This window comes from Bradyrhizobium sp. CCH5-F6, from assembly GCF_001556045.1.
Classification (GTDB): Bacteria; Pseudomonadota; Alphaproteobacteria; order Rhizobiales; family Xanthobacteraceae; genus Bradyrhizobium.
Genome location: NZ_LSIC01000051.1, coordinates 1 through 42,322 on the forward strand (window position 1 = coordinate 1; position 42,322 = coordinate 42,322).

At 58.9% G+C, this 42,322-nt stretch carries 35 protein-coding genes and 6 pseudogenes; 10 read left to right on the forward strand and 31 right to left on the reverse strand.

Annotation, left to right across the window (positions count from 1 at the left end; genetic code table 11):
- Positions 1-69 precede the first annotated feature (69 nt).
- Both tnpB (AX729_RS08930) and AX729_RS08935 read left to right on the forward strand, forming a co-directional pair.
- Positions 70-417 (forward strand): IS66 family insertion sequence element accessory protein TnpB, encoded by a 348-nt coding sequence (gene tnpB / locus AX729_RS08930; protein WP_057198635.1) that lies wholly within the window; start codon positions 70-72, stop codon positions 415-417.
- A gap of 44 nt (positions 418-461) precedes the next feature.
- Positions 462-1,296 (forward strand): annotated as a pseudogene (locus AX729_RS08935) (IS66 family transposase); the annotation flags it as partial.
- 159 nt (positions 1,297-1,455) lie between these two features.
- Here the strand turns inward: AX729_RS08935 and AX729_RS08940 are convergent.
- Positions 1,456-2,521 (reverse strand): annotated as a pseudogene (locus AX729_RS08940) (IS110 family RNA-guided transposase).
- 62 nt (positions 2,522-2,583) lie between these two features.
- On the opposite strand from AX729_RS08940, the pseudogene tnpC reads away from it, so the two are divergent.
- Positions 2,584-3,381, forward strand: a pseudogene (gene tnpC, locus AX729_RS08945) (IS66 family transposase); the annotation flags it as partial.
- Between the two features lie 47 nt (positions 3,382-3,428).
- A complete protein-coding gene (locus AX729_RS08950; protein WP_245325098.1) occupies positions 3,429-3,983 on the forward strand; it encodes a plasmid pRiA4b ORF-3 family protein in 555 nt (184 codons plus the stop codon).
- A 20-nt stretch (positions 3,984-4,003) separates the two neighbouring features.
- Here the strand turns inward: AX729_RS08950 and AX729_RS08955 are convergent, their stop codons facing one another.
- The 10 genes and pseudogenes from AX729_RS08955 to AX729_RS08990 all read right to left on the reverse strand — a co-directional run bounded on the left by AX729_RS08955 (position 4,004) and on the right by AX729_RS08990 (position 16,025).
- Positions 4,004-5,479, reverse strand: coding sequence for an IS4 family transposase (locus tag AX729_RS08955; RefSeq protein ID WP_082528962.1), 1,476 nt, complete (start codon positions 5,477-5,479; stop codon positions 4,004-4,006).
- A gap of 136 nt (positions 5,480-5,615) precedes the next feature.
- Positions 5,616-5,974, reverse strand: a pseudogene (locus tag AX729_RS38490) (IS66 family transposase); the annotation flags it as partial.
- Between the two features lie 45 nt (positions 5,975-6,019).
- The gene (gene tnpB / locus AX729_RS38495; RefSeq protein ID WP_082528963.1) at positions 6,020-6,367 is read right to left on the reverse strand and encodes an IS66 family insertion sequence element accessory protein TnpB; all 348 of its coding nucleotides are present in this window, start codon (positions 6,365-6,367) and stop codon (positions 6,020-6,022) included.
- Positions 6,364-6,759, reverse strand: a complete 396-nt coding sequence (tnpA, locus tag AX729_RS41750) for an IS66-like element accessory protein TnpA (RefSeq protein ID WP_057196686.1) — start codon at positions 6,757-6,759, stop codon at positions 6,364-6,366. Before tnpA ends, tnpB (AX729_RS38495) begins: the two co-directional genes overlap by 4 nt.
- Positions 6,760-6,958: 199 nt before the next feature.
- Positions 6,959-7,222: pseudogene (locus AX729_RS08965) on the reverse strand (transposase); the annotation flags it as partial.
- Between the two features lie 192 nt (positions 7,223-7,414).
- Entirely contained in the window at positions 7,415-8,425 is a 1,011-nt protein-coding gene (locus AX729_RS08970) for a copper resistance protein B (RefSeq protein ID WP_063817231.1), read from the reverse strand.
- Positions 8,422-10,338 carry a copper resistance system multicopper oxidase gene (locus AX729_RS08975; RefSeq protein WP_057196688.1) on the reverse strand — a complete coding sequence of 639 codons (1,917 nt, stop codon included), beginning with the start codon at positions 10,336-10,338 and terminating at the stop codon, positions 8,422-8,424. Before AX729_RS08975 ends, AX729_RS08970 begins: the two co-directional genes overlap by 4 nt.
- A 1,062-nt stretch (positions 10,339-11,400) precedes the next feature.
- Complete coding sequence (locus AX729_RS08980; protein ID WP_502686905.1) at positions 11,401-12,708, reverse strand: HlyD family type I secretion periplasmic adaptor subunit; 1,308 nt, start codon at positions 12,706-12,708, stop codon at positions 11,401-11,403.
- On the reverse strand, positions 12,705-14,537 hold the full coding sequence (locus AX729_RS08985) for a type I secretion system permease/ATPase (RefSeq protein ID WP_063817232.1): 1,833 nt from the start codon (positions 14,535-14,537) through the stop codon (positions 12,705-12,707). Before AX729_RS08985 ends, AX729_RS08980 begins: the two co-directional genes overlap by 4 nt.
- Positions 14,538-14,579: 42 nt before the next feature.
- Positions 14,580-16,025: a calcium-binding protein gene (locus AX729_RS08990; protein WP_057196689.1), complete on the reverse strand. Its 1,446-nt coding sequence runs from the start codon at positions 16,023-16,025 to the stop codon at positions 14,580-14,582.
- 554 nt (positions 16,026-16,579) lie between these two features.
- Between AX729_RS08990 and AX729_RS08995 the strand changes: the two genes are divergently transcribed.
- Positions 16,580-16,984, forward strand: a complete 405-nt coding sequence (locus AX729_RS08995; protein ID WP_057196690.1) for a DUF305 domain-containing protein — start codon at positions 16,580-16,582, stop codon at positions 16,982-16,984.
- Between the two features lie 102 nt (positions 16,985-17,086).
- Here AX729_RS08995 and AX729_RS09000 read toward each other — a convergent pair whose 3' ends face one another.
- The 13 genes and pseudogenes from AX729_RS09000 to AX729_RS39520 form a co-directional block, all read right to left on the reverse strand.
- Entirely contained in the window at positions 17,087-17,683 is a 597-nt protein-coding gene (locus AX729_RS09000) for a c-type cytochrome (RefSeq protein ID WP_063817233.1), read from the reverse strand.
- Between the two features lie 4 nt (positions 17,684-17,687).
- Entirely contained in the window at positions 17,688-18,440 is a 753-nt protein-coding gene (locus AX729_RS38500; RefSeq protein ID WP_162250058.1) for a class I SAM-dependent methyltransferase, read from the reverse strand.
- Positions 18,437-19,624: an OpgC family protein gene (locus tag AX729_RS09010; RefSeq protein WP_082528976.1), complete on the reverse strand. Its 1,188-nt coding sequence runs from the start codon at positions 19,622-19,624 to the stop codon at positions 18,437-18,439. Before AX729_RS09010 ends, AX729_RS38500 begins: the two co-directional genes overlap by 4 nt.
- Positions 19,625-20,088: 464 nt before the next feature.
- Positions 20,089-21,953: pseudogene (locus tag AX729_RS09015) on the reverse strand (multicopper oxidase domain-containing protein).
- Positions 21,950-22,636: a GNAT family N-acetyltransferase gene (locus AX729_RS09020; protein ID WP_057196692.1), complete on the reverse strand. Its 687-nt coding sequence runs from the start codon at positions 22,634-22,636 to the stop codon at positions 21,950-21,952. Before AX729_RS09020 ends, AX729_RS09015 begins: the two are co-directional and overlap by 4 nt.
- On the reverse strand, positions 22,633-23,622 hold the full coding sequence (locus AX729_RS09025) for an FkbM family methyltransferase (protein WP_057196693.1): 990 nt from the start codon (positions 23,620-23,622) through the stop codon (positions 22,633-22,635). The genes AX729_RS09020 and AX729_RS09025 overlap by 4 nt, the downstream gene beginning before the upstream one ends.
- 87 nt (positions 23,623-23,709) lie before the next feature.
- Positions 23,710-24,015, reverse strand: coding sequence for a copper-binding protein (locus tag AX729_RS09030; RefSeq protein WP_057196694.1), 306 nt, complete (start codon positions 24,013-24,015; stop codon positions 23,710-23,712).
- A gap of 81 nt (positions 24,016-24,096) precedes the next feature.
- Positions 24,097-24,387 (reverse strand): copper-binding protein, encoded by a 291-nt coding sequence (locus tag AX729_RS09035; protein ID WP_057196779.1) that lies wholly within the window; start codon positions 24,385-24,387, stop codon positions 24,097-24,099.
- A gap of 23 nt (positions 24,388-24,410) precedes the next feature.
- Positions 24,411-24,896, reverse strand: coding sequence for a cupredoxin domain-containing protein (locus tag AX729_RS09040; protein WP_057196695.1), 486 nt, complete (start codon positions 24,894-24,896; stop codon positions 24,411-24,413).
- 48 nt (positions 24,897-24,944) lie between these two features.
- Entirely contained in the window at positions 24,945-26,318 is a 1,374-nt protein-coding gene (locus tag AX729_RS09045; RefSeq protein ID WP_057196696.1) for a multicopper oxidase family protein, read from the reverse strand.
- Positions 26,319-26,332: 14 nt separating this feature from the next.
- Positions 26,333-27,757: a TolC family protein gene (locus tag AX729_RS09050; protein WP_230646672.1), complete on the reverse strand. Its 1,425-nt coding sequence runs from the start codon at positions 27,755-27,757 to the stop codon at positions 26,333-26,335.
- A 301-nt stretch (positions 27,758-28,058) separates the two neighbouring features.
- Complete coding sequence (locus tag AX729_RS39515; protein ID WP_156402699.1) at positions 28,059-28,346, reverse strand: hypothetical protein; 288 nt, start codon at positions 28,344-28,346, stop codon at positions 28,059-28,061.
- A 77-nt stretch (positions 28,347-28,423) separates the two neighbouring features.
- Positions 28,424-28,897: a hypothetical protein gene (locus tag AX729_RS39520; protein WP_156402700.1), complete on the reverse strand. Its 474-nt coding sequence runs from the start codon at positions 28,895-28,897 to the stop codon at positions 28,424-28,426.
- Positions 28,898-29,679: 782 nt separating this feature from the next.
- Here AX729_RS39520 and AX729_RS09060 point away from each other — a divergent pair.
- Together AX729_RS09060 and AX729_RS41505 are read left to right on the forward strand one after the other, a co-directional pair.
- A complete protein-coding gene (locus AX729_RS09060; protein WP_283806189.1) occupies positions 29,680-30,300 on the forward strand; it encodes an NAD(P)/FAD-dependent oxidoreductase in 621 nt (206 codons plus the stop codon).
- The gene (locus AX729_RS41505; protein WP_283806190.1) at positions 30,297-30,581 is read left to right on the forward strand and encodes an NAD(P)/FAD-dependent oxidoreductase; all 285 of its coding nucleotides are present in this window, start codon (positions 30,297-30,299) and stop codon (positions 30,579-30,581) included. Before AX729_RS09060 ends, AX729_RS41505 begins: the two co-directional genes overlap by 4 nt.
- A 45-nt stretch (positions 30,582-30,626) precedes the next feature.
- On the opposite strand, the gene AX729_RS38510 is transcribed toward AX729_RS41505, so the two are convergent.
- Positions 30,627-30,881, reverse strand: a complete 255-nt coding sequence (locus tag AX729_RS38510; RefSeq protein ID WP_057196699.1) for a PilZ domain-containing protein — start codon at positions 30,879-30,881, stop codon at positions 30,627-30,629.
- 179 nt (positions 30,882-31,060) lie between these two features.
- Here AX729_RS38510 and AX729_RS39525 point away from each other — a divergent pair, with 179 nt between their 5' ends.
- Complete coding sequence (locus AX729_RS39525; RefSeq protein ID WP_197433560.1) at positions 31,061-31,444, forward strand: hypothetical protein; 384 nt, start codon at positions 31,061-31,063, stop codon at positions 31,442-31,444.
- A 99-nt stretch (positions 31,445-31,543) separates the two neighbouring features.
- On the opposite strand, the gene flgF is transcribed toward AX729_RS39525, so the two are convergent.
- Positions 31,544-32,284 carry a flagellar basal-body rod protein FlgF gene (gene flgF, locus AX729_RS09075; protein ID WP_057196780.1) on the reverse strand — a complete coding sequence of 247 codons (741 nt, stop codon included), beginning with the start codon at positions 32,282-32,284 and terminating at the stop codon, positions 31,544-31,546.
- Between the two features lie 231 nt (positions 32,285-32,515).
- Here flgF and AX729_RS09080 point away from each other — a divergent pair, with 231 nt between their 5' ends.
- Positions 32,516-32,779, forward strand: a complete 264-nt coding sequence (locus AX729_RS09080; protein ID WP_057196700.1) for a flagellar biosynthetic protein FliQ — start codon at positions 32,516-32,518, stop codon at positions 32,777-32,779.
- Positions 32,780-33,485: 706 nt separating this feature from the next.
- Complete coding sequence (locus AX729_RS39530) at positions 33,486-33,830, forward strand: hypothetical protein (RefSeq protein ID WP_156456825.1); 345 nt, start codon at positions 33,486-33,488, stop codon at positions 33,828-33,830.
- Between the two features lie 781 nt (positions 33,831-34,611).
- Here the strand turns inward: AX729_RS39530 and AX729_RS09090 are convergent.
- From AX729_RS09090 to AX729_RS09110, 5 genes are all read right to left on the reverse strand, one after another.
- On the reverse strand, positions 34,612-37,158 hold the full coding sequence (locus AX729_RS09090; protein ID WP_057196703.1) for a TonB-dependent receptor: 2,547 nt from the start codon (positions 37,156-37,158) through the stop codon (positions 34,612-34,614).
- Between the two features lie 318 nt (positions 37,159-37,476).
- Positions 37,477-37,854: a DUF1236 domain-containing protein gene (locus AX729_RS41755; protein ID WP_057196704.1), complete on the reverse strand. Its 378-nt coding sequence runs from the start codon at positions 37,852-37,854 to the stop codon at positions 37,477-37,479.
- Positions 37,855-37,913: 59 nt separating this feature from the next.
- Complete coding sequence (locus tag AX729_RS09100) at positions 37,914-38,117, reverse strand: hypothetical protein (protein ID WP_057196705.1); 204 nt, start codon at positions 38,115-38,117, stop codon at positions 37,914-37,916.
- A gap of 967 nt (positions 38,118-39,084) precedes the next feature.
- Positions 39,085-41,739, reverse strand: a complete 2,655-nt coding sequence (locus AX729_RS09105; protein ID WP_061022153.1) for an NAD-dependent epimerase/dehydratase family protein — start codon at positions 41,737-41,739, stop codon at positions 39,085-39,087.
- Positions 41,740-41,782: 43 nt separating this feature from the next.
- Positions 41,783-42,073 carry a hypothetical protein gene (locus AX729_RS09110; protein WP_057196707.1) on the reverse strand — a complete coding sequence of 97 codons (291 nt, stop codon included), beginning with the start codon at positions 42,071-42,073 and terminating at the stop codon, positions 41,783-41,785.
- Between the last annotated feature and the right edge of the window lie 249 nt (positions 42,074-42,322).

Here is a 42,322-nt window from a genome sequence, read left to right on the forward strand (position 1 = left end):
TCGAGATGGAGCTAAAAGCCGCTTAACCCGTCCACTTTATCGGGGGAAGATCAATGCTTTGGTACGCCGATGATCCCGGTTCCGACGGGCGCGCGAGTATGGCTCGCGACGGGCTACACGGACATGCGGCGAGGCTTTCCGTCGTTAGCACTCCAAGTGCAGGAGGTGCTGCGCAAGGACCCGCTCAGCGGTCATCTGTTCGTCTTCCGCGGTCGCCGAAGCGATCTTGTGAAGGTGATCTGGCACGATGGCCAAGGAGCATGCCTGTTCACCAAAAGACTCGAGAGAGGAAAGTTCATCTGGCCATCGGTTGCGGGCGAAGCCGTAACGATCTCACCGGCGCAGATGAGCTACCTGTTGTCCGGAATCGATTGGCGCAACCCTCAAGAAACCCAACGTCCGACGCGGGTCGGATAGCGTTTTGCGTTTGAATCTGGCGCTTGATCTGATTCAATGGCTTCATGATAGCGAAGCCGGACGATCTTCCATCGGACCTTGCGAGTGCCCTGGCGGCGCTGCAGGCCGAGCGTGAGGCGCGGCTGCGAGCCGAGGCGGTGGCTGCCAGTGCGCGGGCGGAGCTGTCGGACAACGCGGCGCTGATCGCGCATCTCGAGCTGCGGATCGAGAAGCTCAAACGCGAACTGTACGGGCAGCGCTCCGAGCGCACGGCGCGTCTAATCGAGCAGTTGGAATTGGAGCTCGAAGAACTTGCCACCACGGCGAGCGAGGATGAGCTTGCCGCGCAGGCCGCGGCGGCGAAGACGCAGAACGTCCGCCCCTTCACGCGCAAGCGACCAGTGCGCAAGCCCTGGCCGGACGATATCGAACACGAGCGCGTCGTCATTGACGCTCCGACGAGCTGCGCCTGCTGCGGCGGATCGCGACTGGCGAAGATCGGCGAGGATGTGACCGAGACGCTGGAGGAGATCCCGCGTCGCTTCAAGGTCATCGAGACAGTGCGCGAGAAGTTCACCTGCCGCGATTGCGAGAAGATCAGCCAGCCGCCGGCGCCGTTCCATGCCACGCCGCGCGGCTTCATCGGCCCGCAATTGCTGGCGACGATCCTGTTCGACAAGTTCGGTATGCACATCCCGCTCAATCGCCAGAGTGCGCGCTTTAAGGCCGAGAGGATCGACGCTGGCGGATCAGGTCGGCCACGGGACCTTCGCCGTCATGCCGCTCTTCCACCTGATCGAGCGTCATGTGCTCGCTGCCGAGCGTCTGCATGGCGACGACACCACCATCCGCATCCTGGCCAAGAGCAAGTGCACGACCGGGCGGATCTGGACCTATCTATGGACGGTCCCCGCTTTGCAAGGCCATTTGCTTTGTTTTGGCTAACGATCGTTTGCAGCTATCTATCCGGCTTTATGGCATGCCACGAGCCTTGATGAGATCCGCGGATCGGCGCCCAATTACGTTGGCGAGCTCTGAAGCTCGATAGGTCCAACGGGCTTAGCCGACCCCGGTCCGACTGGTTGCCATCACTCTGCTTTGCCCTCGCAAACGGAGCCACGCTCGATTTATACTTGCGCGGTATTCTTCACCATTGGCCATGATCGCCCAAGCGATCCGTGCAGTTTTGTGAGCGAGCGCCACCGTCACGACATTGAAGGGACGCCTGCCGAGCAGCTCTGTTATCCAGGTATTGGTGACCTGATGGATACGGACGCGATGAACGGCCGCTCGGGCGCCATGTATTAGCAACTTACGAATGTAGCCGTCGCCGCGCTTGCTGATACCGCCCAAACGCTCCCTTCCCCCGGTCGAATGCTGCTTCGGTACTAATCCAAGCCAGGCGGCGAAATGCCTTGCCGAAGCGAACTGTTGTGGATGATCGACAGACGCCGCCAGGGCGGTGGCGTCAAATGGGCCGATGCCCGCCACCTTCATGAGACGCCGACAGACTTCATTGTCTTTGGCAGTTGCAAGGATCATTTTCTCGTGGCTTTCAATGTGTAGCTCAAGGTCTTCGATCTGATCGACAAGGATTGAAAGAGCGCTACGCGCGCTCTGTGGGATGCGCTCGTCAACGTCCACGAGTGCCATGAGCTCTCTCGCGTTTGCTTTTCCCTTCCCGGTCACGATTCCCAACTCGCCCAAATGACCACGCAGAGCATTTATCGCGCCTGTGCGCTGTCGAATAAGCAAATCTCGCGTGCGATGTAGCATTAAAATTCCCTGCTGTTCGACGGTTTTTACAGGGACAAAGCGCATGCCAGGCCGTTGGACGGCTTCCCAGCACGCCTCCGCATCAGCAGCATCATGCTTGTTTGTCTTCACGTAGGCTCGGACGTAGCGGGCCGGCATAAGACGTGCTTTGTGTCCAAGCTTTATTAGTTCACGAGCCCAATGATGAGCGCTGCCGCAAAGCCTCAAGACCAACGAGACAACTTGGAAGCCGTGAAAAGAAATCGAGAACCTTCCCGCGGGCGAGCTTCTTGCGGATAATTTCTCCATCCGCCGTAATCCAGTGGATTTGAAACCAGCTCTTCGAGATATCAAGCCCGATTGTCACCATAGCTTGTCCTCCTTCTTGGGTGCCCTTTCGCAGCTTATCAGGGCGGGGACCGTCCATCTCATTATGTGCGCGACGATCGGCCGTTCGGCGGACGGGCGCCGCCGGGTGCGCTCTATTACGCCTCGCGCGACCGGCGGCAGGAGCATCCCACACGGCATCTCCAAAGCTTCTCTGGCATCCTGCAGGCCGATGCCTATAGCGGCTACAATGAGCTATATGACGCCTCGCGCGCGCAGGGACCGATCACGCCTGCACTCTGTTGGGCCCACGCCCGCCGGCAGTTTTTTGAGCTGGCGGACATCGCCGCCAATGCGAGGGCCGGCAAGAACGCCGCGGCGATCTCGCCGATTGCCCTAGAGGCGGTCAAGCGCATCGATGCACTGTTCGATATTGAGCGCGGCATCAACGGCCAAAGCGCCGAAGAGCGGCTGCGGGTGCGCAAAGAACAAAGCGCCCCGCTTTTAACGGCATTGGAAGCTTGGCTGCGCGAGCAGCGTGCCCGGCTGTCGAACTCGTCCGCGGTCGCCAAGCCAATCGATTACATGCTGCGCCGCTGGGAACGGTTTGCTCGCTTCACCGATGACGGGCGGATCTGCCTGACAAACAATGCGGCGGAGCGCGCGCTGCGCGGCTTTGCCTTGGGCCGCAAGTCCTGGCTGTTCGCCGGCTCGGAACGTGGTGCCGACCGCGCCGCTATCATGGCGACGCTGATCATGACGGCAAAGCTCAACGACGTCGATCCGCAAGCCTGGCTGGCGGACGTCTTGGCCCGCATCAACGATCACGCTGTCCACAGGTTCGAGGAACTCCTGCCATGGAGCTGGGCCTCCGAGATAGAGCGCCGTAAACTGGCGGTATGACCGTCGGAATCGCTCGCCTCAAGATTACGCTCGATGACGTCAAGCCGGTGGTTCTGCGCCGGGTCGATGTGCCATTCGACATCAAGCTCGACCGCCTGCACCTGACCATCCGAGCGGCCATGGGTTGGACCAACAGCCATCTCTACGAGCTGCGCGCCGGCGACGTCGGGTGGAGCACGCCTTACCCGGATGCAGATTGGGGCGTCGGCGAGTTCCTCGATGCCCGCAAGGCTCGGCTTACCGATATCCTCGAAGATGTCGGAACAAAGAAGCTCACATACCTCTATGACTTCGGTGACGGCTGGGAGCACTCGATCAAGGTCGAGCGCCTCATCGATCCCGAGCCAGGCGTGCTCTATCCGCGTCTGATCGAAGTCAGCGGCCGCTGTCCTCCCGAGGATTGTGGCGGTCCCTGGGGCTATGCCGAACTCCTCGAAGCCATCAAGGACCCCACCCACGAACGCCACGCCGAACTCACCGAATGGATCGGCGACGACTTCGATCCTGACATCGACGAGGCCGAGTGGCTCACCACGGAAGTTGAGGCCCTCGCCAAAAAATGGTCACGCAAACCCGAAGGCAAGCGCGCCAAACGCAGCTAACCCGCGGCCTTCACCGGCTTTCAATTACCCACATTTCCGGCCGCTCCGATTTCGGCGCCGAGTTCGATATCAGTGAGTCTGGAGAGTCCGCGCCAGATGACAACATTTCCGGGTGGCGGATCGGCGGCCCTGGCCAGGTAGCCACCCAATCGTGCAAGTTTGGTCAAGTAGAATGCAAGGGTTCCAGGGCGACATCGTCGATGGCTGGCGCCGCTGATGAGTCGATCGAGCAACGCGATCTCGGTGTCCGTCAACGCGAGTTTCGGTGACGCGTCTGGGGCGATGCGATTGAGCATGGTGAGCCAGAGGACGCGCCAGCTAAGAATGCAGAAGACCGCCATTAGATTGGCAAGTCGCTCCGCCGTCCGGAGTTTTGAGTCTTCCGCCTTGCAACCCGATTTCAGGATCTTATGGAACACCTCGATTTTCCATCGCATGGCGTACCAGTTGATCTTCTCGATTGCTTCGGAGCGACTGCGGACGGCTAGGTCCGTGATGAGCTTCCATTCAATTGGTTTACGGCCCTTTGGCGTACCGCGCTCGGTGGCATGGATTATCGTCAGGTCGAGGGCTGGATAACGTTTCTGCTTCCCGATGGGAGGCAAGACTGCGATCCGCTTGAACTTGATTTCCAGCGCGGCCTTCGTCGTCTCACCCTTGTCGTTGCGCACGTCTATGTAATGCAAGCCTTTGACGCTGGTCTCTTCCATCTCGGTTGCAATCGTATGACCGCCGTCGCCTGCCAGCCGATCGACGCAGGCGCGGACAAGGAAGTGAGCGCCAAGCTCTTGCGTCAGGCAATACAATTCGTAGATGTCGCTTTCGCGGTCGCCAATATGAATGCAACGCGCCGGCTGTCCGAGCCGCTCGATCGATTGCCTGAGATTGTCGAGCCAGCGAACGCTTTCCTTCTTCTCGATGGGAACGCGGGTCGGGTTGATCTTCTTCTTGAGCTGCGCGGTGTCTTTGAACTTTTTCCGTGTCCAGAACTTCACCGCCGCCAATCCCAGCGGTAGGCCCTCGACAGTTACGGCGAGACTGGAATGCATCAGCATTCCGCAGACCGTGTGATGACGCCAACGGCCATCCTTGTCCCGGCCGCTATTGACGCTCTTGGTCAGGCCGATGGCGCTCGTATTCGCACGTTGGTAGGAGAATTCCGTCGTGTCCTGAATGAGGAGAATTGGGCCCGTACAATCGTCGTAGCGCGTGCGTGTGGCGGCGAAGTGGCCGCTGAGGATGTCAGCTTCCTCCACGCGTTCGTTGGCGAAGAAGCGGTAGGCCGCCTTCGTGCTCGCCCAGTCCTGGCATGCGAGCGGTATGCTTCCGCCCATGCCGTCACCAATTTGCTTCAACAGCTCCCCAAATCGCTGACCCAGACGGGCATCTTTGAAAGCTGCTTTGTCGATCTCCCGCTCCGTCCAATGTTCGACGGCGCTTTCAGCACCATCATCCGGGCTGGCCGACCAACGACACGTCGTTCCGCTTGAACGCATCAAGGCACCTCGCCGCCGCGATTCAGGTGCTCGACAATGAATCACAAGCGATTCATCCGATTCAAGATTTTTCGATCGGGGCTATCGCAATAGAATCAAGCATTTGTGGGTAATTGAAAGCTTCACCGGAGGGTTACGGCCTACGCACCGGTCGCTTGCGCGTGAAGGCGCGCACGGTCTGGGCCTTCGCCGCCGCGGCCTGCGCGGCAAGCTCATCCTCGCTCGCGGTGGTGACGAGTTCTTCGAGCTCCAATTCCAACTCTCGATCAGCCGCACCGTGCGCTCGGAGCGCTGCCCGTACAGTTCGTGTTTGAGCTTCTCGATCCGCAGCTCGAGATGCGCGATCAGCGCCTCGTTGTCCGACAGCTCCGCCCGCGCGTTGGCGGCATCTGCGACGGCCACATCGCGTTCAGCCTGCAACGCCTCACGCTCGGCCAGCAGCGCCATGTAGGCACTCGCGAGGTCCGAAGGAAGAGCGCCCGGCTTCGATGTCATGAAGCCATTGAATCAGATCAGGCTGCAGATTCAATCGTAAAAAGGCTATCCAACTCGCGTTGGACGCCGTGTTTCTTGAGGGTTGCGCCAGTCGATTCCAGATAAGAGATAACTCAACTGCGCCGGAGAGATCGTCACTGCTTCGCCCGCAACCGAAGGCCAGATGAATCTTCCTCTCTCAAGTCTTTTTGTAAACAGGCATGCCCCCTGACCATCATGCCAAATCACCTTCAAAAGATCGCCGCGTTTTCCCCTGAAGCAGAAAAGACCACCGCCCATGGGGTTGTGCTTGAGCACTTCCTGTACGCGGAGAGCCAGGCTCGGAAAGCCGCACCGCATGTCCGTGTGGCCCGTGGCAATCCAGACCCTGACGCCGCTTGGAATCGGGATCATCGCCGCCTCAGAAGCTCAAGGACGCGCTGCAGCGCTTCACCGTCGACGTCCCGGTCAACCCGAACGCGACAGCCTCCGCCAAGTTCGATCTCGATGATTCCAGTCCTCGCACGCTGCGCAGGCGGCGAAGACGCCGGTTGCGGCGCGCTGATCGATATCGGAGCCGGCGCCGGAGTGATTTCGACAGGAACGAGAACTGACACCGCGTCACCGCCCAGGCGGCCCTGTCGCGCCTGCCGACGCCAGGTGAACAGCAGGCTCGGAGCCACCCCATGCCGGCGCGCGATCCCGCAGACCGTCTCACAAGCTTGCAAGGTCTCCTCAACAAGTCGGACCTTCTCGTCGTAACGCCATCGGCGCCGGCGCTCGGCGCCCAATACCTTCACCTGCATAGCGGCATGACCTTAAGGCTAGACTTAAGGTCACATCCTCAGAAAGACGCCCAAACTTCACAAGACGGCCGCCGCCGGAGGGATACTCTCATCATGGCCTGGCTGCAACAGCAGTCCACTCGCGAGAGGCCGGATACATTTATGCAACTGGAATCGTCGTCGGCGATGTCGCGAACCCTTGCACGGACGGGGCGGACCATACATTCTTTCCCAAGAGGTTCTTCAAGGCCGCGTTGTCCAGCATGGCGTCGGCCAGCAGCCGTTTCAGCCGCGTGTTCTCGTCCTCCAGCGTCTTCAGCCGCTTGGCCTCCGAGACCTCCATCCCAGCGAACTTGGCTTTCCATTTGTAGATGCTGGCGTCGCTAACGCCATGCTTGCGGCACAGATCGGCGACCGACACGCCGGCCTCATGCTCCTTCAAAATCCCGATGATCTGTTCTTCCGAAAAGCGGCTGCGCTTCATGCTCTGGTCCTTGTCGTGGGCCAGAGCGAACTTCAAACTGGATTAAGTCCGTGGGGCAAGGTCACGTGCGCAAGCGATCCTGAGTGGTTTTCTGCTCCAATCCAATCTTGTCGTCCGCGAGCCGCTCTGAGGCGAAACAGCCAAGATCATCACGGCTTCGAAGCCGAAAGGGGACGATGCGCTCGGCTGCGACTAAAACCAGGAGCGAAGCCCCACAACGAACTTCGTTGAGCCGCTGTCCTTGCCCGAAGCCTTTGCGTACTCAGCCGTATTCCCTAGTTTCTGATCGTACGAAATGCCAATATAGGGAGCAAATTCCCGGCGGAATTCATATCGCAGGCGCAGTCCCAACTCGGAGTTGGAGAGGCCGGCTCCAACTCCAATGTCCTGCGAATTCTGAGCAGCGAAATTCAGTTCGGCGCGGGGTTGCAGGACCAACTGCTGAGTTAAGAGCAGATCGTAAGAGCCTTCGAGCCGGCCGAGCAGTTCTCCTCTGTTCGAAACAAAGAGAGCTCCGTCGAACTCGAACCAATAGGGAAACAGTTGCTGCACGCCGAACGTGAGATAGGCCCGCGTCGGATCCGGCTTGAAGTCGTAGCGAATACCTGCCTGGAGGTCTGTATAGGGAGCCACGGCTCGCGAATAGAGCAACTGGACTTCAGCGCTGTCGAGACCCTCGCGACGGCTCCCATCGCCCTGGCTCTTGACAACGAACCGGTTGATGTCGCCGCCGAGCCAAGCCTGCCCGTCCCAGCGGTAGCCGCCCGGCTGGCCCAATTGGAATTCAGCTATATTGAAAAATACCTTCGAATAGATCCCTCCGCCTTGCTCTTGGCGAAGTTCGCGGCGCGCCTCGGCCATCTGCGCTGGATCGTAATAATAGTCGGCAGCGTGATATGCCGGAGGCGGAGGAGGCGGTGAGTATGGAATGGGGGCCGCGGCGGGAGCGGTTTTTCCTCCTGCCGGCTTCATTCCTGGCATTTGCATGCCCGGCATCGACATATCCTGAGCGGATTGCGAAGCCGGCGACTTCTTTGCAGCTGCCGGTGCCCTTCGATCCCCAGGCTTTTTCTGCGGCTTAGCCGCATTCGGCTGGCTCGCCGGCATGTTCATGCCAGGCATATTCCCACTCATTTGAGCTGCCGCCGGAACGCTGCAAGTCCCGATGCCGGCTGCCGCTAGGATCAGCACAGACCTGTTCATGCGTTGTCACCTGAGAGTGGCCGCACACTGAACACCTGAAACATGCCGGCGTGCATGTGGTAGAGCATGTGACAATGAAAGGCCCAGTCTCCGGGTTCGGCAGTGATGTCGAAGCTCACCTTTCCACCGGGCAAGACGTTGACCGTATGCTTACGTGGTTTGTGGCTTTCGGGAGCTCCATTCACCACCTCGAAAAAATGGCCATGCAGGTGGATGGGATGGAGCATCATGGAGTCGTTGATCAGCGTCACACGCACACGCTCGCGTTTTCTGAACGTGTAGGGCTTTGTGGTTTCGCTGAATTTCTCTCCATCAAAGCCCCACATGAACCTTTCCATGTTGCCCGTGAGATGAATGTCAAGGGCACGGGTGGGGGTGCGAGCGTCGGGATTGCGCTCCAAGGCGATCAAATCTCTGTATGTCAGCACTCGATGCCCTACGCTTTCAAGCCCCATCCCCGGATCGCCTGTTCGATCCTGCGGCATGGGCGCGATCGTCTGGACACCCGGTCCCATCTTTACGCCCGGAGCATTTTTTGGATCACGCATGTCCATTTCCGGTCCGCTCATCACGTCAGAACCGCGCGGCTTGGGAGGAGCCATTCCGGGCGGCGTGGATGATGACATCGAACTCATGCCCGGCTTGCCGGACATCCCGGGCATTCCTTGCATGCCGGCTGACTGCTGCATCCCTTTTCGAGCTCGACCGGAAATCTGGGCGCCACCAGGCATGCTCGACATACCCGACATTCCGTTGTTGGATGCTGCCGATGGCTTCATGTCGCTCATCTTCATGGCGGACATGTCCATGCCCATGTCTTTCATCGTCGCCAGCGGCCGCTCGCGGAGTGGCGGCACCGGCGCCGTCATTCCCATCCGTGGAGCGAGCGTAGCTCGCCCCATGCCGGAACGGTCGACGGCTTCGGACACGATCGTATAGGCTTTATCTTCCCGAGGCTGAACGATGACATCATAGGTTTCGGCGTTGCCGATTTGGAATTCATCCACCTGGACCGGCCGCACCATCTGTCCGTCCGCGGCAACGACAGTCATATGCAGACCGGGTATCCGCACGTTGAACACCATCTGCGCGCCCGCGTTGATGAATCTTAAGCGGATGCGCTCGCCTGGCTTGAACAGACCCGTCCAGTTATCTTCCGGTCCATGCCCGTTGATCAGGAATGTATATACCGCACCTGTGACATCGGAAATATCGGTCGGGTCCATCAGCATCTTGGCCCACTGCAGCCTCTCGGCCAGTGTTTGGTCGCGGCCGGCGAGCAGACTGGCGACAGTTTGCCGTTGATAGTTAAACACGCCGCCTTCCTGCTTCAATCGTTGGATGATCAGCTCCGGAGACAGGAAACTGAAGTCCGAGAGCATCACCACATACTCCCGATCATAGCGAACAGGATCAGCGCCTTTTGGATCGATGATAATGGGCCCGTACAGCCCGACCTGCTCCTGAAAGCCAGAGTGGCTGTGGTACCAATACGTTCCGTTTTGAATGACAGGAAACTCGTAGACGAACGTGCTGCGCGCAGGGATCCCCGGAAATGTCACGCCGGGCACGCCGTCCATGCGAAACGGGACCAGCATGCCGTGCCAATGTATGGAGGCGGTCTCGTCCATACGGTTCGTGACAGCTATCCGTACCCTTTGTCCCTCTTTCAGGTGCAGTATCGGACCTGGAACCGTGCCGTTGATTGTTATCGCCGAGCCTGCCTTTCCATCGACCGGCCAAACCGCTCTGTCGAGCGTCAGCTCAATGTTACTCCCGGAAACTTCCGAAAGCCGGCTTGGTGGATGTAAAGGGCTGCTTTGCGCCCAGCTCGGGAGTGCTGACGAGGCCAAGCCAGCAGCACCGGACAGGGAGGCGAGACGGAGCAATTGGCGGCGGCTGAGCTCGTTCAATGTCCAATCTCCTACACGGTTCGGCGCCGAAGTTCGGCAGAGGCGATCGAGAGTACCCGCACGGGGAGCTGCAGTCTCAATAACATGCAGCAAGAAGCGTAAGAGCGGCGCCTCGGCAAAGATATTCTGTCTGAATGTGACCGCCTGGCCACACTAACTGGCGGCTTTTGGCATTCAAGGAACCGCGGAACCTTCGGAGTTGTGCTCGCAAGCCCTTCCGGTCCACTCTTGGCGCTATTGCTAGATACTTGATATTTTGATGGCGACGATGGGCCCCATAACTGTGCGCAGACGATGCCCTGGACGGTGATCTTCTTCGGCATCCTCGTCATTCCCTAGGGGGCCATCAGATCAGCATCAGTTCGTCATCATCCACCCTATCGTGATCGGTCTTGGAGCAGGTCTGCACTCGTTGCGGCGCTTGCAGGCTCATGATCATCCCGCTCAGACTGGAAGAAGTCGCCGCGATGCCAGTTCTTGTACTGACCCGCTGCCGCGGAAAGCCCCTCATTCGCACGTTCTTTCGAGGTGATGCAGTCGATGGGGGGCAGACGATCAATCGGATGGGCTCTCGAGCTGGAGCGCGTTCTGGACTGATTCAACACGAGGCATCTCTTTGCCCCGAAATCCCGCTTCCTGCATGCCGCATCGGCGTGTTTCTGATGTTCATATGGCTCGCCTTCGGGATGAGGAATGCGATGGCCAACAATGACCAGCACTGACGCTCTCAGTTGCAATTGTCGCGACCGCTGACGTGACGCGGATGCTGCAGCTAGTGGTCGTCATCTTCGGCGTGTGGCTCATTGCAAGCGTCGTGGGCGTCGAGCGGCAACGGTAGCGGCGTTCCTGGAGCAGCGTGGTCTCAGGTCTCGGATTGACCATTCTCAGTCCGCCGCTTGGCAAGCGAACCCGTGAACATTACCCTGGCTGGGATCGCTCCGTCACCAAGGACTACCCGAAAGGCGATTGAAATCTCTGCGCCTGATGTCCAAGGCAGCGGTTGTGCCTCGGGCAGAGCGAAGATGTCTTTCTGTAAGAAGCGCGTCAATCCGACCCTCGCGCTTATTGCTCGCGAAAGGCGCGAGTAAGCTGATCGCTGATAGGTTTTGCGAAATACGAAAGGGCTGTCCTGGAAGCCGTTTGGACGAAGGCTTCAACGGGCATTCCGGGCACGAGCTTCTCGTGTTTCAGTCGGTCCAAATCTTCTGGCGACGGTGTGATTTGAACCTTGAAGTACGACTTGCCGCTCTTCTCATCATTGATTTCATCGGCGCCCACCAGCGTCACAGTGCCCCCGACTTCGGGCGTCGTGCGCTGATTAAAGGCCGTGAAGCGGAGGATCGCTGGCTGTCGCAGTCTGATCTCGTCAATGTCCTTTGGCGCAATTCTCGCCTCGACTACAAGAACATCGGCTTGAGGCACGATGAGCATCAGCTGCTCGCCTGGGCTGATAACTCCTCCGATCGTGTGCACCGAGAGCTGATGAACAATGCCGCTTTGCGGCGATCGAATGTCTATTCGATTTAGCTGATCCTGAGCTGCAACGCGTTTCTCAACGAGTTCTCCGATCTTGCCTTCCGTTTCACGAAGCTCCTTTGCAACCTCACTTCTAAGATCTTGGTCGACTTGGATGATCTGCAACTGGATTTCGGAAACCTTTCCCTTGGCTTCCGCGGTCGAAGCCATCAGCTGGCCGTGCTCTCCCTTGATGCGTGCTGCGTCACGTTCCAGCGCGGTCATGCGCTGGATCGGAATGAGGCTTTTGGCCCAGAGCTCGCGCACGCCGACGAGCTCCCGGTTGATCAGCTCGACCTCTTGCTTTTTGCCGGCAATTTGCTCGTTCAAGCCCTGGATCTGCTCTGTGATTTGTCCGATCTTCTCGCGAAGCTGGGCTTTTTGTCCCGCGCGCGAGGCTTGCCGCAGCTCGAACAATCTTCGCTCGCCAGCGAGCACCTTGGCGGCTCTGGCCTCATCCGAAAAGTCACGCAAGGAGGACGGTTGCTCGACTGTGTCGGCAGCATCGCGTTCGGCAATTAGCCTCGCCTGCCGCACGTAAAGTTCAATCAGGCTATTTTCGACCGCGGCCAGATTTGCGCGCGTTACGGTTTCGTCAAGCCGGATCAGGACGTCTCCCGCGCTTACGACGTCTCCTTCATGAGCACGTAGCTCTCCGACGACGCCGCCCGTCGGATGCTGGACTTTCTTGACACTGGAGCGGACGACCAAGGATCCTGATGCGACGACCGCGCCGGCGAGCTCGGCGGTTGTAGCCCAGCCACCAAAGCCGCCCAGCAGCAGCGCAGCTCCCACCAAGCTCAATAGCAAGTGGCGACGAACCGACCGATGGAGGTCTGCGGAGCCGGTCATCATGTGCCCACTCGAGTGATCCGCAACGATGCACCCGATTGCGGGGTAAGGGCTCGCGTGCCTTGGGGCAGATGCTCAGCTTTGTCAGAAGGATCTGCCTGTCTCAAAGCCTTCAGCACCTCGTCTCTTGCGCCGAACGCCCGCATTTGGCCGGCTCCGAGAACAAGGATGAGATCCACGACCGCGAGGACGGTTTGTCGATGGGCCATAATGACGAACGCGATCCCTTTTTCGCGCCCGCGCCGGATTGCCTCCAGCAGCGCAGCCTCGCCGTCCGCGTCCAAACTGGAATTTGGTTCATCCAACACGACCAGAAAAGGATCGCCGAAAAGCGCGCGCGCCAGTGCGATGCGCTGGCGTTGGCCGGCCGACAATGACGTCCCACGCGGTCCGATCTCGGTATCGTATCCATCAGGCAGAGAGCATATCAAGTCGTGGACGCCGGCAGCCGCAGCAGCCGAGATCACCGACCCTGAGGGCGCATCAGGCAAAAAGCGTGAGATATTCTGGGCAACGCTGCCTTCGAACAGCTCAACGTCCTGAGGCAGGTAACCTATGTGACGGCCGAGCTGCTCGGGCAACCATTGATCCAGCGGTGCGCCATCGAGCCTGATCCTGCCCCTTATTGCCTCCCAAACTCCCACAAGCGCGCGCGCGAGTGACGACTTGCCCGCGCCCGATGGTCCCACGACCGCCAAGACCTGTCCGGCAGAGAGGGAGAAATTAACGTCGCGTAGCAACAAGCGCTCCCCCCCGGGAGCCGCCAAGCTGACCGATTCGACACTGATCTGGCGAGATGGCGGGGGCAGCATGACGGTCGGATGTTTCTGAGGCGAGCGCAGCAGGAAGGCACGCAAGCGGCTCCAGCTTTGGCGTGCCGCAACAAAGCCCTTCCAATTGGCGATCGCAAGCTCAACCGGCGCGAGTGCGCGGGCCAACAGGATGGAGCTCGCAATCATGATGCCGCCGGTTGCTTCGCCTTGGACCACCAGCCAGGCCCCTGTAGCCAGTACGCCCGACTGGAGGCCTAAACGGATGACCTTGGTGATGGCTCCTAATCCGCCGGCCACGTCGGCCACGCGCGCGTAATTGCCGCCGTGAGCATCGCGCCGTTGCTCCCAAAGATCGGCCATGCGCGGCACCATACCAAGGGCTCGGAGCACTTCAGCATTTCTTAGCGTGGCTCCCGCCAAGTCCATGGCTGCTGCTGCAGCGCTCGCCGAACGCTGTGTTGGTCGCCGTGACAACAGCTCGGTCGCCAGTGTCAAGGCAAGGAGCAAGATAGCGCCAATCGAGGCGACCATCCCGATCCAGAAGTGGAAGGCGAAGCATAGCAGGACATAGACTGGCACCCACGGGAGATCAAACAGAGTGGCCGGTCCGGGGCTCGACAAGAAGGATCGAATCTGATCGAGATCCCGCAAGGGCTGAAGCCCTTCGCCCCGCGAAGCCCGTCTCAAAGGCGCCTGCACCACCGCTTCATAGACCTTTCGGCGAAGAGCCAGGTCCACAACCGCGGCCAGTCGGACAAGAAGCCGAGAACGCATCAAGTCGAAAAATCCCTGAAATATATAGAGCCCCGCAACAATAGCGCTCAAGCCAATCAAGGTGGGAATGCTACGGCTCGGCAAGACTCGATCATAGACTTCGAGCATATAGAGCGAGCCGGTCAGGTAAAGGACGCTAACAAGCGCGCTTAGAAAGGCGATCCCGACAAGCGCAGGCCCGAGCTGTGGCCGGCTTGTCTCCTTGTCGTCGCTGCGCCCTGAGGCCAAAGAAGAATCCTGCGCACTCATCTGTCTCTCAAAAAAACCCTCGTGATGCAGAGCCATGATGGCTCGCACCACGAGAGACGTGAGGGGAGGAGAACAGCCTCACGCCATGGGCCAATCGGGATGCCCGTTCTGAAACAGCATTCGGCTTCCCTCGGTGCTGATTTGGGAATCGGGCACGAAGGCCCCGCCTTCCACGGCGTTGAACATGAAGTCATCCTGAGCCATCTGGCTCTTGGCGAGCCCCTCCAGGAATATCGACCCATCGCCCCAAGCAACCAGCACGCCTGTATGGGCATCCCCGTGGTTCGAAGCGGAATCCGCCACGGTGACTTCGTTCGGCATGATGTCAGTGAATGCGATGTGATCGAACGCCCCGGGACCTGGATCGAAGCCCCCGATGACCACATCGTTGCCGCTGCCGTGCGCGACAATGAACGCGTCAGCGCCGGCACCGCCATTGTAGATGTCGTTGCCCATGCCCCCATCGAGCATGTCGTGCCCTGCACCTCCGCTCAGGTAATCGTTGCCTGCCCCGCCCATCAAGCTGTCGCCCATGGCGCCGCCGTAAAGCTTGTCATTCCCATCACCGCCACGCAGGTCGTCTTGTCCAGGTCCTCCGACAAGGGAATCATTGCCGGCTCCGCCGTCGAGGTGATTGTCGCCGGCTCCGCCGGAAAGATAATCGTTGCCGGCCAAGCCAAAGTAGAAGTCGTTCTTGGCGGTGCCTAGAAGCGTGTCATTTTGAGCATCGCTTCCGAATTTTACATTGTTGTCATCGAAAGCGCTGTTGAATGATGGACTGGTTGTAGCACCTGTCGGACCGGGGCCAGCTTCATTACCACCCGTCGTTCCCAGATGTTCAGCAGTGACACGATGTGCGTTTTCGTCAACCGGATTGAGCAGGTGACGCTCGTCGGTAAACATGAAGTCATCTTGGGCCAGGTCATTTTTGTAGACGCCTTCGAGCAGAACAGAGCCGTCTCCTTTGCTGGTATCCCAACTGATCAGCACGCCCCCCTTGGTGTCTTCGAAACGCAGTTGCTCGGGTTCGAGATTCATGACTGCGATATGATCGAACATTCCAGGGCCAGCGCGAAAATCCTTTATGATATCATTGCCGCTGTCTGGCGAAATGACGAAAGCATCGGCACCCAAGCCGCCCGTCAGGATGTCGTTGCCCGGCCCCCCTTCCAAATCGCCGTGACCGGGCCCTTCGTTCAGGATATCGTTGCCCGGACCGCCCATCAGCATGTCAGCTTGGTCCCCACCCATCAATCGGTCGTTGCCTGCGCCGCCGACGAGGTGATCGGCGCCCATGCCTCCCGTGAGGAAATCGTTGCCGGCTCCCCCGATCAGGTCGTCGTCCTTCGAAGAGCCCGACAATTGATCGTTGCCACCCCGCCCAAACGCGACGTTCATATCACTGCTCGAACCGGAGTAACGGTTGGAACCGCCATCCCCGATATAGAGCTGATAGTCATCGATGCTCCGATTCAGCGCATCGTCATCGCCGCGGTGCTCGTGTTTATGGTCCACTCTGCTCATGCCGGTACTCCAATTGACGCCCCTGGAGCTTGCGGCGCACCGCCGCATCCTCTGCTCCGAGCCTGCAAACGGCGGTTATCTTCAAACGTTCCAAACGGCGGACGGCATGGGTAGAGACTTTGTTGGGAGAGTAGAGCAATTCCGAAGCCCCTAACCTGCTCCCCTCTCCTGGTGGCTGGTCGACCGGGCTGCCGAGCCGCCTGGAGCAGAAAGAGCGGCGAACAGGGACGGGATAGGGTAACCCCGGAGTTACCGAGAGGATTGCCGCTGGCTGCGCAGCCGTCGAGCGCCGCGATTGGCTTTCCAGTAACGGGCGCCTTCGCGCGCAGTTCACCAGGCAATGACGGCCCGGAATTCTTCCCCCAAAGGCTAATGAGCGCCAGCGTCCTGATTGTCGCTGCGTCCGGCCTTGCTCGATGCGGCCACCGCTGGGTGACCGTAGCTGGGAGGTCGTCTGGCCTGTAACTGGCGTGGCTCGCTTGGTCAGGAACCAGGGCCATATAGGATCGTTCACGCGGGTGTCGAAATCTAAACACCAAAACGAGGAACTTAGGATGAAAAAGCTTGGTCAGTTTGCATTTGCCGCGACATTGCTGGTCGTGGGGAGCCTCCCGGCGGTCGCACAGCAGGCGCAAACCACGCCGTCCGGCGGATCCATGCAGGGCATGTCGGACAAGAATATGAACCCATTTCAGAAAGACGCTATGTCTGCAATGGACAAGATGAACAAGTCCATGATGCAGGGGATGATGGACGCCGACCCTGAGATGGCATGGATGAAGGGCATGGCCGCGCATCATCAGGGCGCGATTGACATGTCTGAGGCCCTTCTCAAGAACACAAAGGACGGTGAAACCGCCAAAGAGGCGCGCAAGACAATCCAGCAGAATGAGAAGGATCTGAAAGAGCTTCAGGCGAAAATGAAAAAGGAAGACAAAAAAGAGGACAAAAAAGGCTAGGCAGTAGGATCTCAGCTCGAATGACTCTTGGTTCGAACGAGAGCCTTGGCCATGGGCTGAAACGCGGTGCAAGCGACTAGCCTCGCTTGCACCGCTGCGTAGTCAGTGTTGGTGCCCAGCCGGCTTGTTTGCCTCGGAAGATGATTTGGGCGTGTTTTGCTGACGCATGTTGGGCATGTTCTCCATGTCATCGTCGGGCGGAGCTTTCGCGATGATCTCCTGGTATTGAGCGCTGGACATGCCCTTCAGTTTAACCACGAAGGCGACGATGTTCCAGATCGTGGCGTCATCATGGGAGCGTCCCCAGGCAGGCATCCCCGTCATCTTGATTCCATGTTTTGTCACCCAAAATATCGCTTTTGCATCCAGACTCGTTTCGGACAGGCTGGGCGGTTTAGGATAGAGCCCTTCTCCTAACTCTGTATCAGGCTTGCCGGGCTCCGAATGACAGTTCGCGCACATTGCGGCATACTGTCCGGCACCCTTGAGTATTCCTTGCTCGTCGGAAAGATCAGGTGAGGTCAGAGAGGCGGTGCGAGCCGCGATGGAGCGCTCGCGCGTGAGCTCCATGATCTGCCGCGTCAGCGCCCAGTGAGGTGTGTCGGCTCCGATGTCATATGTCCCTGACGTGATGAACACGATCGCTCCTATTGCAATGCCGCTGACAAGCAGAGCCGCCGCGAGTAAGAGTTTTCTCACTATATCAATCCTTATCTTTGGGTTCTCTTTTGGGGTCTCTTATTGATTTAGAGCCAGGACGCTTGCGACTGGCCACCACGACCGAAATCCTGCCCGCGACGATCGAAAACGACCGGTCCGGCGCCAGTGCTCGCAACCCGGCCAGCGACAGGCAGCTGCGCCAGGTGTCATCAAAATGCGGTGCAACAGCTTCAGTTCCCCAGAGCACCGCCGCAAAGCCGAGCATCTTGGCTTCTCGGCTCGCAGCTGGCCGGACCAACTCGACGACGTGGAGACGACCGCCCTGGCGCAAAAGAGGTGTAAGGCCCCGCAGCAGCGCAATTTTATTTACCGGCACCAGGCTATGCAGGGCGAAATTGCAGACGATCGTATCGAATGCCTCGTCCGTGAATGGAAGCTCCGCGTTCGCGGGCACTTCAATAAGGTTGACATTGTTGAGGTCTCGGCGCCGCGCAGAGCGCGCGTACCGTCGACTTTCGTGCGGCTCGACTGCAACAAAGCAGACATCTGGGTGGCGCCTTGCGAAGGACAATGCCGCCGCAAAGCTCTGCGGCCCGACGATCAGCACCTGCTCGCCAAAATCGGAATCAAGCAAGGGGTATAGGCGAGAGCACCACTCAACATCGGTCACCATGGACAGAAGTATGCGGTTGTATATCAAGCGCGCGGCGCCGACGCGCACCCGAAAAACTGCGCTCTTCAGCCATCCTGAGATCGAGGCTCCGATTGTCCGCCTTCCTGCGGCATGTTCCGTCATTGTCGTCTTGCGTCGGCGCTGGAAGGATCCGGACCTGAAGGGTTCCGCGAATCCTTGGGCGACCATGATCTCAGCCAGGCGACTGCAATGAGAATCGCGATACCGCCGATGCTCACAGCGAGCTGCATAGGCAAAGAATCGGAGATCAGTTCGAGCAGGAAATGGCCGACGAACGACAGGAAGATACCGACACAGAAGACCTCGAGCGAATGGCGCCCGCAGAGCAGCATGGGACGCAGGACTGGACTGCCAAGCCAGCGGCTGCGGCGAGGTACGAGGTGAACAGTCAGGATGGCCAAGGCCATAAAATGCAGAAGACGTGAGGGAGCAAGATTGGTTTTGTCGTCTATGGCCAAGCCATTCGACACCGAGGCGAGCGCGGATGATTGCATCCCCAAATTTTGCGGCAGCGCCACGATCAGTGCGAAGACCAGGTAAAGGATACAGACGCCCAGCGCCGCCGGAGAGGTTAACAACCAGCCCGCTTGCGTCGCTCCCCCAAGAGCGCTCCACGCGCCAAGCACGAACAGGAGCTGCCAGGCGAAAGGATTGAAATACCAGACGCCCTCGGGCCAAGCGGGCAGATTCCAGCCAAGCAAGGGTGCAAGAAAATACAGGCCAAGCGAGCAGAGGAGCGTGGCGTTGGGCAACGCCAATATCGCGCGCAGCACTACGGGAAAAAATGCCATCAAGACGATATAGAGCGGCAACACGTCCATGTTCAACGGCTTGAACTTGAGCAGCAGCCCCGCGGTGAGATACCCAATCGGGTTGGCGATGAGCCCGGCAACATTGAATTCGTCCAAAAGGTGCGAGTGACGATAGGTTTGCGCGACCCAGCCGATCGCCGCGACGTAGACAACGAACAGGAGAATGTGCGCCACATAGATTTGCCAGACGCGCCGCATTAACTTGACTGCACCTGCCCAAAAGCCATCGCGGCGCATGGGTTTGGAGTAAGCCAGGGCTGCCGTGTAGCCGGAGATGAAGACAAACAGGTCGGCAGCATCGCTAAAGCCGTAATTCCTGGTCGTCAGCCATGCCACTGCATTGTTCGGGATGTGATCGAGAAAGATCGCCCAGTTGGCAAGCCCTCGAAAAAGGTCGAGCCTCAAGTCACGGCCGTCCCTCGCGGGCGTCTTGGTAGCAGGCCCATGGTCCTCCGGTGTCGTGATCTTCGTCATGTAATTCATCGTGGCGCGTGGAATCCGGACCAGGTCCCGGGGCGACGTCCGCAGCAGGCGTTCATGACTTCGGTCGCATTGCCGTGAGCGGATTGATCGTTGGCTCCCCGCATTGGATCGCGATCACCTGACAGCGTCCTGAGCAAAACCGACCAGCTTCGACGCATTCCTCCATTTTGCTGGCGCATTGCAATTCCTTTCCGCTGCTCGGAGCAAAGTCGCAGCGCACTCTTCGGGAACGCGCGCGGGGATAAGGCGATCTATGGCGCATGAGCGTGCGGCGATGCGGCACATCTGCGCGCAAGCCATCAAGAGGTGAACTTGCGTCGCCTTGCCTGCGCTCACCTTTGGAGCCAGGCCAGGCTGCGATACTGTTCGGGTACCTCCGATAACAGCGCAGGCCATCGCCGATGCACGTCGGCATGTCCTGTTCCGTCGACTTGATTTGACGGTTAGTCATTGGCCTATCGCACGTCGAGAACCAGCGTCGATCCGCCGCCGCCATGCTGTTCCACATTGTTGTTGGCGGTATGATGCGGGATATGACAATGAACGAGCCATTTGCCCGGCCGCCTTGCCGTCCAGACCACGTCGTAACGTTGACCCGGACCAACATTCACCGTGTCGGCCTGATAGCGAGCGCTATCTTTGAGGTTGACGCCGTCGACCGCCACGACTTCGAACGGTCCGCCGTGGACATGCATCGGATGCACGAAGTTGTTGTTCGTACCGATGAAGCGAAGCTTGATCGTCTCACCCACTTTCATGGTGATCGTGTCAGTGGAGGGATAAGCCTTGCCGTTGATCGTGAAGTAATTCGGTAGCGCTCCCTCCATCAGCATGGCCGGATAGGTCAGCCATTCCCGCTTCAGCCATTCTTGCAGCTGTATGGTGTAATCTTGGTCAGCTTCCACTTCCATCGAAGGATCTTTTGGCGAGATGAGTAGCGCACCGTAGAGGCCCAACGCCTGTTGCCGGTCCGGATGATCGTGGCTATGGTAGAAATATGTACCGCTCTGCCCAACCTCGAACTCGTAGGTGAACGAGCAGCCAGGCGGCACCGGATCTTGAGTGATTTTTGCCGGCCCGTCCATTTCGTTCGGGACGATCAGCCCGTGACAATGGATCGTCGTGCCCTCCGGAAGCAAGTTGCGGACATTGATCCGCACGTGGTCGCCCTCAGTCAACTGCAGGCGCGGTCCCGGGACCTGCCGGTTATACGCGTAGGCCTCAGCCGCAACCTCGGGAAGAATATTCCAGCGAATGACGGATGCTTCGATGTCGAAGACCTTGATGCCATTTTCCACACGCGGCTGAAGGAGTTGATCTCCTTTGGCGTCCTTCGAGGCGACGTAGGTCACTTGCGAAGGCTTGACGGCAGCCATTTCTCTCATTGCTTCCCCGGAAAGATCGAACGTGTCGATCATACCGGGAGGCATGATGGAGCCGTTGACGTCGCGCGCGCTGAGCCGAAGATTGACCGAGAAACCGGGGATAACCATTCCTGAAATAAGAACGCTGTGACGCCTGCGAGCGCTGCCAGTTGAGGTGTCGTGGCCTCGCTGGCCATCTGGTGTCCAGCGCCTTGCTGCCCATGTCCGGCCGATGGCGCCGCTGCCCCTCCGTGCCCTTCATGACGCTGACCGCTGCCCTGCCGGCCGTCATCCCGCTCGGTCATCAGGCCGTGCTTGATCTTTTTCTTTACCATCCAGACGTTGAAAGGATAGGCCGTCGCAAATCCGACCATGACGCCAAGCGACATCACGGCCCAGAAGATCAATTCGAGGGGGTCCATCGCGCGCATGTCCCGGCCCATCATCAGCAGGCTCATCGTCGGCGCCATGCCGGCCATCATGGCGTTCATGCTGATGAATTCGGGCATGAAACTCTTGCGGACGTTGTCCCAGTAGGTGCCCCCCATCATTTTCTTCATGAAGAGCGATTGGAAAATGAACAGGCCGAAGGAGAAGCCGGCGAGGTACTCGACGATCAGGTCGATCCACATCGGCAGTCCCATAGATGCCGTGATGGCGGCCGCCAGAATGATACCGGTCGCATCGCCAGCTACGCAGTGGATCGTACTGCCGACGCCTTGCTTCCACAGCGGCGAAGTGAAGTGCTCGTGCTCGCCCGGACGCGGCTCCTTGTCCGCAAGCACGTAGAGCACCAGTCCAAACGGACCCATATAGAGCGTGACCAGGATGAAACCCCACTTCATCACCGTCGGCTCGGGATTGCCGTTGAATTGATCGAAGGCGACGAACGCGGTGGACGCAAACGAGAGCGCGAACCAAGCGATCAGGAAGTAGTCGTAGGGAAGAGCGATCACGCGTGATCCTCGTTTTGGAAAAAGGGCACATTAGGGAGAGCGCGTAGCGGTAGCTTCATGAGCAAACTTCCGCCCTCGTGGGGCAAATCGACATGCCACGGAATCGGCGCGCGGCCACGTTGGCGAAAGCCAAACCTGCGGTAGAATGCGACGGCACCTTCGTTGTCCGCCCAGACGTGAAGCGTCAAAGAGGCGTGCTTCTCACGTCTCGCATCGCGAACGACCGCGTTCAGCAAGGCGGTTCCCACGCCCGCTCGTCGACAATCCCTCAGAACGCTGATGTTGTTGAGGAGATAGCTCGACCAATCGTTCAGTTCGAACCGGGGTTGGAGCAGCAAGTCGCGGCTGGTCGGATTAGGAACGGGGTATTCGTTACGAAGCAGACTCGCCGGAAACGCGTTCGCCATTCCCACAACGGTGCTTCCGGAGAGTGCGACCACGCATCGTTCGAACGAGAAGATGCCGCCGGGCTCGCACACCATCTGGCGGTAAACATTCAGCGCGGCCGATCTCTGACCCAAGCCTCCCAGAATGAATTCAATCACGTCCCCGCTGGCCGCATGAGCCAGCTGCGCGATGGCTGAACAGTCAGAAATATGCGCCCTCCGCACGAAAATAGCGCTGCCTGGCCCTGCAATACCGGCGCATTGTGGCTGCGAACGGGTGTCGTCCGGCTTGGTCATTTGGATGTCCACCTCGCCGATAGCAGCCTTTCGCGCCAGCGTTTGCTGGCCGTGGCGAAGACGTTGTATCCGACCCAAGGATGCTTCTTGATTCGTGCGAGACCGTCGAGCTCTTCAAGCTGCATGAAAACGCCATTCTCCTCATCGAATATGTAGCGCTTGAGCGAGGTCTCTTCTGCGAGATAGCGCGAAACCGCATGCGTCCGATCGGAGCCATGCTCTTCGCAAATCACGACACAATCAGTTTTGAGCAGACCTTGCCCGCCGCGCAAAGCCTCGATCTCGACGCCTTCGACGTCCAGCTTGATGACAAGCGGCCCTGAGGCATCGATCAGCCCTGCCTCGGCTAACCCATCGAGCGACACAGTCTCAACGCACCCTGGCTCTGATTGCGTGAGCGGAACGGTTGCAAACTTTTCGTGCTTGGCGCCCGCGACACGCACAATCTCGCCGCTTCGGCCGCCGAGGGCGGCATGCAGATAGCGAAAGCGATTCCCATTGAGCTCGGCGTTGCGTTTCAAACGCTCGGCATTCGAGCTGGATGCCTCGATGGCAATCGCCTGCTGAGCGCCGAACGGGCGGCTCGTGGCAAGAACGGACCAGTAACCAAAATTGGCGCCGCAATCCAGCAAGGTGTAGTGATCCTGACAAGCGGCACTCAGAAACGCCTCGATCTCTCGTTCATAATCGTAGCTGCAATTGAGCAGTCTGCTCCAGTATGCGTCGCAGAAAGGCATTGCAAAAAGCGCATCCTCGTTCAATCGCACGAGGAGTTCGCGGGGTGCCATGACCGATCCGACAACTCGGCACCCGACGCCATACCCGCGGTGCCCCATCGCCTTCGTCGCAGCCGATCCGGCCTGCAACGCGCTGACCGCAGCACGAACAAGCGGGCTTGCGCCCGTCAGTTGGCCGCTGGCACGATCAAATACGAGTGGCGGCGCCTGTTGCGCAAGCTTTGCTAAACCGTTGGACGGAGGCGGCACAGTTGCTCCTTGCGAGAGGGAGATAGTCGCGCATGCGTGCAACCGATACCGGTGCCGCATCCGTTTAGGCGCGGCACCGGCAGACGTTCATTTAGCTTTCTGCATCTTGGTGATGGTAATGCCACCTGACGCCCGTTCAGCTTCAAACTGGACCTTGTCACCGACCTTCACCTGCTTGAGCATCGATGAATCCTTGACACGGAAGACCATCGTCATCCCGTCATCGTCCATATCGAGGTTCTTGATTGGACCATGCTTGAGAGTGATCTTCCCCGCGGCCTCATCAATCTTCTTGACTTCGCCGTTGACCATCGCGGTCTGCGCAAGCGCGCCAGTTGACGACCATGCGAGTGACAGTGCAAGGGCGGTGATTGCGAACTTGTTTGGCTTCATTTTCAACTCCTTCGTTCGGTTTGCTCTGCATTCACGTTTGACGCGTCCGGTCGTTTCACGTCTCCTCAGCGCCAGAGTTGCCTATTTCGACTTGTGCATCTTCGTGATCGTCACTCCCTGCTGGCCACGTTCGGCTTCGAATTTGACTTTGTCGCCAATCTTCAAATTCTTCAACATGCCGGGATCGCTGACGCGCAGCACCATCGTCATTGCGTCCATTTCGAGGTTCTTGATCGCCCCGTGCTTGAGCGTGATCTTTCCCGCGGCTTCATCGATATTTTTCACCTCGCCCTTGACCATCGCGTTCTGGGCGAATGCAGCCTTGGACGCGACAATCGAGGCGAAGATGACGGCGATTTGCAAAAGTTTCATTTTTTCGACTTTGATGAGGTCCATTACTTCACGGTCACAGTGCCGACCATGCCGGACTCCCGATGCCCAGGAATCAGGCAGGAATATTCGAACTCGCCCGATTTGGTGAACTTCCAAACCATCTCGTCGGCCTTCTTCGGCGCGAGCCGCTTCGCGTTCGGATCGTCGTGCTCCATGTCGGGAGTCTTTTTCATGGCTTCGGCGTGCTTGAGGTTTTCGGCCGTCGTCGCAAGCACGAGTTCGTGGTCCAGCTCTCCGTTATTGCGCAGGACGAACTTGAGTTGTTCGCCTTTCTTGACTTCGATCTTCATCGGCATGAACATCATTTTCCCGTCCGTTTCACCCATCGTGATCTGCACGACGCGCGCCGGCTTCTGGGGGTCGCCCGGTTCGCCGGCCGAAAACGAATCGTCGTGGCTGTGGCCCTTGGGGCCTGCGCCGGCCCAAGCGATGGTGGAGATGGATGTCAATGCAGCAAAAGCGATCAGAGAGAGCGTGGTGTGTTTCATGATCTTGTTCCTCTAGTGTGGGTCGAAGCGGCCGTCGTTTCCTGAAGACTACATGCCTTTCATTCCCTTCATGCCTTTCATTGCCTTCATGTCGCCCTCCTTCGCAGCCCCCGCCGGTTTGTCCCTGCGCACAGGTTGCTGCGATGGTGCGTCGACCTCATAGGAAACGGTGCCCGCAGGATATTTGTAGGGGCCCGGGTCGGCGTAATCATCTCGCGCCAGGTCTTCGCGGATCTTCATGACAGTGAACATGCCGCCCATCTCGATCGGGCCGAATTGGCCAGAGCCGGTCATCATCATCAGGGTATTATCGGGCATAGGCATCTCCATTTCGCCCATTGCCATGCCGGTCGATCCCATCACCATTGCATCGGGAGCGAGCTTTCCGACGGCTCTTGCGAGTTCCTTTTTCGATACGCCGATCAAATTGCGCACATCGTGCCCCATCGCGTTCATGGTGTGATGCGATTTGTGGCAGTGAAATGCCCAGTCGCCAGGATTGTCAGCGACAACATCGAACGCGCGGATGGCACCGACCGGTACATCGATGGTGGTTTCAGGCCACTGCGCGCTTTCGGGCACCCAGCCGCCATCCGTGCAGCTCACGGAGAAACTATGCCCGTGAAGGTGAATGGGATGGTTCGTCATGGTGAGGTTGCCGATTCGAACCCGCACCTTGTCGTTGAGCCGCACGGCCAGCGGATCGATGCCCGGAAACACCCGACTGTTCCATGTCCACATATTGAAGTCGGTCATTTCCGTGATCTTCGGCAGGTAGGTGCCGGGATCGACGAGATAGGTGCTCATGATGAACACAAAGTCGCGGTCGACGGGACGGAAGCTGAGATCGCGCGGATGCACCACGATCATTCCCATCATGCCCATCGCCATCTGGACCATTTCGTCCGAATGCGGATGATACATGAACGTCCCGCTGTGCTTCATCTGGAACTCGTACACGAAGGTCTTGCCCGGGGGAATGTGGGGCTGATTGAGTCCACCAACGCCGTCCATGCCGTTGGGCAGAAGCACACCGTGCCAATGGATGGTCGTCTGTTCCGGCAGTTTGTTCGTGACGAAAATGCGCAGCTTGTCGCCTTCGACGGCCTCAATGGTGGGGCCCGGCGATTGACCGTTATAGCCCCATAAGTGGACCTTCATTCCCTCGGCAAATTCACGGACGACCGGCTCGGCGACCAGATGAAATTCCTTCCAGTCGCCGTTCATGCGCCAAGGCAAAGTCCAGCCGTTGAGAGTGACGACGGGATTATAGTCGGGCCCAGTCGAGGGACGCAGCGGCGGCTGCATCACCGCCTTGTCCATGATCGGCGCCTCGGGGATGCTCGCGGCTTGAACTCGCCCGCTGATAGCGCTGGCGCTGATCGCGGCGCTCGCCGTCAAAAGACCTCTTCGGGATAGCATGACCTTGTCTCCACTCAGTTGGTAGCTGCGTTCGCTTGCGTGATGGAAGGACGAGTCTGCCGACGCGCCTCTCCACCGCCCCCACCATTGACGACCGTCTGTAGTTCGGCCTTTGCCAGCCAAAACTCGCGTTTGGCTTCGATCGCGGCCCGCATTGCGACCAGGCGCTGGCGCGCCTCTTGCAGAACCGTGAAAATATCGACTTGCATGCTCGAGAAGCGGAGCTGCATCTCATCTGAGATGATGTTCCGGAGCGGCAAGACCTCGCGCTGATAATGGCCGGCGATATCGTAGCTCGACCGGTAGATACGATAGGCTTCTCGTGCTTCGGAGCGGACATTGACGGCTCTTTCCGTCAACAGATTGAACGCTTCATTGTACGTCGCGAGCGCACGTCGAACACGCACCTCGCCGCCGTCGAAGATCGGAATTTGGAACTGAACGTCAAAGCCACGTTCCCGGAACGGAGTTCCCTCGGGATCACGCGTCTTACGGTCGATGCCTGCAGCATCAAGAACCGTGATGAAACGTGACGCATTCGTCAGCGCAAGAGATTTTGCCAAAGCCGCCAGTTCAATCCGTGCAATCTGAAGATCGAGGCGATGCGTGACGGCATCAACTTCGATAAACGGCAGGGAGAAGGGTCGCGCTGGTAAGATAGGCAGCTTACCCGGCAAGTGAAAGCCCAGATCGCCGTTCCACAATCCTAATAGCCGCGCCAAGCGTTCGCGCGATGATATCGCCTCTTGGCGAAGGGTTGCCAGCTCTGCCGCAGTTTCGGCATAGAACGCCTGTTCGCGGGCCTGGTCGAGCTTGTTCATCGCCCCTGTCTCGCCAAGCTTAAGCGCGAGCTGTGCGGTTGCTTCAGCCGTGGATTTTGCATCGGTGAACAAACCGACAAGCTCGTTTGCAGCGAGCGCCCGATAATAGGCCCGTCTGACTTCCGCCGCGAGCCGCAGCGTTTCTTCGGCGGCTCGCAGTTGTGCAGCCTGAAAACGTTGGCGTGCGATTTCGGAGCGGAACGGCAATGTCGCAAGCGCTAAAATGTCGCCGACGATTTGTCGCTCGATTTCGACTGCTCCATCGCCAGCGATCCGGCTAATCGAGAACGTGGGATTAGGAGGCAGGCTGTCCTGAACAAGATCCGCCTCTGCGATCGCGAGCTCATTATAGGCCGCCTGCAATCCACGATTGTTCAACAAGGCGATTTGAACGGCGCTGTCCACGGTGAGGCCGCGCCGCAACAGCCGGCGGACGGCGTTATTTGCCCATTCTGCGTCTTCCGCCGAGCGGATCGCAACGACGTCTTTCTTGATGGTCTGCTGCGCCACATCTGCGACGACGGACATGCCGGCATCCGGCGAAAAGGCGGCACATCCGGAAAGCAGCAGCGCGCCGGCAACCGCGGAAAGGATCGGCATCGCACGACGAACATGCATCGGATTTGATCGGGTCAACATCGCTTCTCCTATTGAGCCCGCTTCGGCGTTGGCGCGACTTGTTGGTTCTGCTCCTGCCAGCCCTTTGGAGCGGCCGGCCGAAGGTGCGTGTAAGGCGCGACCGTCGAGCGGTAGCCCGTCCCAGCCACTGGAACAGCAGGATCGGCCGGGTCAGAACCGGCGAGCAAATAAGGCGGTGGCGTACATCCCCCCAGAACAGCAAGGCTTAGAACCAGGCTTGCGGCCGCGATTCGATTGCCCGTCACTTTGCTCGCGCTCCTGCTTGGCCAGGCGGCGCGGCCTATCCCCCCATTACGCATCTTTTTCCCTCGTTGCCTCGCTTGAATTCCACCATGCATGTTGTGCTCTGGCTTTGCCTTTGAACGGCTGCGTCCTGTGCTGAAGCCAGCATGGCTCGGTGATCGGGCGATATCAGCCCCTCCTGCGAACCAAACCCTTCGCGCAACGGAACGGCGCACCCGGAAAGGCCAGCACCGATCAGCATCATTTGCGCAGACATGAGCACGAATTTACGTAAGCGAGCCGCATTCGCCATTCCGGCGAACGGCGCACCTGATCCGGCGGCCATATGATTCTCCTGAACTGATGATGCGCGACTGCGGCGCGAGCCCTATGGGCTCGCTTCGCGAGTTTCGGACCTTCAGTTCAGGCGATTGGCGGGCGGTAGAGCGGCTTGGAAGCCGCAGTTCCCAAAACTTGCACAAGCAGAGATTGATGCTGCGCAGGGGGAATAGCGGGCTGACCGATTTCGGCCAAGGCCGCAGGCAGGGCACTCACGCATGACACGCCACAGCACTGATTGCTGTGATGTTTGTGGGTATCACCCGAGCCGTGCGCGGCCCCCGATGCTTCGCCCGCCACCTCCGACGAAGCAGCTTTCAACCCAACGCCGGCCCGCTGCGCAATATCGCTCTCCGCATCAACGTGATGCACACTTGCGGATTGAACGGAATGGATGTGAGAGGCGCCAGAATGCTGATCTTCGTCGACGAGGCAAGCGATGTTTCGTCCTGCGTCCATAGCGACCGCAAGAGCTGGCGACAGGACGCAAATCACATAGAAAATCGCGAGCAGCCAAGCTGCTCTTGCGCGAAAAGATTTGGTCACAAGCGTCAGCATTAAGGCCGATTCGTCTGCAAGACGGTTCTCTGAGACTACCCAGCGGGGATATTTGCACCAAATTATAGTTCATGCCAAGCCGGACGAATTGGAAAACGCGAAGTTTAGCCTCGGTGTGGCTTATTGGTTTAAACCGCCTGGCGGCACGTCTGCGGACGGCTTCTCTCAATTGTTCCGGGCGCGAGGCGTCCTGCCAGTCAAGGCTTTTGAGGTTTTTGCGTATCTACAACCGTTGAGGGGACCAATTGTCCGCAAAACGTCTTCTGCTCCTCGCCTCGACGGCGCTTGATCGTGATCCCTCCCAACCGTGGCCTTTTAGGAGCGTGCGCCTCTCGTTCGCATCGGGAAGCTCTTGAAGAGAGGGGGCAAGGATTATACCCTTCTGGGGTACAGGGGGGCAAAGCTGAGCGCCTCGAAAGGCGTTCAAGCTGGGAAAAGGTGAGATGGTCGGTTCGGCGAACTTCAGCAGAAACGCCTCCTGCTGAAGCGGGGGTCCCAACCCCGGATCATGGTGGGTGACGGCACAGGACCGCCCGAAGTCGTGGCCGCGCCCACCATGATCGAGTTCGAGAATCCTTCTTGCTGATTGGATGCCGCGTGGTCGCACTGAAAGAAGAGCAAGATCGAGCGCTTGGTGATGATCACTGCAATGCAAGGCGGAGATTTCACGTAACGGCGATGTCTTCGTATGTCTGCGCTGATCGGCCGCGATACTTCGGCCTGGCGCGGCCGAGATTGTCACGGACAGTCTCAAAAAGTCCTCGCGCAATATGACGGGCCCCGTGCTTGATTGCATCATCATCGGTGGTGGTCCTGCGGGGCTGACTGCTGCACTCTATCTGGCCCGATTTCGGCGTAAGGTCTGCGTGATTGACGCCGGCGAAAGCCGAGCTGCCTGGATACCGGTTTCGCACAACCAACCGCTTTTCCCCGCCGGCATAACCGGCACAGAGATCCTGGGGCGCATGCGACAGCACCTCACCAAGTTGGCCACTGAAATTCTCACCGAAAAGGCGATCGCTGTTGCGCGGATCCACGAGGGATTTCTGGTCGACTTCGCCGAAGAAACGGCAGCCGCGCGAACGCTTCTTCTGGCGACGGGCGTTGTCAATCACCGGCCCGACATGAGTGCACAGGTCCACCGTGATGCCGTCGCAGCCGGCCTTATCCGCTATTGTCCCGTTTGCGACGGCTTTGAAGCCAAAGGCCAAAAGATTGTCGTCTTGGGCAAGGGTCCTCATGGCGTACGCGAGGCTGTGTTTCTGCGCACGTACAGCCAGGATGTGACCCTTATATCTGCTTCAGCGATGAATGAATGCAGTTCAAGACAGCTTGCAGCCGCGGGCGTCTCGCTGATCGAACAGCCGATCGCCCGCTTGACAATCGACCAAGGAAAATTTTGATCGAAACCGCCTCAGCTGCGCGCCTTTCATTCGACACTCTCTATCCGGCCTTGGGCTCCAGCAGCAACACGGATTTGCTGCGATCTTTGGGAGCTTCGCTCTCCAGTCAGGGATGCATCCTCGTCGATTCGCATCAAATGACTGATGTGAGCGGCCTCTATGCGGCTGGAGACGTCGTACAGGGGCTTGATCAGATCAGCGTCGCTTGCGGGCAGGCTGCGATCGCCGCGACCGCCATCCATAATAGGCTGCGCAAACTTGATGGCTTGGGCGATCCTTAGGATCTTGGAGATTTGTGGTTCTTCGCGCTTCTAATTTAGGGTCCATCACTCCGGTCCAGAACGAAAGCGAACGCCGATGCGCTTTGCTTTACGCCAGATCAAGCGGCAATGATAATGCTCTTCCTCCCGATCCAGGATCAGCTTGAACTCGTCGGGTATGTCGAGCGAACTTTCGACGTCAAGCGCAGCCCCTCGCGGGGACAAGTTGCGAATGACACAACTGATGACCCCGCCGTTGCCAAAACTGATGGTTGCGGCCTTCAAAACGCGGGATCTGAATTCGTCGCGCTTTTCGTCCATCTGTTGACGCCTGTCTTGATTGAAAGTCGTTTCCTGGACTAGCTAGAAGCAAACTTCATGTTGCGGTGCAAAATCTATGAGGCCAGCTTCCTGATCGATGTTTCTTTCCTGTAGCAAAGGAACCCGGGGCGGCCTCCATTGCTTACAGTTCAATCGTCGTCGTTGAGGAGATCCTGATCATGTCCGTGTTTCGCAAATCATCGCAGCTTATGGTTATTGCCGGCCTTTTCGCCACGACGATGGCTACCTCGGCATCAGCAGCTCCTTTAGTGGCGAATCCACTGGCCGCTCATCCTGTAAGTCCTGCCGCGAACGAATATAAGCAGACTGTCCATCTTGTCTGCGACAATTACGGCAGATGCTATCGCTCACGCCGCGTTGTTCGTGCCCCCTATTATGACAACGGTTACTATCCTGGTAGCTATGGTTATGGACCTAGCGTCGTCTTCGGTTTCGGAGGACACCATTATGACGGTGGGCACGGGTTCGGTGGGCATGGATTTGGCGGGCATGGTTTCGGCGGGCATGGGTTTGGAGGACACGGCGGCGGTCACCACGAATGATGATACAAGCGAGGTGAACTCACCCGGAGTGCAGCGCAGAGAAAGTGAAGGAACAAGCGCGGTAGCACGATCAGGGATCTCAAGGCCGCAAGGTGCTGCTCACTCCGGCACGTTCCCGAGCTTGTTCAGATCGTTAGCGTCCTGGGAATCTTTCAACAGTCTTCCCACCATCTCATAGGAACGGGTAATTTCAGCCAATCGGATCATTTCCCGCGTGGTTTCTACGTTAGACTTCTCAAGGTATCCGCTGGCGAGGCTAACCTGACCACGGCCAAGATCGATGGGCGGTTGGTCAGTCTCAAGCAAACTTTCGCCGGCGGGTCGCAGGCGCGCTCGATCTGAAAATCCAACCAAACGGAGCTGTCCGAGAATGGCGCGTTTGGTGCTCACAGTTCCGTCGCTCGCGACACTGATATCGCGATCGTCAGCAGGAACCTGGAGAGGACCATTCCTGCCCAAAATCGGTTCGCCAGAAAGGGTCACGATCTGGCCTGAAGCGCTAATCGTCAATGCGCCGGCTCGGGTGTAGCGATCTCCCTGGCCGGTTCGAACAACAAAATATCCTTCGCCCTGAATGGCCAAATCGAGCGGATTGCCGGTCGATTGGAGCGCCCCCTGACTTTCGTTACTGAATTGGAATCGCGGATCGACCAGGGAGAGGGGGCGCTCCTTCTTCCCCGCTTCATCCAACCCTTTCTCTGGCTTGAGATATTCCTGGAAAGACAGGTCGCGCGCACGAAATCCTGTGCTGCTTGAATTGGCGACGTTGTGGGCCACGACGTCAAGCTTGCGTTCGAGCGCGATCAGACGTGAAAGGTGAATTAGCGTAGTTTCGCCCATGTTCATCGCCCCACTACGAATCACCGCAAGCGCTCGATCCTACAACAGTGTGACGCCTCGCGGATCGAAATTGCCCCGCGCAGCGGTCGCTGCAGCTTGCAGGACCGTGTCACGAGCTCAGCTCTCATACAGGTTCAAGAGCCTGATCAGCCTTCAAAATGGAAGACATTAACATTTCGTTAACCATTTCATACGAAACTGGCGCAGCTTAACCCTTTTTTGGGAGTTCGAATGACGGGCCCGGAAGTGATGGCCTCGGCCGAGGAAGCCCTCTTCACCGTCGTCCTGGTATCTGCGCCCCTGATGGTTGTGGGAACCATCACCGGTGTCCTCGTGTCGCTGCTCCAAGCCTTGACACAGATACAGGAGCAGACGCTCATTTACGTCCCGAAGATTGTTGCAACCTTTCTCACGCTGGTCGTCGCGCTGCCGTTTATGGCCGATCTGTCGCATCAGCACTTTCTGCGCATGACAGCCCGCATCTTGGCTCCGTAACATCTGACCGGGTCCCTCGAGCGAAACTCGGGAGACGAGCCATCCTGACCGCTTCTGTCCCTCCTTTTTCCGCGACAGAACGAGGAGCGAAGGACACAAGGGGCGCGCAACCTCAAGTGTCCTTCTCAAGGTCCGTCGATACCCCGACGTAAACCGCCACGGCTTAATGGCGAGTGTCCGGCCGATCTGGATTGTGGTCGGAGCGGTGATCGCTGCCCCGGCCGCCGTGGTCGCCTTGGATTACAACAGCCGCGCCGTCATGACCTTGACCATGGGTTTGAACGCCGTGGTCGTTATCCCCATGGACAACGGCCGCGCCATGTCCATGCCCGTCGTTGTCGTGGTGAGGACCCACCGTGATTCCGCCAGGCCCCACCTCTACCTGGGCAAAGGAACTTGTAGGAGAAAATGACAATAGCGCTGCGAAAGCAAGAGGCGTCAGGAAGCGGTTTGTTTTAGCCATAGGTCATCCTTATACGTTCAGGTTGCGCGAGATGCGGGCCGACACAGCAGGAACACTGAAGAAGAAGATCGATCGGTCTTCTAACCGGGATTACATCCCCTTCATGCCCTTCATCTTGCCATGGTCGCCGCTCATCCCGGGCATCTTGTCGTTATCACCCATACCGCTCATGCCGCTCTTGTGCTCTGACATCCCGGACATCTTATGTCCCGTCATCTTATGTCCCTTCATTCCGGACATGTGATGCATTTTCTTTTTTTTTTGATCTGCGTGACCTCTGCTCCGCTTTTGAGAACTCGGGCGGGCGCCGGCGTCATCGCTTGCGTCGAGACGACGGAGGCCAAGAACATAGCCGCGGTCGCGATTGCTACTCGCTTCATTGTCAAACTCCGATTTGTTGACCTTTTATTCCAAGAGGCAAACATCCCTGAAAAATTTTGGTTCCACAGCGTTGCTCGTTTAGGCCGCCGCGCCGACAGATCTCCTCTAGGACGACGGCCGGGAGTGGACACCCAAGCTCAACGCGCATCGGTTTTTGAACGCCTGTTGCGAAGGCAAAAAGCATCTGGCGGTGCACAAAACAAATAACAGCCATCTCGCTGCATCGCACGGAGAGCATCTTTACTGCGCAAAGCCTCCTGACGCGCGCTTCTGCCCTTCAGGACGCAAAGGAAGCGCCAAGCAGGGCCCATGAGCAGGCTCGGAATCGGCTGATGCGTTGCGACGATGGCGTAGAAATTGCGCGCGAACCTGCTCGCAAAAAGAACATATGCGCCTTGAGATGTCAGAGGGCGCGAGATCAAACCAAGACCGTCTTCGCTCCGCATCGCGTTGGCTCTATCAGCAGTTTGCCTGTCGGACGCGGCAATTGCTTTCGTGGCCCGACGAGAATCAGCCGCCTCATCATAAGGCTGCCAAATCAGCGGCTCCAGCCCGCCATCCGGCGGCATGGACCATGAGGCGCTCCTTACGTGAGCAATGGTGCTGATAGATGGCGCGTTCAGGAGGGAAAGGAGGTTGAATGCCATAAATCAGCTGGGCCGGTCATCGCGAACACAGGAATTTGGAAAGGAATTCGGTATGATCGGCGCGCTCGCCCGCAAGTTTGTTTCGGCTCCGCTAATGACCGGTGGATCAAGGCGTACCCAGTCCCGCGTCGATGCCGTCAATGCGACGGAGAGATAACCCTCCGACGTAGTCAATCCCCTAAGAGGCCTCCTGTGGCGAAATCTGCAGCCGAGACAGCCCATGTTTTCCGAACCAGTCACCATACCACGGAAGAACGCCCTGTAGTCAGACAGGCTCCTGCGCAAAGCGATTCAGCGCGAGCTTTCATTGACAACCGTGCATTTTTGACCGTCTTTGCCTGTCAGTAGCGCGCTGAAACAACGAGATAAGCCGCGCGCCCTGGAGCTTGCAGCGCGAAAGGTGCAGCGCTTTGGTACAGGGCGTCGTAGTAGCGCTTATCGAAGATGTTGTTCACGAACAGCTTCACGGTCCAGTTCTTGTTCACCTTGGCTTCCGCGAAGGCGTCGAACCGCCAATAGCTCGGCAGCGACGTGCCCTGGTTCGCGGCGAGGAATGTGCCGCCGTAGATCTTGGAGCGGTACACCGCCTGCCCGCCGAGCTCCCATACATCCGTCAGCTGGTATTTGGTCAGCAGGCTGAAGGACTGATGCGCGACATTGGCCAGCGGCAACCCGACATTGCTCGCGTAGAGAATCGTGTTGCCTGGCGGGATCAATGATTTCGTCACCTCCGACTGCATCAGCACGAGACCACCGAACACGCTCCATTTGTCCGTGATCTTGCCGCCTGCTTCCAGATCGATGCCGCGGATGCGGTAGGCCGCGCCGGCGCTGATGCACGACACGGCGCCGGTCGAACCGGTTGGGTACGGACAGCTTGTAGTCGCAGTCGCAGGCGTGATGTTGCGCGACTCGCGCGCGTTTTCCTTCTCGGTCTGGAACACCGCAGCGGTCAGCAGCAGGTGGCGGTCGAACAGCTCCCACTTCGTGCCGATCTCGATCGCCCTGTTTTTCTCGGGTCCGAAGATCTGGTTGGCGTTGCCGTTCAGGGTCGGCGCCAGGCCACCATACTGAGCGCTCGTCCCATCGAACTCTGAGCCGACCGGGTTCGACGAGGTCGCATAGGCGGCGTAGACGCTCGCGATCGGCATGGGTTTGAGCACCATGCCAAGGTTGAAGTTCGGCAGACCGTAGCGCTGCTCCTGTTGCCCGAAGACGTTGGCAACGCCGTTGACAGTGCCGTAGCCGTTCACCTTGATATTGTAATCATCGTAGCGAACGCCGCCGTTGAGAATGACAAGGTCGTTGAAGTTCGCGGTGTCGAGCAGATACGCGCTCGTCGTGTCGATTCCCAGCCTGGTTGGGAATCCGGCCAATGACGGCGTACCAAACGGCAAGAAGGTGTATTGCGGATTGAAGACGCTGACACCCGGGACCGAACCGCTCGCGGGCGCACCGCCCAGCGCTTCAGAGCTCAATCCTGTATACTTGTCGATCTTGGCTGTTTCCTGCGACACCTCCACACCCGCCAGCGCCGTGTGATGCCAGCCCTCGGTTGCAAACTTGTAGGTGGCCTCGGTCTGATTGACCAGAACGTTGGTGACCTGATAGCGGCTCTGCGGATTTGCCGTCAGCGTCGAGGCTGACAGCGGATTCGCGATCACCGGGGCCTCCGGCAGGGTGCCGATGTAATTGAGCAGCGACTGCGACGCCCTCGTCTTGTTGCTGACCAGCAGATCCGGCGCGACCTGCACCTCCGTGTTGATGCTGGCGATGTCCTGCTTGACCTGGAAGAAGTCGCGGTTGACGAACCCGTACCAGTTGTTGCGATTGGAGCCAAAATCAGGGAACGGTCCGCCGGCGGTACTCGCCGTGCTCGGCCGATAATAGGGCACGCCGAAGTCGGGCAACCCGTGCAGGTCGGTGTGGATATAGCCGGCAGTGACCTTCACGGCATCAGTCGGCGTCCATTTGGCGGCGACAAAGCCGCCGCCCCTGTCATCACTGACGAAATCGCGCCCCGCAACGCCCGCGTCCTGGAACAAGCCGCCTGCGCGCACCGCAAAGCTCGGGCTGATTACCTGGTTGACGTCGAGCACCACACGCTTGGTCTTGTCGGTGCCAAACGTGGTGTCCATGTTGTAGAAGCTCTTCTCGGTGGTGGCCTGCTTGGTCACGATGTTGATGGCGCCGCCCGTGGTGCCGCGGCCGGCAAAGGACGAGCCGGGACCACGCAGGATCTCGACCTGCTCGGTGAAGAAATTCTCGCGCACGCTCACGCCGGGATCGCGCACGCCGTCGATGAAGATGTCGTTGCGCGCATCAAAACCGCGGATGAAGAAGCGATCGCCGAAGGCATTGCCGCCCTCGCCCGTACCGAGGGTCACGCCAGCCGTGCTCAGGATTGCCTGCTTCAAGGTGGTCGCGTTCTTGTCCTCGAGCACCTCCTTGCTGAGCACGGTGACGGTCTTCGGCGTATTGAGCAGCGGCTCTGGAAACTTGCCGGACGCCTGCAGCCGATCGACCTTGTAGGGTGCGATCGGGTCGGCATAGGGGTTGCGGTCCGGTGCCAAACCGCCGGCGTTCGGGAAGGGCAGCGGAGCGGCCGCGGGCTGGTTGCGCTGCGCGGCGCGCCGTAAGGCATTGCGGGCGCGGACCTGCTCGGGCGAGGGCTTGGACGCGAGCGCTCGTGGCCGCTCGACAGGTGCGTCCACCGTGACTGGCGGAAGGCTGGTTTGCTGCGCTTCCGCGCTGCCTGAGAAGGAGGCCACTGCGATCAAACCGGCGACTGCGGAGACCCTTTTGCCGGAATTGTTGTCGCTTGGCCCATCGATCGGATGCACCGCCGCGATCGCGCGCAATGACCTCGGTGCCTTTGTCCCGCCCATACTTCGTCCCCCACAGATCGCTCATGCGCATCAATTGCGATGAACGATGCCGGCGTTGGTATCGGCGACAAAATTGCGGGTCAATGCGAATAGCGCGAAGCGATTTTTGAATCGGTCTAGATCAAAACAATTCTAAACTTTTTGGTGCGGAGTGATCAAATCCTGGCTCTGGCCTATTTCAATTCAACAAAAAAGCTCAACGGCTTTGCTAATCGCGTCATCTTCCCTCGCCGGGTCGCCTCATCTTGGCGAGCCGGACGATACTGCGTGCCGCAAATGTGAACTCAGTGAGCACACATCTGCGCCGGCCAAAACGGTTTACTCATAAACGTGCAGGATCCGCCGGCTGCGTGGGTCAACGATGACGCGTCGATCGTTGACAATACCATACTGATAAGCGTGCGCGCCTGGTACTTGGGTCACAAATCGATCCGGCAGCGGGTGGAGACTAACCGAGCCCGGCAAGTGTCCCCCCGCCTCGGCGTGGAAGCCCGGCTCATGCACGGAATCAAAGTGCTGGCTGCTGGCGTGCTCGTGCAGAATGGCCCCGTGCTCAGGGGCAAAGCTCAAGGTCCCGTGTGTGGCGCGGTCGTGCGATGGCGCCCCATGTACGTCTTGGGCCGCAACGCTCCCGGCCAAGCTCAGCGAGAGCAGTCCGGCAGCCGCTGCCAAGAGTTTAGGTTTCAAAGATTGCATGCCAACTCTCAGTCAATGTGTCTTTTATCAAGCGCGTCCCAAGCTTTGCGCACCGAGCGCTACATCAGCAGCGGCTCAATGATCCCGCGGCGCAGGATTGTCGCGATGATCACCGTGGCCCGCTTGATCGTGGGGCGCTGCAGCGTGGGTATCGACCCCGGCACCGTGGTTGTCAACATGGGCTCCGACAGTTGAGTGGTCGGTGTTGACGTGGATGTCTGGCCCGTTCGCGTGCGTACCGTGGCCGTCATCATGATGTTCATCTATACGCACGGGATGATCCTCTGCATATGCAACGGACCCGAGCGCCAGAACGGCGGCGCACAGAATGGCTGTCATAGTTTTCATATTTGTCCTCCTTAACAAGCATACCGCCCTCAACGAGGTACATCGCCGCTTGTTCCGCGGAGCCGCCCGCAGCGTCGTTCCTGCCCGCTTTACTGGAGTTCCGCGGCCTCTCGGCCAGGTAGGACCAGATAGTAGCTTCAATAAGGCATCAAATATTTGCAGGCGCCAGTCAGCGATCCCAGAGCAAATCGATAGGAGAGAACTAACTCGTAGACTGCGCACATCCGATACGGCTTCTCTCTGTATCAGAAGTGCAATTGTCGTCCAAATCATCTGATTGAGCGTCAAGCCACGGCTCCATTTTTCCGGACTGGCTTTCACAGCAAGGTTACCGGAGCGCTTACCTAGGGGCGTGCTCGTGGACGCACTCGCTGGTTAGAAGAGGACATGCGGGCTTCGGCAAGCGCGCGCTTGCACGCCGTGGCGTCGCCCCTTGTATCCGCCGACCGAGCGCGCGCGAGTGCCAAGCGGTCATGGCGCTCGTCCGCCCTCGCCTGCCGCCATCCCCTTGACACGGAACGTGGTGTAGGTTGGCGATGTCGCTGGGCCGCAATGCTCTGGTGCGCGGTCTTCTCAGGGCTGCTGGCGGCGAGGGCGTCAAGAGCGGCTTGCATCTTCAGGATTTCTCTCGTGCACGGGCCTGCCGGGGCAGCGTCTACGACGGCCAACAAAAGAAACAAGCTGACAATAGCTGTGACAACAGGCTGCAAACCTCCGCGGGGTCGATCAGAGGCCGATGCGATTGCGTGACGGATCAGGCTGTGAGGGTCCATCTTTTGTCTCCGTTTGCCGCTCGTCAGGCACACACGTTATCCGTTTCAGAGCTCGTGCGACCGCGACATGCCAAGTCCTTCGGGCTAACCGGCGCCTGGTTCCCGAAGCTCAGACGATATACCTGTCCCAAGATGCGTAATGCTCGCGGCTCCTCACTCCACGCGGCAGGCTTGTCATTATCAGCGCAATACCAAAAGCCACGTCCACGATAGCGCTGTGCCATGTCGCGCCGCGAAGCAGCCAAGGCGCAGCGATCAGCCAACAGCCGAACAGGATGTTGACGAAGCGCAGCGGACGCGCCACTTCGGCCGTTGCAATGATCGCTATGGTCAAAACAAGAGCGCCGATCAGATGGTCGCTGTTGGCCGCCGAGCCGCTGGCGCCAAACAACAACCTGCTCAGCATCAACAGGCCTCCTATTCCCATTGCGCAAACCAGATTCCAGGGCGCTGTTGTGCCTTTGATGGTATCGCTCCAGAATGCTCTCACGCTGGACAAAGTGTCGTGGTCATCCTCGGCGCCGCGCTCGATCGCGTCGCCCTGAAGAAACGTACGCAAGACCGGTTTGCCCTGGCAGAACGCCCAGTAGAGGAACTGGCCCATCGCGATCACTTCATCGAGCGCGAACGGGATCATGATGAGCATGGCCAAAGCAGCAATCAGGGCCGGCGTGCTCCAGGTTCCGATGACGATTGGCTGGATGATGATGAAGTAGATACTGATGACGCCCAGCGGGATCACCAGGATTCCAAAGAACGTCACCATCCATGGCATGGTGCGCCAGCGGTCGCGGCCACCCATGACGGCCATCACAATCTCCAAGGTGTAGCTTACAGCCCCAAGTCCCGCATCGGGTATCGGCCAGGCCTTTGAGACAGAAGATGTGATGATCTCCTCAGTCCCGTTCCGCGGATCGGCCAAGTCGCCGCTAAAGAACGGCTCCCAGACGTGGTCAACATGACCAAGCTGGTAGGCGGTGAGCATACGCGCAATCAAGAGGCCAGTCAGGCCCATCGCGGCAATCGGCAGGCGCTGTGCGCCGGTCGACGGGCAGTAAGTCCAGCCGGGCGGCACGACCTTGCGATCCATCATCGCTGCCATGCTCATCCCGGGCATCATAGGCACCAGCACTGCAAACGCGATGACCAGGGTGCCCACGAGCATATCGTTGTTATATTGCGCCGCGCTAGGGCTCCAGAACAACAGCGGAGCAAACAGAAGCCAGATGCCAACGAGCGTGTTGGCCCATTGCGCAAACCAGGCCGTTTTCCGCGAAAGCGACAGCGCGCCGAAGATTGCAATCAGAAGTCCGCTCACGACGTCGCTTGTCATGAGCATGTCTGCGCGCCATTCGACCGGCGGCAAGCGACGCTCCAATGTGACCTCAAACACCCTTGGACCGACGGAGTTGTTGGCGAGGGCATCATAGACCGCGGGGCTCGCAGCCAACCAAAAGCCAAGACCGACATTGGCGAAGTGCGCCCAGCGCGTGCGTCTGGCGTCTTCTTCCATCATCTGCATATGATCAGCATGGTGCCCACGGGAGGCCTCAGTCGTCCGCGAGCCGTTTTGTGTGCAATGACCAACGTGGCCCTGGCGCCGTGATGGTGACGAAGTCTGCTGCGGCTCGGCGGGGCCGGAGATGTCCTCAGCAGGCGAGCCGGTCCCACTACCGTACCAGGCAACCCGCGCAGCATCGAGCTTGTTGCTCTTGTACCAGGAAGTCGGATTGCTCTTGAGTGAAGCGACGATTTTTGGCAGCGTACGCCGCAAAGAATGGTGTGGCTCCCATTCGAGCAATTTGTGAGCTCGCGTGGTATCGAGCGGATAATGCGCGTTTGCCTGCGCAATCATCCAAGGTCTTATAAACTCTTTTTCGCCGAGGACGTTGTCCGCAAGCCATGCGCCGATGCTGGCCATTTCCTGGGGCATTCGCAACGTGGTCCAGTGTTCCTTGTGCAACACCTGCCCCACGATGTTCTGCACCTCGGCATAGCCTAACGCCTCGGTCTCGCCGACGAGGAGCGGTAGCTCTCGTGGCAATCGGTTGCGATGGGCAATCAGCCGCGCCACGGCTTCTGTCAAATCATCGACGTGCACGAACGATTGGCCGGCGCACAACATTCCGGGGTAGACATGCGCGCTCAGCCTGTGCTCGTAGATGCGCGAAATCTGTTCGGCAAGGAAAGGATTATGGGCCAAGTCGTCATAGACACCGGCAATCCTGAGCAGCACGACTGGGATCTTTCCATGCTCTTTTCGGAGCAGATCCTCGGTGCGCACCTTCGATTCCGGGTAAGCCCATGACGGCTTAATTGGCGAATCCTCGTTGATCGTTTTCTCAGGACTATCGGTCGCCTCGTGCACGAGCATCGAGCTCGCAAAAATGAATTGCCCAACTTCGAACTCCTGCAGGGCCTCGATCAGCCGTCGCGTGCCCTCAACCGTGATTCGGTCATACAATGGGCTCGGCTCGCCCGACAGGTCGAAATAGGCAGCCAGGTGCAGAACGGAAGCGATCTGTCTACCGAAGCGAGACCTTACACTTGCAAGCGCGGTTTTGACCTGTTCGCTCGAGCTAACATCAAAATCGATGGCGTGAGCCGGGCACGGCGGATCGGGCGGTCCAGCCCGGTCGAGACCGATCAGGCGATAGTCGTCCGCAAGGCGGCGGACCACCGCCTTTCCAATGAAGCCGCTTGCTCCTGTGATCAGGACGAGCGGCTTCGACTGTCCTTTTTCGCGCTGGGGGGCAGATGGCATCTCAATCTCGCATGCTTAAAAATCTTGAGCCCTTCTTCTCGGGTCAGGCGCCGCTAAACCGCGAAGTTGCGCGCTTAACCTCGCCGGCACGGACCCCGTGGTTGGCAAGGAAGGCTTCAGCCGCGGGCGCAAGGATCTCGATCTTGGCATCGTTTAACGCGCCACAGGCTTGCTGCACGAGGCGAACGGCCTCCGCCTGATCGCTCACATTGGCGTACCAGATCTCCTGGTCATGGTGGCCCTCGCGGAAATCCGGCCAGGTTACGAGGATTTCGTAGCCGTCGGCCGGTCTCTCAAATCGGGGCGTGATCGCATCTGAATTTTTGCGCTGCATTTATCCTCGCATTCGTTCACCTAAGTCCTGCCAACGGACCAATGCACCCGGGCTAATCCCTGGCTAGTTGACCAGTTCCTTGGTGGCCCCAGGGGCCCGGCCGACATTGGAACGTCCTACGTGAGCCCAAGTTCTCCGCACTCCAGATAAGGAGAGCACCTATGAACAAGCGCGCAATCGCGGCAGTTCTTGCCGCAACTATGGTGGTTGGCAATATGAGCTCGGCGTTGGCGCAGGGCGGCGGAGGCG

Bases quoted from the DNA above. Each gene is read 5' to 3' on its own strand.
- AX729_RS08970 (WP_063817231.1), bottom strand. From the start codon at position 8,425: ATGAACAGGTCTGTGCTGATCCTAGCGGCAGCCGGCATCGGGACTTGC.
- AX729_RS08985 (WP_063817232.1), bottom strand. From the start codon at position 14,537: ATGGCTCTGCATCACGAGGGTTTTTTTGAGAGACAGATGAGTGCGCAG.
- AX729_RS08955 (WP_082528962.1), bottom strand. From the start codon at position 5,479: ATGCGTTCAAGCGGAACGACGTGTCGTTGGTCGGCCAGCCCGGATGAT.
- AX729_RS09030 (WP_057196694.1), bottom strand. From the start codon at position 24,015: ATGAAGCCAAACAAGTTCGCAATCACCGCCCTTGCACTGTCACTCGCA.
- AX729_RS08995 (WP_057196690.1), top strand. From the start codon at position 16,580: ATGAAAAAGCTTGGTCAGTTTGCATTTGCCGCGACATTGCTGGTCGTG.
- AX729_RS09010 (WP_082528976.1), bottom strand. From the start codon at position 19,624: ATGACGAAGATCACGACACCGGAGGACCATGGGCCTGCTACCAAGACG.
- AX729_RS41755 (WP_057196704.1), bottom strand. From the start codon at position 37,854: ATGCAATCTTTGAAACCTAAACTCTTGGCAGCGGCTGCCGGACTGCTC.
- AX729_RS38510 (WP_057196699.1), bottom strand. From the start codon at position 30,881: ATGGACGAAAAGCGCGACGAATTCAGATCCCGCGTTTTGAAGGCCGCA.
- AX729_RS39520 (WP_156402700.1), bottom strand. From the start codon at position 28,897: ATGCTGACGCTTGTGACCAAATCTTTTCGCGCAAGAGCAGCTTGGCTG.
- AX729_RS09040 (WP_057196695.1), bottom strand. From the start codon at position 24,896: ATGAAACACACCACGCTCTCTCTGATCGCTTTTGCTGCATTGACATCC.
- AX729_RS09090 (WP_057196703.1), bottom strand. From the start codon at position 37,158: ATGGGCGGGACAAAGGCACCGAGGTCATTGCGCGCGATCGCGGCGGTG.
- AX729_RS39515 (WP_156402699.1), bottom strand. From the start codon at position 28,346: ATGGCCGCCGGATCAGGTGCGCCGTTCGCCGGAATGGCGAATGCGGCT.
- AX729_RS08980 (WP_502686905.1), bottom strand. From the start codon at position 12,708: ATGATGACCGGCTCCGCAGACCTCCATCGGTCGGTTCGTCGCCACTTG.
- AX729_RS39525 (WP_197433560.1), top strand. From the start codon at position 31,061: ATGTCCGTGTTTCGCAAATCATCGCAGCTTATGGTTATTGCCGGCCTT.
- AX729_RS08990 (WP_057196689.1), bottom strand. From the start codon at position 16,025: ATGAGCAGAGTGGACCATAAACACGAGCACCGCGGCGATGACGATGCG.
- AX729_RS09105 (WP_061022153.1), bottom strand. From the start codon at position 41,739: ATGCCATCTGCCCCCCAGCGCGAAAAAGGACAGTCGAAGCCGCTCGTC.
- AX729_RS09045 (WP_057196696.1), bottom strand. From the start codon at position 26,318: ATGCTATCCCGAAGAGGTCTTTTGACGGCGAGCGCCGCGATCAGCGCC.
- AX729_RS09035 (WP_057196779.1), bottom strand. From the start codon at position 24,387: ATGAAACTTTTGCAAATCGCCGTCATCTTCGCCTCGATTGTCGCGTCC.
- tnpB (WP_082528963.1), bottom strand. From the start codon at position 6,367: ATGATCCCGATTCCAAGCGGCGTCAGGGTCTGGATTGCCACGGGCCAC.
- tnpB (WP_057198635.1), top strand. From the start codon at position 70: ATGATCCCGGTTCCGACGGGCGCGCGAGTATGGCTCGCGACGGGCTAC.
- AX729_RS09080 (WP_057196700.1), top strand. From the start codon at position 32,516: ATGACGGGCCCGGAAGTGATGGCCTCGGCCGAGGAAGCCCTCTTCACC.
- AX729_RS09050 (WP_230646672.1), bottom strand. From the start codon at position 27,757: ATGCATGTTCGTCGTGCGATGCCGATCCTTTCCGCGGTTGCCGGCGCG.
- flgF (WP_057196780.1), bottom strand. From the start codon at position 32,284: ATGGGCGAAACTACGCTAATTCACCTTTCACGTCTGATCGCGCTCGAA.
- AX729_RS09110 (WP_057196707.1), bottom strand. From the start codon at position 42,073: ATGCAGCGCAAAAATTCAGATGCGATCACGCCCCGATTTGAGAGACCG.
- AX729_RS09020 (WP_057196692.1), bottom strand. From the start codon at position 22,636: ATGACCAAGCCGGACGACACCCGTTCGCAGCCACAATGCGCCGGTATT.
- tnpA (WP_057196686.1), bottom strand. From the start codon at position 6,759: ATGCAGGTGAAGGTATTGGGCGCCGAGCGCCGGCGCCGATGGCGTTAC.
- AX729_RS39530 (WP_156456825.1), top strand. From the start codon at position 33,486: ATGCATTTTCTTTTTTTTTTGATCTGCGTGACCTCTGCTCCGCTTTTG.
- AX729_RS09100 (WP_057196705.1), bottom strand. From the start codon at position 38,117: ATGAACATCATGATGACGGCCACGGTACGCACGCGAACGGGCCAGACA.
- AX729_RS38500 (WP_162250058.1), bottom strand. From the start codon at position 18,440: ATGACGGAACATGCCGCAGGAAGGCGGACAATCGGAGCCTCGATCTCA.